Source organism: Ruegeria sp. YKSD179, from assembly GCF_059612885.1.
Genome location: NZ_JBXWRL010000029.1, coordinates 1 through 57,671, shown reverse-complemented (window position 1 = coordinate 57,671; position 57,671 = coordinate 1). Strand labels below are relative to the sequence as shown.

Sequence of the window (57,671 nt, the reverse complement as noted above, 5' to 3'; positions counted from 1 at the left end):
GGATGGCATTGACATCCTGAAGGCGGTGAAACGCGATAACCCAGATGTTCCGGTTGTTATCATTTCCGGCCATGGCAACATCGAGATCGCGGTCGCTGCCATCAAGCAAGGTGCTTACGATTTTATCGAAAAACCTTTCAACATCGACCAGTTAATGGTTGTTATTCGGCGCGCGATGGAAACGTCGCGGCTGCGCAGAGAGAACGCTTCGCTCAAGCGTAAGGAAGTCAGTAGTTCGGACATGATCGGAAAATCTGCCGCCTTCCGAGCAATGCAGGGCCAATTGGACAAAGTGACAAAATCGAACGGTCGCGTGATGCTGAGCGGGCCGGCGGGGTCAGGCAAAGAAATCGCTGCGCGCTATATTCACGCGCATTCCAATCGCGCGAATTCACCCTTTGTTACTGTCAACTGTGCTGGGGTCGAGCCGGAGCGGATGGAAGAGGTTCTTTTTGGACGTGAAACCGCAGAACGCGGTGTGGAGTCCGGCTTGTTGGAAGAAGCTCATGGAGGCGTAATCTATTTCGACGAAGTGGCCGATATGCCTTTGGGTACTCAGTCCAAGATTCTACGTGTTCTTGTCGACCAGCAGTTTCAACGGGTCGGCGGCACCGACAAAGTGCGGGTCGATCTTCGCGTCATATCGTCAACGAACCGCAATCTCGAAGAGGAAATAGCGGCTGAACGTTTCCGAGAAGAACTGTATCACCGCCTTAACGTCGTTCCAGTCGCCGTGCCTTCGTTGGAGGAGCGCCGCGAGGATATTCCTGTGCTAGCGCAGCACTTTATTGGGATCTGTAATGAAACACAGGGCTTGCCGATGCGAGAATTGTCGGATGAGGCTGTGGCCTTGCTGCAGACGATGACTTGGCCCGGCAATGTTCGACAGCTGAAGAATCTGATCGAGCGCGTTTTGATACTGGGCGATGGTACAGGTCCGGTAGAAGCACGGGAATTGCCAAGCGAAGAGGAAAAGTCCGATGAAACAGGGCGCGTTGTTTTATCCGGAGCGTTGGCGACATTGCCGCTGCGAGAGGCGCGCGAAGCCTTTGAACGCGAATATTTGCTGACTCAAATCAATCGGTTTGGCGGCAATATAAGCCGCACAGCCAGCTTTGTCGGTATGGAGCGGAGCGCATTGCATCGCAAACTGAAGTCTCTAGGTGTTGTTACATCGAATAAATCCGGTGCAAGAGTGGCGCAAATTGACGAACCGGAACCAGCAGAATGATCTATCGAAATTAACAATAGAGATTTTTGACGGAGTTTTGCGTCGTGACTAAATCAACCAGTTGGATGTCTGGTCGGTACGGTGAAAGTGAAGATTTGGTCAGCGACCATCAATTATCAAAAGGCCTCGTGCTAGAAACACGCGGCTATCCCGCATTCGGCTTGCGTTTGAAGCGATTGCGCAGATCTATCGGGTTGAAGCAATCCGCCCTGGCCGACCGGTTGCAGGTGAACCAAACCACTGTGTCGCGATGGGAAAGTGGATCACAAACACCGTCCCCGAAGACTCAACAATCAGTGTTTTCTCAGTTCGAATCGAGAAAGACAGAAGACGAAGTTTTGAGGCGACTTGTGATGAATTCGAAAGAGTGCGTGCATCTGGTGGACGAAGCCAGCCACAAATGCCTCGCTTATTCCGCCAGCCGTGCGCAGGACTGGCGGACGAGCCAGCACGCTTTGTTGGGAGTGTCGCTCTGGCAATTCGCAACGGATGAAATCCGCTTGGCTGAGACTGAGTTGGCCAACGAAGGATGGTGGGAACTTCACGCGCCGCTACCTAAGGCTTTCATAACATCTGAGGCGGTGCACGACAGAATACGCATCTGGGCCGGCGAAATCGTGTGGGAGCGACTTTACCTTTCTGATGGCACTCCGGTGCGGTTGGTAACTAGTTCCCGTGCTGCGTCCGCATAATTTATGCGTTCCCGAGGCTGCGCCGTATCGATAGAACCGCCTTATGGCACGTTCATTTAAAGTTCTATTTCAGGTCGTTCTGCTTTGGATGGCAGGGTTGGGAGCGGCCACGCAATTTGCCAAAATCGCGGTTCCGTTTACCGAAGTTTCGTCGCTGTATCCCGAATTTGGCGACGCGATTGGTTGGCTGTTATCGATCGTGAGCTTGATAGGCGCCCTTCTCGGTGCCCTCTCAGGCTCAATAACCACCTGGATTGGCCCCTCGCGGCTTTTGATTTTTGGCCTTGTCCTAGGAGGGCTAGTTTCTCTTTTTCAAGCGACGGAACCCAGTTTTTACGTCATGTTGGCCAGTCGTGTCGTCGAGGGGATGTCTCACCTGGCAATTGTAGTTGCCGCGCCAACAATCATGGCACAAATCACGGTAGGACGTGCACGCAACGCGGCGATGGTATTGTGGAGTACTTTTTTTGGCGTCGCTTTCGCACTAAACGCATGGATCGGTCTACAAATTGTCGATCAATTTGGGCTGTCAGTATTTTTCGCGTTGCATGGCGGTTTGATGATTTTAACCGCAGCAATCCTGGCGTTGTGCCGCATTAGAATCGATTTGGGAGAACCGGGCGAATTCAATTGGGGCTGGCGCGCTTTGTTAAGAGCGCATGCGCGGATCTATAGCTCTCCTCGGGTGGCTGCTCCTCCGATCGGATGGTTTTTTTATACCCTGACTTTTGTCTCGCTTCTCGCAATCTTGCCCGGTCAGTTCCAAGGAAATACTGGTTCAATAGTGGCAGGTTTGATGCCGCTGGCCGGGATTGTTTTGTCTTGGCTGGCTGTGCCGTTGATGTTGACCTATCTGACCAGCGTAGCCGTGATCAATTTGGGCTTTGCCCTTGGGATCGCCATAATGGGTACCGCTTTTTTGGGGTGTCCGTTAACTTATGTCGCCATCGGTTTGTTTGCGGTTCTGGGTTTGGTGCAAGGTGGCAGCTTCGCTGCTGTACCTGAATTGAATGACTCTGCAGAGACGCAGGCTTTGAGTTATGGGGCGATGGCCCAGATGGGTAATTCCGGTAACCTGCTGGGTACGCCTGTCCTGTTGGCTGTTTTAGGACTAACCGGAGTGGATGGAATGCTTGTTGCAGTTGTCGGGTTTTACCTGGCCGCGATTGGTGCCCATCTTTGGCTGGCGCGTCGACGGATGGCTGCTTAGAAAGAACGGCCGCTACCCAGTTTGCCCTGGCGTGATGATCTGAAATGACCCGTCATCAAATTTGACAAAACACGATGCCGAGTTGAGCGGAGGCAATGTCGTTGTTCGTACCGCTGCCACCCTAGATTTAACCGCTTGTTTGCAGGGTGGGAGGCTTACCGGACGAAAGCCTTTCTTTGCCATACATTGGGCCTCGACCGTGTCGCGAAGTCCTTTATTTACGTCCACCGTGTAAATTCTACCCGGCTCCCACCAACCGGGAGTTCGATAGCAGCGTCCTCTGCCGTCGCAATAAGACCGACCCGGCCAATAGACTGGTGGGCTTTGTCGTACTTGGTTTGCTACGGGCGCGTCTTTTAAGGCCTGAACCCGGCATTCCGTCGTCTCAGATTGCATGCGTGAAACGCTTTCCCCTTCGCGGTAATACAACGACAACGGTCCGCAGGCCGACAATGTCAGCAGGCAAACAAGTGTGGGCAGCATTGATTTCATACACTTACATTGCCTCATCAAAGTAGCCATGACAATTCAATTGACCGCTATGTGGGCATCTGTCATTCAAAGAATTCAGGCAGAAGGGCCAGGAACATGAAGGTCATCATTTGCGGCGCTGGTCAGGTGGGCTGGCAAATCGCGCGGCACCTTTCGGGTGAACTGAATGATGTGACGGTGGTGGATAACAATCCCGATTTGGTGCGCCGCGCGACCGAAACACTGGACGTTCAGGGGATAGCGGGTTTTGCCAGCTATCCCGATGTGCTGGAACGGGCAGGGGCTCGCGATGCAGACATGATTATCGCCGCCACCCATTCTGACGAGGTGAACATGGTCACCTGCCAGATGGCGCATTCCGTATTTTCGATTCAGCGTAAGATCGCCCGTTTGCGGTCGAAATCCTATCTTCAGGCCATCCATTCTGATCTTTACCGCCGCGATCACCTCCCGATAGATGTGGTGATCAGCCCTGAACGCGAAGTAGCCGCCGCTGCGATGCGCCGCTTGTCCGCGCCGTCCGCATTCGATACCGAAATTTTCATGGACGGTAAGGCCCAGTTGCTGGGTATTCGCGTTGATGAAGACTGTCCAATCGTGAACACACCCTTGAGGCAGTTGACGGACTTATTCTCTACGCTCAGCTCGATAGTTGTTGGGATCCGGCGCGAAGGCTCGCTCTTTGCGCCAGAATCCGAGGATCAGTTGTTCGTAGGTGACGAGTGCTATGTCTTCACAAGCGTTCAGGATGTGGAGCGCACGATGGAGGTGTTCGGAAAACTTCAGGGTAAACAAGACCGCGTCGTAATCGTTGGCGGCGGGAATGTTGGGCTTGAGGTCGCGCGAACTCTGGAAGAACGCGAAAGTCGTGTAAGGGCCAAGATTATCGAACGTGATCGTGCCTGCGCCGAAATCGCCGCCGAAGCATTGGAACGAACAATCGTTCTGCACGGCGATGGTCTTGACTCTGCGCTTCTGCGCGAGGCTGGTATCGGGCGGGCCGATGCGATGCTGGCGGTTACCGACGATGACCGGACCAATATGCTGGCGGCTGTGCGGGCAAAAGGCGAGGGCTGCGCACTTGCCATAGCGTTGATTAATGACCCGAGCATGGTTGCCCTGATGGGGCCACTGGGGATCGACGCCTATATTAACCCCAGGGCGACAACCGTAAGCTCAATCCTTCGTCACATTCGTCATGGTCGCGTGCGGCAGGTTTATTCTATAGGCGATGCCGAAGCCGAAGTTATTGAGGCCGAAGTTCTGTCAACTTCCCCTATGGCTGGTCAAAGGCTACGTGACATAGATTTTCCCGAGGGTGTTTTGGTCGGTGCTGTACACAAAGGAGACGAGGTTTTACGCCCTACTGGCGGTCTTCGCATTGAAGAAAAAGACGTGGTTGCCATCTTTGCTCTGGCCAAAGATGTGCCAGAGGTCGAGCGCCTGATGCAGGTTTCGATCGACTTTTTCTGATGATCCGGGTTCGACAGCAACGGCACGGTGTTTTGCGGCGGTTGCCTCTTTTGCTGATGATTTGGGGTATCGTATCCTTTGCAATGTGGATTCCGGCCATTTATGCGCTTGCTCTTGATGACCACGATACATCGCGTTCGTTTTTTTACTCCGGACTGCTGGGTTTATTCATCGTTAACCTGATCGCCCTGGCACAGATGAATCGCAGACCTCGCCGCGGCACGCTTGGGCAATTGGCTGTTCTGCTGGCCTCGTTTACGATCCTGCCCCTTTTCCTCGCCATCCCATTCCATGATGCGTTGGGCACCACCAGTTTTCTGAACGCATATTTCGATATGGTCAGTGCATTGACTACGACTGGGGCTGATTTGTTTGGCGACCCGACCCGATTAAATGCGCCGCTTCATTTATGGCGGGCACTTGTCGGCTGGTTAGGTGGGCTTTTGATGTGGGTCGCAGCGGCGGCGATTTTGGCTCCTCTTTCATTGGGCGGGTTTGAGGTGACGGCAAGGGGCCAACCGGGGCGTCCTGTATCGGGCGTCGCGCAAAGCGAGAAAACGGATCCGCGCGGTCACCTCATCCGTGTGACGCGTACATTGACTCCGGTATATGCTGGATTGACCGGAGTGATTTGGATTCTTTTGCTGATAGCAGGCGAACAAGGACTGACCGCGGTTTGTCATGCTATGTCAATCATGGCAACGTCAGGCATCTCTCCGGTCGGGGGCTTGGAAGGGTCTACTGCGGGCATAACCGGCGAGTTAATCTTGTTCCTGTTTTTGTTTTTTGCCTTGTCGCGCCTGACCTTTTCGGCAGATACGGCCACGACTGGTTATGCGCGCCTTGATAAAGACCCTGAACTTCGCATTGGTATCCTCATCGTACTTGTCGTCGCGATGCTGCTTTTCTTTCGCGTTTTGGCTGGTGTCACGGAGATTGGATTGCAGATTACGGCTGGTCAGGCCTTGCATGTGATCTGGGGAATGCTGTTCACAGTGATGTCATTTTTGACCACGGCAGGGTTTGAAAGCGCCAACTGGAACGATGCTCAACAGCTTTCCGGTCTGGGAACACCCGGCTTGGTCCTGATGGGTCTGGCATTGATCGGTGGTGGAGTAGCCACGACAGCGGGCGGGGTGAAGCTATTGCGGGTATTCGCGCTATATCTAAATGGCAAACGCGAAATAGACCGACTTATTTATCCTTCGTCGGTTAGTGGAGAGGGTGGCGGTAATCGCCGAATTCAAAGCGATGGCGCATTCATCGCCTGGATATTTCTTATGCTATTCGCGCTGAGCCTAGCTCTGTTTGACCTTTTATTGGCAATCACCGGAGTCGGCTTTGAACATGCTATGGTACTCAGCGTCGCCGCGCTGAGTACAACCGGACCGCTGATTGAGCTTGCTACTGACGTTCCCATCCGCCTCATCGATCTTTCAGCCGGGGCCAAACTGACGCTTTGCGCGGCTATGATTATTGGACGTCTGGAGACATTGGCGATCATTGCATTGATAACGCCGGCACTGTGGCGCGATTGACAAGGATTAGTGCCGCAATCTTCTTGCACAATTTTTCGTCTGGAATATCTGTGCTTGCCACTCCATACTCAGCCAGAGGGAGCGCGTTGGTCCGCAGCGCGTAGCAAGAAAAATGGCGAGATTATAAAAATATGGCTTCGGACAGACAGAATCTGCAGGACGCGTTCCTGAATAACGTACGGAAAGCAAAAGTCCCGGTCACGATTTTCCTGATCAACGGCGTGAAATTGCAGGGCGTGATCACTTGGTTTGATAATTTCTGCGTATTATTGCGCCGCGACGGACAGTCGCAGCTTGTGTATAAACATGCGATTTCCACCATTATGCCATCGCAGCCGATCAGCTTGTATGAGGGCGAAGACGCCTCTTGATGGAACATGACCGGACGCGCACCCGAGCTTGGGTGTTGCATCCCGAAATCAAAACAGATGAACAACGCCGCATTCCTGAGCCCGCGTTGGAAGAAGCGGTTTCGCTTGCTGCCGCTTTGCCCGATTTAGTTGTAATCGGGTCTGAAATCGTGCGCCTGCAACGTGCCCAACCCGGTTTGCTGTTCGGTAGCGGCAAGATTGAAGAATTGGGCGAAACGTTTCGTGAAAGTGAGATCGAGCTTGTATTGATCGACGGCCCGGTAACGCCTGTGCAGCAACGCAATTTGGAAAGAGCTTGGAAGGTCAAGATTCTTGATCGAACCGGCTTGATCCTGGAAATATTCTCTGATCGCGCAAGAACACGCGAAGGTGTGCTGCAGGTCGAAATGGCCGCGCTTAGCTATCAGCGTACGCGTTTGGTTCGCGCATGGACCCACTTGGAGCGGCAACGGGGCGGGTTGGGCTTTGTCGGTGGTCCGGGGGAAACCCAGATTGAGGCTGATCGCCGTGCAATTGATGAGCAGCTTGTGCGACTGCGCCGTCAGCTACAGAAGGTTGTTAAGACCCGAACATTGCACCGGGCTGCGAGGGCCAAGGTGCCTTACCCAATTGTTGCGCTTGTCGGTTACACCAACGCAGGCAAGTCTACACTGTTTAACCGCCTGACTGGTGCGGAAGTAATGGCAAAGGATATGTTGTTTGCCACGTTGGATCCGACCATGCGTCGGGTTGAGTTGCCGGATGGGCCCGAAGTTATCCTTTCGGATACTGTTGGATTTATTTCTAACCTACCGACCGAGTTGGTCGCTGCGTTCCGCGCTACTTTGGAAGAAGTGTTGGGTGCTGACCTGATCGTACACGTTCGGGACATTAGTCACGAAGAGAGTGACGCTCAGGCGCAGGACGTGGAGACTATTTTAGACTCATTGGGTGTGGATGAAGGGCGCCCGAGGCTTGAGGTTTGGAACAAAATAGATCTGCTGAGCGAGAACGAACGCGAAGCCGCTTTGGCGCGGGCGGAACGCGATCGAAAAATTTTTGCCATTTCGGCGATCACTGGAGAAGGTCTCGAAACTTTACTGGCGGAAATCGCTACGCAATTGCAGGGTACCAGACACGAGAAAACATTAAAGCTTAGCTTCGCAGAGGGAGACAAACGCGCCTGGCTTTTTCGGCAAGATGTTGTTCGCTCAGAAGAACAAACCGATGATGGGTTTGTTATTAACGTGCTTTGGACCGATAAACAGGCGGCGAAATTCGACGGTCTTTGATCCAAGGTGCCATTTTGAATTTATTGAATGCGAATGAGGATGGAATCGCAAAAGTATACCTTCAAGGGTTCTTGGACGTACCTGAAGATAAATTACAGCAGGTGCGGTCTGCTTTGCCGCGGCATATCGAGCTGACACGCGCTGAGCCTGGGTGCATTTCCTTTGAAGTTGTCGAAGATACCGTTCAAACAGGCCGTTTTAACGTTTCGGAAGTTTTTGAAAATCAGGAAGCTTTTGACGCTCATCAGAGCCGAACCAAAGCTTCGGATTGGTTTACAGTCACCCAGGGTGTCCCGCGCGACTACACAGTGAAAGTGGAAGAGGGCGAATAGGATGCAGTCCAGCGTCCACTAGCCATCAATCTGTCGCTGGTGATCATCCGAGTCGAACCATCCTAGCGATGATTGGACCTTGTGTTCGGCATCGAGTTCCCATTCTTCCCATCCACGGGTAACAACGCGGTTGCCGGTCTTGGCGTGGTGTCCCTCCAACGTCCATACGAAAATAGCGTGTGTGCCCGCCCAGCGCATCATGTCGCATCGGACTTCTAGATCAGGAAACTCGCTGTAAAACCCGCTCGCCATGTCTGCTATAGCCGCACGGCCTTTAATGGGGTCACCGCGATTAATCGTAATTTGACCATCTTTAGCAAAGAACGAAGCTACGGCCTCGGGATCGCCAGAACTCCAAGCAATGGCATAGTCCCTTGCCAAATTGTTCAGCAGATCCCGCATGCTGGCCATGCTCATTCCCCCTATCCCTCGTTGCGGTTAGACTAGGCGATTGGATGCGCTTTCGTCCACGACATAAGCTAAAAGGGGCGGGGAATTGCCGATTTCTTCAGCGTGGAGTCAGCAACGTGATTCCAACGGCCGCAGCACGTGCCAGTCCGATGTCCAGTGACATTGGAATATACTCTCCTCGCCGCCACAATTGAGCCTGATCATCGTAATAGCGAGAAAGGAAATGGCCGGATTGGCCCGTAGCCGTAATGAAAACCGAACTGTCAGGATCAGCAAAGTCGTACACGCCCCGATAGCCTGCACCGTGCACATTTTGAAATGGATCCGGCCCTTCGCCAGAAGTACGCCCTCGCAGCAAGGTGTTGTCTCCGCCGCTTGTGGACTGACGAATGTTGACGAAATAGCGAAGCAGCGGAACCTTTCCCAAGACGGTGTGATCGTGGGTTGCCTGATGCGCGTCGCCCCAACGAAGAGATTCCAGGGCGCTGCCATAGCGTTCGGATATCCAGATAAGTGCATCGTCCAATGCCAACCGAGCCATGTCGGTGCAATTCTCGATCGGGGCGCTTTGCTCTACATCGCACCAGACAGAGGCACCTTCGATGTCGCGATAGACGCGCTCGATGAACAGCGGCTCGACATGCTTGAATTCGGTGGCCAAAGGACCGAGCTCATCCGAGATCAACCGGATTTGAAGCGCTCGAAGCCACGCTGCATAGATCAAAGGTTCGGGAAGGTGCTCATTCATCTCACCATTCCAATTTGCCAGCAAATCTAAGGCAATCTGGCGCTGACGTTCCAGGGTACCTTCTGGTGCGGACTCACCAGTGAACCATAAATCGGCGCCAACCAACGGCAACAGAGAGCGGGCCGTGAAGCTTACAGTATCCAGCTGCGCCTCGATAAAGCTGTCGCGTGTGTGTACTTCGCGGGATTGCATTAGCCTTTCCCAACGGTGAACCCGTTGTGAATCGCCCCATTCATAAGAGACGTGCAATGGAAACGGTCGGTCGATTACTTTGTTGTTTGTATTTCCCAGAACGCCACCGACGGGCGCAACAAACTCGGGATTGTCCGCGTAGGGCAGGCGGCCTTGCCATCGATTTCTGGCTAGCCATCCAGGGGTCGGAATGCGCCCCCGACTTTGGTTGTTAAGATCGCGCCGGGGCATAGCGCCAATCACCTTCATTCCGATTGTCTCCTTGTCCACCAGCGACAAGTTCTGCGAAGGCGCAATGAAATCTTCGGCAATTACAATAGCCTGACGCACTGAAACTGCGTTCATTAATGCCATGGACGCTGTCATTGACGTGTCCCTGGCGCTAAGCGCGGTCCAGGATAGCGAAGCGACGTGACCCGGCGGGGTGATAGTCTCAAGATCGTAATGGGTTCCTGGCAGTACCGGACCGTTTTCGGTCCAGCGTAGCGTTAGAGTAATCGGGGATTCGTCTTTGATTTCTATGATTGATGGACGGGCTCGAAACCGTTGATGGCCATTGGGGGTCAGGTATTCTTCTGGATTTTCGGGGTTTAGTTTTTCAATATGTACATCCTGGTCGTCCAGGTAGGACGATGTGAGACCCCATCCCAGCCGGTCACTGCGTCCAGCCATGACGGCCGGAACGCCGGGAATTGTGGCTCCGATAACGCCTCCTTTGGCCAGTTCCAGCCGGGCCAGATACCAAACGCCCGGTGCCGTGAAACCTAGATGCGGGTCATTGGCAAGAAGCGTGCCGCCGCTGGCCGATCGAGAGGGCGCGGCTGTCCAAGCGTTGGAAGCACCAGATAGACCCCGGCCGGAAATAGGAGAGAGAGGCGTTTCCGGCAGAACCGTACCTGAGGCGAAACGGGGCAAGTTAGGAAACAGATGGGCATATTCCGGCAATGCGGCGATCCCGGGGCCGGGGACATCCGGCAGAACATCTGTTAAACGCTGAGGATCATCCAACATAAGCGACGTGCGCGCGCGCAGTACTTCATCCTGCAAGTGACCCGACAATTGCAGCGCCATTAGCTTAATTACTGCAATACTGTCGCCTGGTTGCCATGGCGATACGGGAGCGTTGAACAGGAACATCTCAGGTGCTCCGCGCCCCAGTGCCATTTCGTTGATTTCATCCAACCTCGCGTTTACTCCGGCGGCATAGGCCTGTAACGCAGCCTTGGTATAGTCATCTTGGACATCGAAGGACCTGTGCGCCAGTCCATAAAGATCAAGCCTTCGCAATAACTTGTCGATGTGAACTGTGCGTGCGCCGAAAACCTCAGATAAACGCCCCTGAACTGTTCGGCGCAACATGGTCATCTGCCACAGCCGGTCCTGCGCATGTGCGTAACCCAAACCAAAGAACACGTCCGGATCGGTTTGCGCCAAAATATGGGGAACATTGGCGGTGTCACGCACAATTTCAACGGGTGCGTTTATTCCCGCTACTTCAACAGTCTTGTTGTAGGTGGGTAGGGACTGGCTGGCCAAAAAATAAACAAGACCTACGGCCGCCAAAATCAGCAAAATTAGACCTGTCGCAATCCGTACTAGCCAACGAAAAACAAGCCCCATTCCTGCCCCACATTCCCAATCCGTTTTCGGTGGGTCGAAGATTAGTAGAACCCCGACTGAACCGAAAGAGTTTTACCGTTCGCATCGAACTCTGGACCCAAAAATTTGATGAACCCCGCCAAATAGTCCGGCGAGGCTCATCAACGAGGGGTCTTGCTGCTTGGGGTTATGGAATAATACGCGTATATTTGGTGCCTTCGACTGTGGCCCCGAACAACAGTCCGGCCTGACCGAATATCGCCGCAATAACGGGTGTTCTTAATGTTGTTGTGGTCGCTGACAATGTGCTGCCTGTTGCATCAACGACATAACCAATGTCTGCGCCAGCGGTCCAACCGCTCGAGCGACGAAAATCATTCAGTGCATCTTCGGTCATGAAGAAAAGTACATGCGCATATTGCTGCGCGCCAATCTGTAGACCGGCAGTGCCTTTGACTGCGGAATAGTAATCGACAGTTGCCCCCTGAATACGCAACGCGCCCTGGCCAAAGCCGCCGCCAAAGAAGAATCCAGCTTCGGTTATCAGAGGCATAACCAGCATGCCGTTCGATTTGTCGGCAATTTCGATTGTGTTCGGGTACTTGGTATACATTTCGTTCAACGTCGCATCGACGCGAGCGTCAATTTTGGCCGCATTGGAATTTCCAACGCCATTGCCACATGCGGCCGTAAATGTCAGACCTGCAATGCCTAAGGCAAAGCCACGACGGTTCAGTCGAGGGAAATTGGAACTGCTCATATTTTTTCTCTGTGTAACTGCCTGATTTGCCGGGTGATCCCGATCTTATGTGTAAGAGTACGCCGAATACTGCGCCATGTCACGGAAAAGCTGCATCCAGCGCCCAGTGAATCGGCGAAAAGTTGCGTGGCAATGGTGATTTAGCCTTGCAAGGTTCTGGCCGCTTCAGGTGCGAAATAGGTCAAAATGCCGTCGCAACCGGCGCGTTTGAAAGCAAGAAGGCTTTCAAACATTATTTTTTCACCGTCGATCCACCCGTTTTGGGCGGCGGCCTGAATCATGGCAAATTCCCCTGACACTTGGTACGCGTATGTTGGCGCTCCGAAGGTTTCTTTGACCCTTTGGCAAATATCCAAATAGGGCATGCCGGGTTTTATCATGACCATGTCAGCGCCTTCTGTCAGGTCACGTTCGATCAGGCGCAGAGCTTCGTTGGAATTGGCCGGGTCCATCTGGTAGGTTTTTTTGTCACCCTTCAAAGCGCCAGACGCGCCGACGGCATCACGAAACGGTCCGTAGAAAGAACTGGCGTATTTTGCTGCATAGCTGAGAATCATAACGTTATGATGCCCTGCAGCCTCAAGCGCGCGACGCATCTCGCCTATTCGCCCATCCATCATGTCAGAGGGACCGATGATATCAGCACCGGCCTCGGCCTGCGCCAACGTCATTTTGACCAAGGCTTCGATAGTTAGGTCATTCACGATTTCACCGTCAACGACATACCCATCATGACCATTAATATTGTAGGGGTCCAGAGCAACATCCGTCATTACGGCAAGATCAGGCGCAGCTTTTTTAACGGCGCGAATGGCTCTGTTTGAAAGGTTGTCAGGGCTCCATGCCTCTGCGCAATCCTCGGTTTTCAGAGACGCATCGGTATAAGGAAAAATGCAGATTGCAGGTATACCTAAAGCCTGTGCTTCCACAGCTGCCTTTGCGACCAAATCAACAGACCGACGCTTGACACCAGGCATAGAATGCACCGGCTCCTCTACGCCCTCTCCGTCACGAACGAAAACCGGCCAAATAAGGTCATCAGTAGTCAACGTGTTTTCTCGGACCAGCCCTCGGATCGCTTGGGATTTGCGCGCGCGACGGAAACGGGCCAGAGGATACGGTGCGATGGTTGGTTTCATTGCGCAGTCTCCTTGAACATTTTTGCATTGGGTGGCATGAATTCCATGCAGTCTCAAGGGTGCCAATGATCGCGTCGGCAAGACAAACCCTACTGAAGGCCGTGAATAAAGGGCTGACGCTTGGACATATACTCTTCGATCTTTGAACTCATTGATATGCGCAGCTTTTCGAATCTGTGGTTTTGGATCGCATTGGCTGTGCTATGGTCTTCCGTTAGTCATTGGATCATGGGCGTGCCCTACGATCTGGTCGTGCGCGCGCGACGTGTCAAAGGTCAATCCGAACAAGACTTGTTGGATATCGTGCGCATAAATTGCAATCGGTTACTTTATGTAATGGAAGTTTCGGGCCTTGTGATACTTGCGCTCGGTTGTTTTGTTTTCACTGGTCTGGCGATATTGGGTTTTTACTACGGCGTTGAATTTGCGCAGGCGCTCTTTTTACTTTTGTTTCCATTATGTTTCGTGGGCGCAATCAACCTTTCGGCTGCTCGTAAGTTGAAGACGTTGGAACCAACACTCGAAAATGTGTCCAAAACCCTGACACGCTGCAGGGTCTTCACACAGATGATTGGTGTGGTTTCGATACTGGTCACATCGCTTTGGGGTATGTATCAGAACTTTTCCATCGGCGTTCTGGGTTGGTAGAATCGGAAAGGCATGGCAATGAAGGCTCCGATCCATGTGACGGTCGGCGGCGCCCCCGAAGGGTTTGACGCGCAACTTGTTCTAAAGGAAATCCATCGGTCAGGCGGCCCGGTCCTCCACATTGCCCGCGATGATAAGCGTATGGAGGCAATGCGGGCCGCGCTTGCGTTTTTTGCGCCGGAGATGCCGGTTTTTCTGTTTCCCGGATGGGATTGCTTACCGTACGACAGGGTTTCTCCCAATGCGGACATTTCAGCCGCCCGCGTTGCCACACTTGCCGCGCTCGTTCACAAAATGCCCCGGCAATTTGTTCTGCTGACTACGCTAAATGCAGCGACACAGCGAGTTCCCGCCCGGGGCGTTTTGCGCGAAGCAGCCTTTACTGCCCGAGTTGATCACCGCATTGACGAAGATGGCCTTCGGAGTTTTTTGGTGCGTATGGGGTTCACTCAGAGCCCAACAGTCATGGAACCTGGAGATTACGCTATCCGCGGTGGAATCTTCGATATTTTCCCTCCGGGAGAGTCTGGTCCGGTGCGGCTGGACTTGTTTGGCGATGTACTGGACGGTGCGCGTCGGTTTGACCCCGTGTCCCAACGCACGACTGAAAAGCTAGACGTTGTTGAATTGGCTCCTGTTTCAGAGATTATTTTGGACGAGACGGCGATAACGCGGTTCCGGCAGAATTATCGCATCGAATTCGGCGCGGCAGGTACCGACGATCCGCTTTACGAGGCTGTCAGCGCCGGTCGCAAGCACCAAGGGATGGAGCACTGGCTGCCTTTTTTTCACGACGGGCTGGAAACTCTGTTTGACTATCTTCCAGGAGCGACTCTGACCCTGGATGACCAGGTCACACCAGCACGGTTAGCAAGATGGGATAGTATAAAGGATCAGTACGAGACGCGACGTATGGCGTTGGAGAACCGGTCGCGAATGGACACTGTCTACAAGCCGGCACCTCCAAATCTGCTGTATTTGGATGACGCAGCGTGGGAGGAGGCGGTCGGGGACCGACGTGTCATGCAGTTCAGTCCTTTACCACAGGCCAGTGGGCCGGGTGTGATTGACGCAGGTGGACGAATTGGTCGCAACTTTGCACCCGAACGCCAACAAGAGAACATCAGTTTGTTCGCTGCGCTGGCAAGTCATATCAAAGACAGGATGGTCCATGGACCGGTATTGATTGCGTCATACTCAGACGGTGCACGCGAACGTTTAAGTGGATTGATCGAGGATGAGGGGCTGGCCGGAACAATTCTGGTTTCAGACGGTTCAGGTGTGGGGAAACGCGGCCTTCATTTGGCCGTTTGGGCTTTGGAACACGGGTTCGAATCTGATGATCTGACCGTAATTGCGGAACAGGATGTGCTGGGGGACCGCCTGATCCGAGCACCTAAAAAACGCCGCAAGGCTGAGAACTTCCTAACAGAAACGCAATCACTCAGTCCCGGCGATCTGGTCGTTCACGTAGACCACGGTATCGGTCGCTATAAGGGAATGGAGGTCGTTACTGCGGCAGGTGCGGCTCACGAATGCTTGTTATTGGAGTATGCCGAACAATCAAAGCTGTACTTACCTGTCGAAAATATCGAGCTGTTATCAAAGTATGGCCACGAAGAAGGATTGCTTGATCGCCTGGGCGGCGGGGCTTGGCAGGCCAAAAAAGCCAAACTAAAAGAACGCATTCGCGAGATGGCGGACAAGTTGATCCGCATTGCGGCTGAACGCGCGCTGCGCAAGGCGCCGGTTATGGACCCACCGCCACACGCATGGGAAGAATTCAGCGCGCGCTTCCCGTATCAGGAAACTGACGACCAACTTCGTGCTATTGCCGAAGTTATGGAGGATATGCATTCCGGCGCGCCGATGGATCGTCTGATCTGCGGCGATGTTGGCTTTGGAAAGACCGAGGTTGCCATGCGTGCCGCCTTTGTCGCAGCAATGTCAGGTGTGCAGGTGGCAGTTATTGCTCCAACAACGCTGTTGGCTCGGCAACATGCAGCCAGTTTCTCAGATCGTTTCCGGGGTTTTCCGTTGGAAGTTCGGCAATTGTCGCGCTTTGTTTCGGGCAAAGCGGCCCAACAGACCAGGGATGGTTTGGCTCGCGGCACAGTCGATATTGTCATCGGTACGCACGCTCTGTTGGCCAAGGGTATTAAGTTCAACAACCTGGGTCTTCTTATTATCGATGAAGAACAGCACTTTGGCGTCGCCCACAAGGAAAGACTTAAGCAGCTGCGTAGTGATGTTCATGTGCTTACGCTTACTGCCACACCCATCCCTAGGACCCTGCAACTGTCGTTGACCGGGGTTCGGGATTTGTCAATCATTGGCACCCCGCCCATCGACCGACTTGCGATCCGGACATACGTCAGTGAATTCGACGCGGTAACAATTCGCGAAGCGTTGCTGCGCGAGCACTACCGCGGCGGGCAGAGCTTTTATGTCGTTCCGCGTATTTCAGACCTGCCTGAAATCGAAGATTTTCTTAAAGAACAACTCCCTGAACTCACTTTCGTAGTCGCGCATGGTCAGATGGCGGCGGGCGAGCTCGACGATCGAATGAACGCATTTTATGATGGAAAATTCGATGTGCTGTTGGCGACGACCATTGTCGAAAGCGGATTGGACATACCCACGGCAAACACAATGGTCGTGCATCGCGCGGATATGTTCGGGCTTGCCCAGCTGTATCAAATACGCGGCCGGGTAGGGCGATCAAAGACGCGAGCGTACGCATATTTGACCACCAAACCACGCACACGTTTAACACCAGCTGCCGAGAAACGCCTGCGGGTTTTAGGGTCGCTTGATACGTTAGGGGCCGGATTTACGTTGGCATCGCAGGATCTGGACATTCGCGGTGCTGGCAATTTGCTGGGAGAAGAGCAATCCGGCCAGATGCGCGATGTAGGGTATGAACTTTACCAGTCGATGTTGGAAGAAGCTATTGCCAAGATAAAAGCAGGCGAAATGGAAGGTTTAAGCGATGCTGATGACCAATGGGCTCCGCAGATCAATCTGGGTGTTCCGGTATTGATCCCAGAGGAATACGTGCCCGATCTGGATGTGCGCCTGGGCCTTTATCGCCGTCTGTCTTCTCTTTCCACAAAAGTTGAGCTTGAGGGGTTTGCAGCTGAACTGATCGACCGTTTTGGCGCACTGCCAAAAGAGGTTAACACGCTTATGTTAGTCGTACGCATCAAGGCGATGTGCAAACGCGCTGGAATCGCCAAGCTTGATGGCGGGCCAAAGGGTGCAACCATTCAGTTCCACAACGACAAGTTTGCATCCCCCCAAGGATTGGTCGAGTTTATCCGGAACCAACGTGGTTTGGCTAAAGTCAAGGATAACAAGATTGTTGTTCGTCGCGATTGGAAAAAGGATAGCGATAAGATCAAAGGCGCTTTCGCCATTGCACGAGATCTGGCGGAAAAAGCGAGAGCTGAGAAGAAAAAGACAAAGACCTAGTCGCCAGTGACAAAACTACAAAGCTGCCAGTCGCCATCTTCCGATTTAACAATTGCAGCACGATAGCCGATCATGGACCAAAGATAATCTTTGTGCATGAAACCTGTGGTCCCATCGGTCAAAAGAACTTGCTGATAATCAGAGTCAGACTGAAATTGCGGTACGATTACAACTTCATGACTTATGAGAGCGCTGATCGATGCGCCTTGAAATGCACCTGTGCGAAGTGAAACATTTTCACCAGTCACAAAATAGGTGATCGCAGGATCTAAGCGGGCCGGGAGCGTGATTTGCCATTGATGCGGCATCCAGAATTCTCCCTGATCGTCAAAGTATCCCGGTTGCGACAATGTGTTTTGCAATGCAGTCCAATACGCATCGATTTGTTCGCTGGCTTCAACGCCAACCTGTTGATCTGCCCCCTCAGAGTTCATAATCAAATTGGCTCGTAACTCGTTGGGTCCACCTTCGCCACCGTGACTGAGGTAAATGTCGGGACATGCCGATGCAACGACTGCATCGATGTCTCGTGCTTGTATCTTTGCCAATAATTCGGCACGGAATGAGACCAAAGTTGCATCGCGGTCTGCCTGGTCCACTGGCGTGAATGTCTGACGATCCGCTATGGCTGAAGTGCAAATCAAAGCAATCGCCAAGGCAAATTTCAGTTTCATTCTGCAGCCTTCATAGCGGCCTGGGCGCAGAAACAAGAGGCTGCTACAGCGCGATCCGCGCGGGCAAGAGCAAGGTCAAGACGCTGCTTGATTTGCTTAATTTCAAGCTCCTCTCCTCGCGCACTAAGGCAATCATGCAGACCCTTTAAGCTCCAAACGTTGTCCGGGTGGATCGATGCACGGCTTAGTTCGCCGCCCAGCCCCAAATCCTCGCGATAGACGATTTCAGCTTCTGCAACGTGCCCTTGTTCGAATAGGAGTGCGCCCAGAGCGTGACGCGTTGGCTGCATCCAGCCCCACGGCTCGTCATAGGGCAAAGTATCGTCCAGTTCGACAGAACGCCGTAAATGCGAAAATGCGGATTCGTAATTTCCCTTTCGATACTCGATTTCACCGCGAAGCATTTCCGTAGCGATTTCAAGAAGATCAATGACTCTGTTATTGTGAAGTCGTCGCGTTTCGGGCACCCGACCCTTGGCGGCAAGGAACCGTTCTTCTTCCTCTTCTGCATCAGCGACATGACCCGTCGCGGCAAAGGCTACCGCTCGGGCATAATGTGTTGTTGCAGTCAGTGTGCGGTACAAATCTGGATCCGACGGTAGTTTCAACGCCTTTGCTTCGTCCCATCGACCAAATCGAACTAAGATATGGGGACCCATTGACATGTAGCTTTCAAAGTAATCTGCCATGGGTGGGCTTTCGATCTGCAACATCTTTTCCGGTGTCGTTTCCCAAAGGCCTTCATTGGCCTGCAAAGCCGGTTCGATCTGACCCAGAAACAGCGCACCGTAAATTGCAAAATGGTAATTGTGTTGGCGATACCCGGTGTAGATGTTGAATGCACCTTCGCGCTCGTAATACTTCAAATCTGCCACCGAAGCTTTTTCGTTCCAGTAGACAACGTCGTGGTAATGGCCGCATAAAACATCAATGTGTGTGGGCATATGAACCAGATGGCCCGCATCAGGCACCAATGTGCGTAGGACATCGCCGGCTTTAAGAGCTTTTTCTGGGGTCGGGGACATCTCCATCAGGTGTACGTACAAATGCAAAAGCCCGGGATGGGTCATGGCGTCGGGGTCGTCCGACATGGCCTTTTCCAAAGCATCTTGGGCCTCCAACGTAGCTGCGCCATCAGCTGGTTGGCCGGTTTTCAGGTCCCACATTTTCCAAGGGGTCAGATTCAGCAAAGCCTCGACATAAATCGTTCGTAGGTCCAGATGATCAGGCTGGGCGGAAAACGCAGAGCGCATGGCATCTGCATATTCATAATCCCATTGATGCATTTTCTCGATTGGTTCGCGCTGAGGGTAGCGGGACGGCAACGCCTGAATAAGCGCCTGTTCGACCGGTGAACACTGGTCGATCAGCCTCAAGGCCTGTTGAGTCGCATCAAAAGCGATGGCCAGAGCCTTGGCGCGGCCCTGATCATCACGCAAATCCCATGGTAAGTTGTAATTTGGGCCAGCGGCGTACGCTACACCCCAATGAGCCATCGCGCAGTCCGGATCGGCGTCAACTGCGCGTTGAAAGCATGCGACTGCCTCATCGTGGTTATAGCCATAGGTCCAAACCAGGCCTCGGTCGAACCAAACCTGCGCCTCGGACGAAGAGGTCGTTACGGGACAAGTGTAAGTCCCCAGATCATAATCGTAACTCATTACAACTCCCTCCCCGGAAAACAGGGTCAGGATAACGCGATTCCGCTTTCATGCACAGATCAGGCCAACAATCTGTCTTCTATCCGACCCATATGCAGCATCAGCACAAAACCGAAAACACACATGGTAAGAATCGCAATTGCCAACGGAGCGATCGATCCGTCGAACAGCAAACCGACTGGCGCGGCAATAGCGGCGGCTAATACTGTTGAAACTGCTCCGATTACCGAGGCTGCCATGCCTGCGATATGTCCCATGGGTTCCATTGCGATGGCGTTCAAGTTGCCCAAGGTTACGCCCGCTAAAAAGAAGACAGTCGTCTGCCAAAACACGAACAACGCAAATGAGCCTTCTGGAGTTAGTGCAGATGAGTTCAGCAGGATCACAGCCAGTGTGATGACCGCTTGCGACCCCAAAGCCCACGTCACGATACGACGCATCCCAACCCTGATTACAATTGCTGCATTCAGCAGGCTGGCTGAACCAGAAATCAAAGCGACAAAACCAAACCAAAAAGGAAAGCTGTCGGCACGGTCGTGTATCACGTCATAGATTGGCTGGACCATCGTTAGCATGGTAAACAAAGTACCCAAGCACAACGTTTGAACAAAAATCGACAACCGAACCGTCGGGTGCAGAAACATTTCTTTTACTGCCGCTATGATCAAAGGCAGGCGGAAAGGGCGGCGGTTCTCGGCGGCAAGTGATTCTGGCAACCGCACGGTCATCCAGATCAGTATGATTGTGGCAAATAAGATAAATGAGACGAATATAGAGCGCCATCCGAACAGCGCAATCACACCCGCGCCCAGCATTGGTGCAATTGCAGGGACCAACGTAAAGATCATCATTGCTATCGAAACGATGCGCGCCATTTCGCGTCCCGAATACAGATCGCGAATGATCGCCATCGCGACGATACGGGGGCCGGCGGCCCCTAGCCCTTGCAAAACTCGGGCTGCCAGTAACACTTCCAGTGAAGAACTGGCCCATGCAATGACCGACGCAACAATATAAAGCGACGCACCTGCGTAAATCACTGGCTTGCGACCAAGAGCATCCGAGATTGGACCGGTAAAGAAAGTGCCAATACCCATTCCCAAAACGAATGATGTTAAGATCAGTTGTGCCTTATTCAAATCAGTGGGGCTGAGTTGCGCTCCGATTTCCGGCAGCGCAGGCAGCATCGAATCTATCGAAAAGGCAATCGTGGCGAACATCATTGCGATAAGCGCAATGAACTCACCCCGTGACATGCGGCTGGTCATCAAACACTCCTTCCGGTCCGCGCTATCATGGTGAGGCGGGTGGAACTAGGTCGGAAAATGCACAGTGATATGTGTTATTCTGCAGATGAAGCCTCAATTTGAGACATTATCTCATCAATCACTTTCCCCCATAACTCAGGAGGTTGCGCACCTGGTACGGCATGCTGGTTCGCGACAATGTAGGTGGGAACCGAGTTTACGCCCATCTGCCGCGAGTGCTTGTCGCGATCACTAATGTCTTCGCGGTCGGCGTCTGATTTCAGCAGTTTTTGCACAACCGCTGCATCCATACCAACGCTGTCTGCCACATCGGCCAGTACCTCGTGATCGCCAATATCTCGGGCCTCGACAAAGTAGGCCTTGAAAAGTGCATCGACAACAGCATCCTGTTTGCCCTCGATCCCGGCCCAGTGGATGAGCCGATGCGCGTCCAGCGTGTTCGGCGTACGTTTCATGCCCTCGAAATCGATAGACAGGCCGGCTTTTTCGGCATGTTCTACAACGGGTGCATATGCCTTCACAGCGCCATCCTTGCCGCCGAACTTTCGTTCAAGGTATTCCCGGCGATCCATACCTACGGTGGGCATGTCGGGATTAAGCTGAAATGGGTGCCATTCAATTACAAAGGGGTGGTTAGGCACGGCGGCCAAAGCCTTGTCCAAGTGCGTTTTGCCGATATAGCACCAAGGGCAGATCGGGTCGGACATGATGTCAAGTTTGACGGTCTGGCTCATTCAACAGATGCCTTAAAATAGGCCGGCAGGGCGCGGCGCAGGAGTTTGCCATTGCCCCCGGTGGGCATGGCTGAGAGGTGAACAAAGGCGCGCGGCTGTTTATAGCGCGCCAGCTTTTCGGAGACATAAGTGCGCAACGCGTTTTCGTCCAGCTTTTCTGGTCCAGTATAGAAGGCAGCGATAATGGCCGAGTCCTGCTTGACTTCAACCGCGGCGGCTCCAACTTGGGTAATGCCGGGATAACGCGCCAGAACAGCTTCCACTTCGACCGGCGATACGCGGTACCCACCAGCGTTCATCATATCGTCATCTCGACCCAAATAAGTGATCTGTCCGTCCACGGCCATCGCACCCTGATCACCGGTTAAAAACCACTCGCCTTGCATCTTTGCTTCGGCTTCGTTGGGGGCATTCAGGTATGTCAGCATCAAACCAGGGTCTTCACGGTGAATGGCAATGGTGCCCTCTTGTCCTTGTGGAACGGGACCGTTCGGACCAACGATTGCAATGCGACGACCCAGTTGCGGCCGTCCAAGCGCTTCATCCCGGGCGGGGTGTGATGGGCTGGATGAGATAAAAGTCGAACACTCGGACATCCCATAAGCTTCGTAGAGCTCCGTCCCTGTAGATTTGCTCCAATGTTCATGAAGGTGACGGGACAGCTTTTCGCCCGCGCATAACCCATGACGCAAGTCGGGCATTTCAGGCAGATTAGGATTCTGCAGGAGTTTCCTGAAAACCCCGGGTGCAGCAGCAAATATTGTGGCGCGATGCGCCTGCAACAGCCTAGGCAGATTCCTTAGATCAGTACCTGGTTTGGGGATCAGGGCAGTCGCGCCGGTAGTCCACGGGTCCATTAGCCCAGTACCTAAAGTGTATGTCCAGTTGAACGCTCCTGCATGGCACAAGCGGTCCGTTTCGCTAAGACCGTACCAACCATCAACCATCATCTGCCGTGCCCAGATCGCCCGATGCGCATGGGCAACCGCTCGGGGCTTGCCCGAAGTGCCAGAGGTGTAGATAACATAGCAAAGTCGGTTCGGATCACCCATTTCGAATTCTGCTGGCGACAGGTCACGCATATTTGCGAGCTCGTCTAGTGTAATCTGGTAGGTATGAGGTGCGCAGGCAATTTCCGGGTCGCGTAGAACAGCGGTAGGAGAAAGATCTTCGATAATCTGTCCGGTCTCTGTCTCCGTTAACTGAGACGATGTCGGGATTGGCACGATCCCCACCGCGATGGCCGCAAGGTAAGCGATTGGAAATTCGACGCTGTTGCCTAGGCGCAAGAGCACCAAGTCGCCCGGGCGCAGCCCAGCTTTTAGTAACCCTGTGCCTGTTCCCAAAATCGCCGACTTTAGTTCCCGATAACTCCAGTCTTCAGAGCCGTCATTTCGCAAAATAGAAAGTGCCGTTTTCTCGGCATGTTCTTCGGCTTTTCGCAATACATGCGCTGCCATGTTGAACGGAGCGGGGCAGGGCTTGGCAGGACCCTGATCAAAAACAGAAAGCATGAGGTCTGGCTAACTCGGTAGCTGGCGCGTTGCAAGCACGTCGCGCTGGCCCTATAGAGTTGGCTATGACGACAAGTGATCCGAAATCCCTAATTCGAATTGCGCGCGACAGTGGCGAGCCGGCGCACATTGAGCCGCTGGATCTTGGAGCGCGAGTCCGCGAGCTTCGCAAAGCCCGCAACTGGACGCTGGAACAGGCGGCCAGCCAGGCGGGCCTTGCGCGTTCGACGCTTAGCAAGATCGAAAACGGGCAGATGTCGCCGACATATGACGCCCTGAAAAAGCTTGCTACGGGTCTAGAGATTTCAGTGCCGCAGCTTTTTACTCCGCCGCAGCGCGATCAGGTATTGGGGCGAATGGCCGTCACCAAGATGGGCGACGGAACTGCCCATGCCACCACCACTTACGAGCATGAACTTTTGGCCGAAACTCTTACCAACAAGCAAATGCTGCCATACCGCGCTCGTGTTCGGGCGAGGTCAATGGAAGAATTCGAGGGTTGGGTGCGCCACGACGGTGAAGAATTCCTTTACGTTCTGACAGGGGTCGTCAGGCTGTATACCGAGTTTTATGAATCGGTTGAGATGCGACGAGGGGACAGCGCATATTATGATGCCAGCATGGGCCATAATGTCGTTTCCGTCAGCGACGAAGATGCCACCATCCTTTGGGTAACGTCGCTGGCTTAGCGAGCCGTAATCTCTCGCTTCAATCCCTCGGTATATAGAAAGTCTTCAAGCTCTTCTCGGGCTTCGGTGACTGTTAGGTGGTGACGCTCAGCCAAGTATGCTTCGAATTGTTTGCGATCCTTGCGCATTGTCGCCATGTCTTTGTCACGCAGGTTCGGAAACCTGAGTTTCGCGCGTGAATACAAAGCGCTCCAGTCTTGCGTAAGATCAGCCCAATTCAGCATTTGCGAGCCTTCCTTATGGCGGTTTTCAGGACTGCTCTCCCCTCAACTAGCGTACGAATGCGCGGACACTCCTGCTGACATGACAAAATGTCGCAGCTCTTTTCGTCTGCTAGGTCGACGAAATACCCCCTCAACATGGATCAAAAAAGCCGTATAAGTCTGTTTTTAGGTGAGCGGGTGTAGACCCCTCAATCCGCGGGATTGAATAGCCAGTTCAGGACTATGTGTCCGATAAACATCGCAAAAATTTGCATTAAAATGAACATTGGAATGTGACCGGGATATATGCCAGCAAAGGTGTCTGTAAGGCCTCTTGCGATTGTTGCGGCCGGATTAGCAAAACTTGTGGATGATGTGTACCAGTAGGCGCCCGTAATATAGAGACCCACAAGCGCTGGTACCGTATCCGGTTTGTGCCGAATTCCGCCGAAAATTACAAAAAGAAGGCCCAGAGTCGCGATAATTTCTGAAAACCATTGATGCGAACCAGTGCGATGCAGTGTCTCCGAGGTTTGTAGGATTGGTAGGTCAAACATGTAGTGACTGGCCCAGACGCCGATGATTCCACCTGCCAACTGAACTAGAATGTAGGGGGCAACCGCTTTCCACGGGTGTTCACCTCGCATGGCAAAGGCCAATGTCACGGCTGGGTTGAAATGGGCGCCAGACACGGGGCCAAGGGTGGCGATTATCACAAACAGGATACAACCCGTCGCAATCGCATTGGCTAAAAGGGCCAAGGCAACGTTCCCTTCCGACAAAGTCTGGGCCATGATTCCAGAGCCGACCACGCCGATCAGCAGAAAGGCAGTGCCAAGGAATTCAGCAAAATACTGTCGGGCTTGCATTACAGATTTCCTAGGATTGCGAGTGTATCAATCGGTCATCCGGCCGATATCGTCCACTTTGTGTTGTAAAGAAATACGATCAAGGGTCTCAAATGGCAGGCTGACAAACGCTGTGATCCGATTGCGCAATAATCCGTAAGTTTGCTGAAAGGCCAGTTTCTTTTGCGCATCTGTTCCTTGTGCTTTAACCGGATCGGCCAATCCCCAATGGGCGCTCATCGGTTGGCCGGGCCATGTGGGGCACGTTTCGTTCGCGGCGTGATCGCAGACCGTGAAAACAAAGTCCATCTTTGGCGCGTCAGGACCAGAGAATTCCTCCACCGATTTCGAGCGCAAACTGCTTGTATCGATATCCTTTTGCTGCAACAGGTCCAAAACCGTAGGGCTTGGGGCATTTGAAGGAGCAGTTCCTGCGGAATAAGCGCGGAATTTTCCGTCACCTTCCGAATTTAAAATAGCCTCAGCCATGATTGAGCGGGCAGAGTTTCCGGTGCAGATAAACAGCGCGTTTAGTATGCGATCCTTGCTGGTCATTACGGTGTCTTTAGTTGCTTGTAGGCAGAGATCTGGGCGGTTTTGGCAGCAATTGCCTAGTAGTTGATCGAACAGCCCGCGAATTGCTGGCAGGTTTGCGCTGTACTGAAGCGATGTGCCGTCGCGGGCCTGCTGGATAAGATCTGCAGACTTCAGTGCGTTGAGATAGGTTGATGTCGTGTTTGGCTTGAATGATAGCGCCGCTGCGATTTCACCTGCCGGCACCGAGTCTGGATAGCGGCGCATCAGCAACTGAAACAGCTCCAGCCGTTTTGGATGCGCTAGGGCGCCTAACTTGTCTTGCAATTTTACTTCCATATTTCACGAATTATGGAACTAAGAGGCCGCTGTCAATCCTCGTACCACCAGACCTGAGGCATATATTCCGGTCCATCGCCATAGATTGGAAGCGTATCTGGAAATTTAAGTTCTTTGGCGTGGGCGATCCGACCGACGTCGAAGCTCCAGATCGGTATCACATAACGGCCAGTTGTAAGAACACGGTCCAATGCTCGTGTCGCGGCCACGAAGTCTTCGCGATCTTCCGACGCCAACATTTCGTCGATCAGCCCGTCAACGGCCGATGAGGTCACGCCCATCAAATTCCGCGTGCCCGGCGTATTCGCGTTTTCACTCCCCCAATACAAGCGTTGTTCGTTACCCGGCGATAGGGAAAGCGCACGGCGGAATACTGTTATTTCAAAATCATGCTCAGACGTTCGTCCTGCAAATTGCGCGCTGTCGACCAATTCCGTCGTTACTTTGATGCCAAGCCGCTCCAAGGCGCGCGCATAGATTTCCACAGCTGTTTGATTGTCCGTATCACCTTGTTGTAGCAGAACTGAAATCGATAACGGGTCGCCGTTTTGATTGCGCAAAACTCCGTCTTGAATTGTCCAACCTGCTTCTGCCAACAGCTGTGACGCTTTTCTGATATTGGCCCGGTTTCTTGCCGATCCATCGCTTTCAGGCAATGAGTAACCCTCCAACGCGCCCGGCGGCAGGTCGTCGGCATACGGTTCAAGCAGCTCCCTTACGCGACCTGCGGCCGGACCTGGTAGCATGGCAAGATCAGATCCCGAGAAATACGAGGTGATACGGGGCTGTGCGCCTCCAGTGATCGTGTCGTTTATGAATTCAAAGTTGAACGCGAGCATCAATGCCTCACGCACTCGCCAATCGTCAAACGGAGCTTTTCGGGTATTCATCACAAAACCAGTCATGCCTGATGGTTTGCCATGGGGAATTTCGGTTTTTACGATGTCTCCGCGTTGGGCCGCAGGGAAACCATACTGCGTTTCCCATTTGTCAGCGTTGAACTCGCGCACAGCCGACAGCTCTCCGGCTTTGAACGCCTCAAACAACACGGTGCCATCTCCGTAAAACTCGATGCGAATGTCATCAAGGTTCATGGTACCGCGGCGAAAAGGAATGTCGGCGCCCCAATAATCGGGATTGCGACGCAAGTTGACGTAACGCCCGGCCTCGTAGTCATCAATAACATATGGGCCAGTCCCGATTGGGACGTCATGCAGCTGAGCGTCAGCGAATTCTTTACCGTCCCATTGTTCCTTTTTCAAAATCGGGCGCAGTCCAGCGATCAGGGCCAGTTCCCTGTCCGGTTCATTGAAAGAAATTCGAACACTGCGCGGTCCCGTTTGTTCGATGCTGTCGATCTTGCCCCATAACCCGCGATAGCGTAGATGGCCTTGTGTGCCTAGCGTTTCATATGACCAGATAACATCGTCAATTGTAACAGGGCTGCCGTCCGAAAAACGGGCTTCTTCCCGCAGTGTAAATTCCACCCAAGACCTATCGGGCGCAGTATCAACTGATTCGGCTAACAAACCGTAAAGAGTGAAGGGTTCGTCCCAAGATCGGCCCATCAGCCCCTCGTGCGTCCAAAATCGCAATTGCCAGGGAGAGGTGCCTTTCTGGACAAATGGATTCAAACTGTCATACCCGCCAGTATTGCCGAACACGACCCTACCGCCCTTAGGCGCATCGGGGTTCGCATAGGGTAGAGACACAAAATCCGGTGGTAGGGCAGGGTCTCCATACATAGCTATGCCATGGGCCGAATCTGCGTGCGCGAAAGTCGCGGAAAAAATCGGTGCGATTCCCACGATCATTGATCGGACGCGGCAGAGAATATTGGGGCTCATTTTGGAAACAATCCTGCTCTGGCCTTATTTTGTTTGAGATTCATCGTACCCATGATTTTTCATATTATCAAACTTTTAGCTTGGATGACGGCACGGAATTGCTTATAAAGGATGCACTGCTCGATAGGTTTCTTGCCTGTATGAAACCTGCCTCAATAACTTAACGCCCGCTTCGTGCGGGCGTTTTTTTTGGCAATAGGGTTGGTGCTGCATGTGGCAAACTGCGGCGACGTTTCCCCGTTTTCTTTGCAGGTGCAGCATGGCACTGTGTTAGTGAATCGACTCTGTGGGAGAGGTGGCATGAGCCTGTCAGGAAAAACTGCAATCATCACCGGTTCGAATTCGGGTATCGGTCTGGGTGTTGCGCGGGAACTGGCCAAAGCCGGAGCGGACGTGATCCTGAATTCTTTTACTGATCGTGATGAAGACCACGCACTGGCTGCCGGCATCGCCCAAGAAACGGGCACCAACGCGCGGTACATAAAGGCAGACATGTCAAAGGGCGAGGAATGCCGTGCACTGATCGAGCAAGCAGGTTCCTGCGACATCTTGATCAACAATGCGGGTATTCAACACGTCGCGCCGATTGACCAATTTCCAGTCGATAAATGGGACGCGATCATAGCGATCAATATGAACTCTGCCTTTCACACGGTGGCAGCTGCGCTACCAATGATGCGAGAAGCGGGTTGGGGGCGCGTCGTCAATATTGCCTCGGCGCATGGTTTAACGGCATCTCCCTACAAGGCGGCCTATGTGGCGGCAAAACATGGCGTAGTCGGCATGACCAAGACAATTGCCTTGGAAACGGCGCAAGAGCCGATTACCTGTAACGCGATCTGCCCCGGTTACGTCCTGACTCCATTGGTCGAGGCTCAGATCCCCGACACAATGAAAGAATACAGCATGAGCCGGGAGGACGTGATTAAGAACATCATGCTAGAGCGGCAACCATCCAAAGAATTTGCAACGGTCGAACAACTTGGCGGCACGGCGGTTTTTCTATGCTCGGACGCAGCTGCACAGATCACGGGTACGACGATCTCGGTTGATGGGGGCTGGACAGCTTTGTGACGATCTAAAGTTGATTCCTGTGATCACTGTTTTTGGTTCCGACGGCAGATCCACAATCGAGCTTCCAATGGAATTTGGAATTGTTACGGGGGCGCGAAGTTGAAACGAATAAATCTGGCATTGCAGGGCGGCGGAGCACATGGAGCCTTCACATGGGGTGTTTTGGACCGGCTGCTGGATGAAGAAGACATTGAGGTTGCGGCTATCACGGGAACCTCTGCCGGTGCCTTGAACGGTGCTGCCTTTAAATCCGGAATGGTTCATGCCGGGCGCCAAGGCGCACGGGACAATCTGGACGGTTTGTGGAAGCGTATGGGAGCCATTGGCGACATGCGAATTGCCCATTGGATGCGCGGCTTGGAACCTGCGCATATTGCGCAAGCATTGGAATATTCAGTTCCATTCTCAATGGCCGACACGTGGTCCCGTCTCGTGTCGCCGTACGCCTACGGTCCATTTTACCGCAATCCTTTAGAGCCGGTAGTAGACCGATTCAATTTCGATGAAATATGTGCAAAAGATGGGCCTGGCCTGTTTGTTTGTGCGACCTGTGTCCGGAGCGGCAAGATCAGGGTGTTTACTGGGCAGGAAATCTTGACGGATGCAATATTGGCGTCGGCTTGTCTGCCGAACTTGTTCAAGGCAGTTGAAATTTTTGATCCGAAATCCGGTAGAACTGAGGCATATTGGGATGGCGGGTATACTGGAAATCCGGCTCTTTACCCGCTGTTCAACGGGGACTTGCCAGACGATGTTGTTATCGTGAATATCAATCCACTAGAGCGGGACGAGGTGCCAAAGACGCCGCAGCAAATTCAAAACCGCATCAACGAAATCAGTTTTAACTCCTCTCTGTTCAGAGAATTGCGGGCAATTAGTTTCGTGCAGCGCCTACTACAAGACGGTAAGTTAAAAGCCGGGGAAATGAGCCGTGTTCTCATCCACATGATCGCTGATGATGCCTTGATGAACGACCTTTCGGCGGCAACCAAAATTGTGCCGAACCCAGTTGTGTTGCACCGCCTGAAACACGCGGGTCAGTCCGCTGCCGACGCCTTTTTGCGCAACCACAAATCCGACTTGGGCGAGCGCAGCACTGTCGACCTTCATGCCATGTTCGGCTGATTATTCAGGCGGTTGCGTGGGGTCCTTGTCGTTGGGATAGACAAGCCCAGCCGAGATTACGAGTTTTGCCGCGTCTTCAATCGACATATCTAGCAGGATAACGTCTTCAGCTGGGAAAAACAGCAAGAAGCCGGACGTTGGATTTGGGGTGGTCGGGACGAAGACGCTTAACAACTCTCCACTGGTTTCTGCGCGTGTACTGACTTCGCCGCGGGCTGTAGTCGAAACAAAGCCGATGGCCCAAATTCCCCGGCGTGGATATTGGATCAGGCAAGCTTTTTCGAATGATCTTTCGGTCTGCGCAAATACGGTTTCCGAGATTTGTTTGATCCCGGAATAAACAGACCGGACGACAGGCATGCGATCCACCACACTTTCGGCAAAGTGTATTAGCGACCGGCCCAAAATGCCCTTGGCGATCCATCCAACAATTATCGTGAAGAAAAGGAAAATAATGACGCCGACGCCGCGCAGATTAATGCCGACATATTCCTCGGGTTGGAAACGCTGCGGGACCAGTGGCAGAACAGCGCTGTCAATCCATCCCACAACAGACCAGATTAGCCAAATCGTCAGCCAAACCGGGGCGATCACGACGATACCCGTCAAAAAAGACGCGCGAAGACCGGCTAACAAACCGGGGCGGCGATGAGGCTCTTCGTCGAATGGTGTGTTCATTATGTTTCTGGCTATGTAGTCCTGAGTGATTTGAGAATTTAGTTAAGCAGTTCCGGGCATCGGTACAATAGGGCAGACTTGTGCGTCGTGCGCTGACAAAGCTGTCGCTATTCTGGCGGCAAGCCGCGCGTTGTTGCGGACCAGAGCAATATTTGCGGTCAGTGAACGTCCCTCGGTCTGCTCGAAGATTCGCTGCAACAGATAGGGTGTAACTCCTTTTCCCGTGATCCTGTGAGCGTCGGCATCAGCTTGTGCCGCCGCGATGATTGGGGCCAATTCCTTGGCAGGAATCTGATCAGCATCGGGAATCGGGTTTGCCACCAGTTGCCCACCCGGAATGCCCAAGGCGCGGCGCATGGCATGTGCCTTGGCGATTTCCTCGGTGCTGTCCATACGCAGTGGAGCTGCGAGGGGAGATTTGGCGGACCAGAACGCGGGAAACTCGTCCTGACCGAACGCGATGACCGGCACGCCTAAAGTTTCGAGAACTTCCAGAGTTTTGGCCAAATCAAGGATCGCCTTTGCCCCAGCAGCGACAACCGTAACCGACGTTTGTGCCAGTTCATGCAGATCGGCGGAAATATCAAAGGTCGTTTCCGCCCCTTGATGAACACCACCTATACCTCCGGTGGCAAAAACTTCGATTCCAGCGAAACGGGCAGCAATCATCGTGGCGGCAACAGTCGTCGCACCAGTCCCCCCACCGGACATGCAGGCCGCCATATCCGCACGCGAAATTTTGGCAACTCCCTGAGCGCGACCCAATTCTTGCAACTGTTCGGACTCCAAGCCCACGTTCAACTTGCCATTGAGAACGGCCATCGTGGCAGGCACAGCACCTGCATCGCGGATGTCCTGTTCGACTTGTGCGGCCACCTCGATGTTCTGCGGGTGGGGCATGCCATGAGTAATAATGGTGCTTTCCAGCGCGACAATCGGTTGGCCAGCTTCTTTGGCGGCTCGAACTTCGGAGGAATATTGAATGTCGATCACAGTGGTGTTTCTCCGGAAACGTAAGTTGCGGCGGCTTTCAAGGCTCGGCTTAGCGCCATGGCCTCATCTGCTCCGCCGGATTCGGCGGCAATATGAGCAGCCATGAAAGTGTCGCCCGCGCCGGTAACGCGGGTCACCAAAACAGACGGAGGTGTTTGGGTTAAAACTCCCGATGCTGATGCGACCGTTGCCGAGTTGCCGCCATCGGTAACCAAAACGCGTAGAGCGCCACGATCCAACAGACCTTTGGCCGCGCTTTCTGAATCGGTGAAGTCCCGCTGACACAGTAATCCCGCTTCCTCGAGATTTACATATAGCGTCGCTCGGGCGTGCTTCAGAAAAGGAAGCAAGCGCTCAGCCTTTCCCGGAGAGGCCGGAGCCACGCGTAGATCGGCCCGGGCAAAAGCAGCGCCTTGAGCGATTTCTTCAAGCAAGTCCTGTGTCAGATTACCGTCCAGTGCGATTTGGCCTTCGAATGGAGCGTTCTCATGTCCCAATGGTCCACGGATTACAGGATGCAAAATCTTCCGCCCTGCAGCCTCAAGCGAGTGCGCATCAGCAATCGCAGCAATTAGGCCGTTGGCGCCTTCGACAGCCATGTAACGATCGGTTGGCAGGTCTTGTGAGCGGTAAATGTAATCCGTCACCATGCCGAGACGGGAACAGGCACGGACCAATTCATCGCCCTCGGGATCGCGGCCCACATTCGTCAGAAGCGTAGGGGTCATTCCAAACCGAACAAGCGTCATTGCGATATTCAACGCCACGCCACCGGGTAGGCGGGTGATCCGACCCGGCACGTCCGATCCATGGCGCATGGCGCTGGCTGAACGGCCAATTACGTCCCAGAGAACGGAGCCGATACACAGAATGTTTCTGTTCTGTCTCATGAAGTTGTCATGCCGCAGGCCTGGTTAAGGCGCAAGTCAGAATGGATAATTTCAGGCTTGGTTCAGCCGATTGCTGCGATAAGCGTGTTCAATTCGATCAGCGGATCATCTTTAGACCAAATTTCATCCCCTATACCAAAGAAATCTGTGCAGGGTGCCAGATCGCGCATCAGACTCGGTGTAAGGCCGCCTTCAGCCACAACAGGAACTTCGATCATTTCCGACCACCACTGAAACAAATCGCGTTCTGCGCGCGTTCCGTCGCCCAAATTTTCGCCGCCAACCGGACCAAATGCAACATAGTCTGCCCCGGCCTCACCTGCCGTCATGCCATCATGGTTGGATACGCCGCAGAAACTACCGACGATTGCGTCCGGGCCCAGCTCTTTGCGTGCCGCGCGTACGGATCTTGCACCGTCATCCAGATGCACGCCATCCAAGCCTAATCTTTGCGCCAGCAGTAAATGGTTTGAAATCACCAGCGCGACATCGTGGGCGTGCGCAACCTCGCGACAAGCATCCGCCGCCCTTGCGATCGCCTCTTCGTCATTGCCCGCCAGCGCCAAACGTATACAGGCGATTTCAGCCCCGTCCAAAACGCGCGCCAACTGGTCCGGGAAAGTGCTTAGCGTTATCGCCGGAGGCGTAATCAGGTAAATCTGCGGCTGCTCGGGGGGTTCCATCGGGGTCCTTTGCTTTTTAGTCTCTGGCGGGGTTTAGCGGATTGCAGCGGCGAAGCAAACTTTTATGGCGATGTGTTTGTGAATTGCACTCTAAACGCCTTGCTCTGTTGCAATGCGCCGACTACAGCAGGCGTGGTTTTAATTAGGTGAGCTATGCCCAGCGACAAATCCCAGCCTTCATTCGTCCTTGTACGCCCGCAGATGGGCGAGAATATCGGTGCCGCTGCGCGCGCGATGTGGAATTTCGGGCTGGACAGGATGCGGGTTGTTGCGCCTCGCGACGGCTGGCCCAACCCAAGGGCAGTGGCAATGTCGAGCGGGGCGGGTCGACTGCTGGACGAAGCTCAGTTGTTCGATGATCTTTCCGGAGCTCTTGGCGACCGCACTTATGTTTTTGCAACGACTGCACGACAACGTGGTCTGACCAAGCCCGTTTTCAGCCCAGAAAAAGCGATGCGGATCGCGGCAGAGAAAGTGGCAGACGGTGAGAAGGTTGCGGTATTGTTTGGTCCTGAACGGGCCGGTCTTGAAAACGAAGATATTGCCAAGGCCAACGCGATCATCTCAGTACCCGTTAATCCGGAATACGCTTCGCTGAACTTGGGGCAATGCGTATTGTTGACTGCTTATGAATGGATGCGTCAGACGGGCGATGTGGTGCATGAGTCGACTGATTTGGGCAAAGGCGACTGGGCAACAGGCATCGAGGTCGAAAAACTGGTTGAACACTACGAGGATCGGCTGGAGGAAGCAGGGTTTTTTTACCCGCCTGAAAAGGCCGAAGGCATGAAGGTCAATCTTCGCAACCTGTGGTCGCGCATGCGGATGACCCGCGCAGACGTTCAGATGCTACACGGGATCATGCGTCAGATGGTCCGGTGGAAGGACAAGGGCTGAGGCTGGACCTCAGGCACCCTTGGCCCTAGCTTGCACAAAAAATTGTGACAGATGAGGACGGCATGAGCGGCAAGCGCAGCATCTTCGAAGAAGTCTCGGAAACCGAAAAACAACAGACCGTTCAACCTGGCATGATCGACAGGGGGCGCGGCGGAGCTAGGCAGGCCATCCGGGTCTGGTTGATGGTCCTGTTCGCATTGGTCGTAGTGATGATTGCCGTGGGCGGCCTTACCCGCCTGACTGACAGTGGCTTGTCGATAACCGAGTGGCGCCCCATAACCGGAGCGATCCCGCCATTGAACGAAGCCGATTGGCAGGCGGAATTCGAAAAATACAAACAAATCGACCAATGGCGTATTCAAAACCAGTGGATGGAACTGGATGATTTCAAATTCATCTACTGGTGGGAATGGGGCCACCGACAGCTAGGTCGCGTTATCGGCTTGGTTTGGGCAATTGGTTTTTTCGGGTTCCTTTTAGCGCGGAAAGTCCCAATAGGTTGGACTGGTAAACTTTTGATTCCAGGAGCTTTGGGTGGTTTTCAGGGTGCGGTCGGATGGTGGATGGTAGCATCTGGTGTGACGCAAGGCGAAGGAATGATCGCCGTCGCAAGCTATCGCCTTGCTGTGCATCTGGGTTTGGCGTTCGTCATTCTCGGCTTCCTGGCATGGTACATCTTTGAACTTGGGAGGGATGAACGTGACTTGATGCAAGCACGTCGATCGAAGGAAACAAAGTTGTCTTCATTGTCCACAGGGTTGATGCACTTCGCTTTCCTTCAGATTCTTGTCGGCGCTTTGGTCGCCGGTATAGATGCCGGGCGAAGCTATACAGACTGGCCCTTGATCGGCGGCCAATTATTGCCACCGGATGCAACCATTTTGGACCCGATGTGGCGAAATTTCTTCGAAAGCCCTGGGTTGGTTCAGTTTGTCCATCGATGCTTGGGATACCTGCTTATTATTTTCGCGTTTGTGGTTTGGCGCAAGGGCAGCGCAAGCGCACATCTCCAGACCCGATTTGCATTTAACGCAGCCTTTGCAGTTCTGTCCCTACAAGTCGTCGTTGGTATTATGACCGTTATCTATGCAGCGCCGTGGCAGATCGCTATCTTTCATCAATTTCTTGCGGTCGTTGTTTGGACGCTAATATTGCGAGCCCGTTTCCTAACAGCTTATCCAATAGCAACTTCGCTTCGTGGAGCATAACCCAATGACAGCTTTTGAAGACCTGATGGCCTATCAGCGTGAAACTTCTGCCTTGAACCAAATTGCAGGTCGATTGGGGTGGGATCAGGAAACGGTTATGCCTCGCGGCGCCGCTCCGCAACGGGCTGAAGAGATGGCGGCGATCGAAGCGGTCTTGCACGCGCGTCGATCTGATCCGCGCGTGGCAGAATGGTTGCACGAGGCCAGAGCGGAAAGCGAAGCAGGTAAGGCTCAACTGCGGGAAATCCAACGGGCATATGACCGTGCCGTAAAGGTGCCCGCAGATTTGGCAACGACGATCGCACGCGTTACATCCTCGGCTCAGGGCACATGGGCGCAAGCTCGGGCGGATGAGAACGTCGGAGCATTTCTGCCAGTTTTGGAGGAAGTAGTATCGTTAAAGCGTGAAGAGGGCGCGGCATTAGCGCAGGGCGGAGATATCTACGACGCGCTTGTCGAAGACTATGAGCCGTATACAACTGGAAGTCAGATTGCGACCATCTTTGATCAGATGAGGCCGCGCCTTGTCGCTTTGCGTTCGGCAGTTCTGGATCGTCCTGAACCGCAATCACTCAGCGGCGGTTTCGATGAACTGGATCAGATGCGTTTGTCACAGAAACTGGCAATTGCGTTCGGTTACGATCTGAACAGGGGGCGAATAGACAAGGCAGTGCATCCATTCAGCTCTGGCAGCGGTTCGGACGTTCGTATCACAACCCGCACCAGTAAAAGTGACCCTTTCAACTGTTTTTACTCGACCATTCATGAGGTTGGCCACGCAGCTTACGAACAGGGTATCGATCCGGCTTTTGCGTTGTCCCCGCTGGGCCGAGGTGTCTCGATGGGCGTTCACGAAAGCCAAAGCCGTATATATGAGAACCAACTAGGGCGGTCGCGGGCCTTCACAGGATGGCTTTACGGGCAAATGGTCGAAGTATTCGGAGATTTCGGAATTGAAGACGCTGACGCGTTTTATGCAACGGTAAACCGCGTACACAACGGATATATCCGAACGGAGGCGGACGAGGTTCAATACAACCTTCACATAATGCTTCGCTTTGACCTTGAGCGGGCCCTGATGGAGGGCGACTTGCAGGTTAGTGACCTTGAAGCCGCTTGGAACGAACGCTTTCTGGCAGATTTTGGTTACGCAGTGGACAAACCTTCAAACGGGTGCCTGCAGGATGTGCATTGGTCGGTTGGCCTGTTCGGCTACTTCCCGACTTATTCATTGGGGAACGTTTACGCTGGGTGCCTATATGAGGCGTTACGCAACGCGGTTCCCGATCTGGATCTGCAACTTGCCCAAGGTGACACATCGGGTGCTACTGACTGGCTGCGCCTGCATGTTCAACGACACGGTGGGCTTTATGCTCCACGTGAAGTCATAACCCGGGCGAGCGGCTTTGAGCCGGGTCCAGAGCCATTGATGAACTATCTCGAACTAAAATTCGGAGAAATTTACGGGCTTTGAATTCGCCAAAAATTTTCGGTTGCATGACATGGTCAGCGCGTGTTGTGCTTAACGAATTCATGCGGGTTTAAGAATTGAATACGCGCAAGATGACTTCTTCGCACAGCGACAAATACGCCTTGCTTGCATTACAGTTGCGCGCTGTCACTGTAACAGGCGCTCGGTAAATTCCCATTCGTTCTACCTCCGACGCAAAGGGGATTTGCGTTTTGAGGAATCGCTTTCCGTAGGTTCTTTTCATATCTTCAATCGTGTGTCGGTGCAGTGTTTTCGTCTTTTGCACCATAGAAAAAAAGCAAAGAAGTTTTTTTATTGAAAGATCGTTTTTTTTAAAGAACTTCACCAATTGGTGGAAGGTGCGCTGTGACAGGGTCGATGGAATAACCGGTACAAGGATCGCGTCGGCCGTGCGCAATATGTGTTCGGCAAAAAGCGACAAGTTCGGCGGGCAATCCAGCACGACGACTTCATAGTCGAATTGGACGCCCGACAAAGCTCTATCCAAAGGGGATTTTCGCTCGCACATCTGTGACAAAAGGATGTCAAAGCCACGATAGCTCTGGTTCGCCGGTAACACATCAAGATTTTCAAAATCGCTTTCTCGAATGGCTTGATTCAGCCGCTTTGTGTCATCAAAGAACCGTGCATTTGTAAGTGACTTCGACGGCTTGAGGCGAAAATAAAACCCCGAAGCCCCTTGAGGGTCGAGATCGCACAGTAACGTCCGGACGCCAGCCAAGGACAACGAATAAGCCAAGTTGACCGCTGTCGCAGTTTTACCTACACCGCCTTTGTTGGAATAACAGGCAATGACCTTCATGTCGGATCGCCTCTCAAACACCCCAAAACGAAACATAAATTAACTTAATGCCAGAGTTTCGGTGCGTATCGCGCGATATGTCAACGTGGTGGTTGTAAAAATCCGGTGTTTCTTAGGTATTCGACAAAGCTTTGCGCCAATTAGGATAAACCAACGCACCAAAATCGAATTTGTTCTGCTTCTGTTGCTTTATTCTTCCGCGTCCTCATCGCCTTGATCAGCAATCCACGCAACGCTGACGACTTCTTCGCCTTTGCCAGTGTTGAATACCTTGACACCGCCAGCCGAGCGCGAACGGAAGGAAATTCCTTCGACGGGCACTCGGATCGACTGTCCTTTTGACGTCGCCAACATGATTTGATCGTCGATTTCAACAGGGAACGACGCAACAAGCTCGCCGCCGCGCATTGCTTTGTCCATGGCTGCGACACCCACTCCGCCGCGCCCACGGACCGGATAGTCGTGGCTGGAGCTTAACTTGCCCGCGCCGCCAGCTGTGATCGTCAGTATCAAGTTTTCGGCTGCGGACATTTCGGCATAGCGGTCTTGCGGCAATACGCTGTCAGCATTGCCTTCATCCTCATCAGTTTCGGCCTCGTCTGTCACTCCGGCCATCAAACGTCGCATTTTCAAATAGGCGGCTCGCTCGTCCGAGGAGGCTTTGAAATGGCGGATCACCGACATCGACACAACACGGTCGCCGTTAGACAGTTTTATTCCTCGCACACCTGTGGATTTACGCCCTTTGAAGACACGCACCGCAGTAGTCTGGAACCGAATCGCGCGACCCGAATTGGTGACCAGCATCACGTCGTCATCTTCGGAACAGATACGCGCGTTAACCAGTTCGACGCCGTCAGGCAAATCCATAGCAATTTTGCCGTTACGTTTTACATTAGTGAAATCACTTAGCGCGTTCCTTCGAACGTCTCCGGCGCTGGTGGCAAAGACGATTTGCAGGTTATCCCATTCATTATCCGGTACATCCACAGGCATGATGGCGGCGATAGAAACACCCGTGGGGATTGGCAGAATATTTACGATAGCTTTGCCTTTGCCGGTGCGCCCAGATTGCGGCAGGCGCCAGGTCTTGAGCTTGTAGACCATCCCATCGGTGGTGAAGAACAACAGCTGTGTATGGGTATTAGCAACGAAGAGGGTGGTGACCACGTCTTCTTCCTTGGTCTGCATTCCCGATAGACCTTTGCCACCTCGCTTCTGAGCGCGGAAATCTGCGAGAGGGGTACGTTTGATGTATCCGCCCGATGTGACTGTCACGACCATGTCTTCGCGCTCGATCAGATCCTCGTCTTCCATGTCGCCAGACCAATCGACGATTTCGGTGCGTCGGTCGACGGCGAACTGGTCGCGGACGTCGCGCAGTTCGTCTGCGATTATTGACATAATTCTTTCGCGAGATGACAAAATATCCAAGTATTCTTTGATCTTGGCAGCCAGTTCTTCCAGTTCGTCAGTAACCTCTTTGACACCCAGTTGCGTAAGGCGCTGAAGACGCAAGTCAAGGATGGCGCGAGCCTGAATTTCAGTCAGGTTATAAGTGCCGTCGTCGTTCATTTTGGACAAAGGATCGTCGATCAGACGTAGATAACCTTCGATGTCCGCAGCAGGCCAACGGCGTGTCATGAGCTTTTCGCGCGCTTCGGCAGCATCAGCAGAGGAGCGGATCGTAGCAACCACTTCGTCCACATTCGAAACGGCAACGGCAAGGCCACACAATATATGGCTTCGTTCGCGTGCCTTGCGCAGATCATACGCGGTACGACGGGCGACTACATCCTCGCGGAAATCAATAAACGAAGTCAGGAACCGTCGTAGAGTTAGCTGCTCGGGACGCCCACCGTTCAGCGCCAACATGTTGCAACCAAAAGATGTTTGCATAGGCGAAAAGCGATACAGCTGGTTAAGCACGACCTCGGGGGTCGCGTCGCGTTTCAATTCGACAACTACGCGTACACCGTTGCGGTCGGATTCGTCCTGTACATGGCTTACGCCCTCGATTCGCTTTTCACGAACAGCTTCAGCGATCTTCTCTATCATTGCGGCTTTGTTCACCTGATAGGGAATTTCATCCACGACGATGGCGTAGCGATCTTTACGCAGTTCTTCGACCCGTGTTTTTGAGCGGATGATAACACTACCGCGCCCCTCCAGATACGCCTTACGAACGCCGGACCGGCCTAGCATCACACCCCCGGTCGGAAAATCAGGCCCGGGGACATATTCGATCAATTGTTCAGACGTAAGATCCGGATTGTCGATAAGAGCCAACGTGGCATCTATCACTTCACCAAGATTGTGCGGTGGTATGTTCGTCGCCATACCCACGGCGATACCACCTGCGCCATTGACCAACATGTTCGGGAAACGCGCAGGAAGGACAGTCGGCTCTTTGTCCTTGCCGTCATAATTGTCCTGAAAATCGACTGTTTCTTTCTCGATATCCGCAAGTAGAGAGGCCGCCGGTTTGTCCATGCGCACTTCGGTATAGCGCATGGCTGCGGGGTTATCGCCATCCATCGAGCCAAAGTTGCCCTGACCATCCAACAGCGGCAGCGACATCGAGAAATCCTGCGCCATTCGCACTAGCGCGTCATAAATCGCGCTGTCGCCATGCGGGTGATATTTACCCATAACGTCGCCGACTGGGCGCGCGGACTTACGATAGGCCTTATCGTGCGTGTTCCCGGTCTCGTGCATCGCATAAAGAATACGCCTGTGCACGGGCTTCAGTCCGTCACGCAGATCGGGGATCGCGCGGGACACGATAACGGACATCGCGTAATCCAGGTACGATGTACGCATCTCGGATTCGATTGATACCGTGGGACCGTCGTAAACAGGGCGTTCCGGCGGTGTTTCATCCATGTTTTCAGGAATTTCTGGCGTATCGCTCACGTAAACTGCCCGTTCTTTGTGCAGGGTCTATATCTTGTGGATGCACCTTATCAGACCTGGCACATAAGGTGCAAGCAAGCAACAGTTCTGTGTGCAAAAAACCCCGTAACATCAGAGTAACATATTGTTAAGTAAGAATTAGGTGGTCGACGTGTTACGCTAAAGGGACCTGGCAAAAAAATCGGAGGTCTGCATGCAGCAAAGCGAAACCGAATTGATGCTCAAAGGCTATGGACTGACAACAGCTGAATTTTTCTACCATATGCCTGACTACATTCATGTCTTGAACACGTTTGTTTGGCAGGAATACGATCTGGCACCTGATCACCCAAAACTATTCGATTTCATCGATTTTTGGCAGAGAGAGATCGAAGGGCCGCTGCATTCAGTGCGGTTTACACATCGCAAAATGATTGCGCCAGGCGAATGGCGAAATGTAGTGGGCGAATTCAGGGTCAACTGAACGGTCAACAAATGATATTCAGCCTGTGCTTTGCAAGGCCTGTTACCTTTTCACGGATGTGGGTTATTGTGTCGATCAAACCGATTATCCAGTCAGGAATCGTATCATGTACAGAGTACTGTTTCTTATCTTCGCAGCCTGCATCAGTAGCCCTGCATCCGGACAAGGCCTGCTAGACAAAATCAAAAAAGGCGCCGAAAATTCAGCCGATGCTGTAGGCCGCGGGGCGGAAACAGTCGGAAACACAATCCAAAAAGGTGCCACCGCTGTCGACCAGACAATCGACTCCACCACTGAACTTTTGTCAAACGAGGCGACACCGGAAGAAACGCGCGTCAAGTTGGACGCTATGGCCGACCAAATACTGAACCAGCTTCTTGCTGAAAACCCAGAAGCGAGCTCGTTGTATGAAATTGCTGCGGGGTATGCCGTATTCGACTCTCGCAAGGTTACGGTGTTTCCGGTCTCGGCTGGCTATGGGCGCGGCGTAGCTGTTTCAAAGGTTACTGGACAGCACACGTATATGAACATGGGTTCTGGCGGTGTAGGTGCGGCCGTAGGCATCGGCGGATTCGAATCAAAATTCGTGATCATGTTCGAAACGCCTGCGGACCTCGAGAATTTTATTACTTATGGATATGACGCGACTGCTGAAACGGGTGCGATGTATGGCGATGAGCGCACGGCCGAAACCGTAAGGTTCACTGATGGACGCTCTTTCTTTGTTTTGAATAAGAAAGGGTGGAGGGTTTCAGCGGGTGCCTCCGGAACGAAATTCTGGAAATCTCCAGAATTGAACTGATCAGCCTGAGCAGCTGGCGCCGCCCAATACGCAGAATTTGGCGCAATGCGGGTGGTTCAGGTGCACATCTTCTTCGGCTTCGGCCAGGGTTGTTCCCATCTCGAACTCTGGGGAATAAGGAAGCAGAGTACAGGCCGAAACTGTTGGCTTTTTTGCGCCTTTGCGTTTTATTACCATTCGTGAACTGGCACACATCACCGCTTCAGGCGATTTCCCTAAAATACTCCAGCACTTGGTGGTGATTTCAGGGACTTCTACAGTTTCGTCCATCTCGGGAAAAAGAACTGTCTTCGACGGATCATTGGCATCGATAGAAAATCCGTATTCAGAGAAAAAGTTAGCGTATCCGATTCGACTGTCTTTTTCGGAATCGCCCCAGACTGACCGTCCTGCAACCGCCATATTAAAACCGTTGTCGCGCAGCCATTTCATTCCGCTAACCGTTTTCGCAAAACTGCCGCAGCCGCGTTCTTCGTCGTGAAGATCCGGCCTGTAGTGATCGACCGAAATTCGAAGTGTAAGCTTGGGGCCGTATTCACGACGCAGCTCCAGAAGACCGGTGCGCATCTTTTTTCGCATCATGGGTGCCATAGCGTTTGTGAGGATCAGCACCTCGTACCCGCGTTCTAACGCGGCTCGAGCTATTTCTATCATCTCAGGGTTCATAAATGGCTCGCCACCAGTGAATCCGATCTCACGTACAGGCCAGTTTCTGGCTTCGATCTGGTTGAGGTAGTCATTCACTTCGGCAGCGGAGATATAAACCAACGCGTCATTGGTTGGGCTACTGGCAATGTAACAACTAACGCATTCGATGTTGCAAAGCGTTCCGGTGTTGAACCAAAGCGTTTTGGGATTGGTCAACGCAACTGACGCCCTAGTCTGACCATCTGCAGTTACCAATTTGTTGCGAAATTTGCCAATATTGGCAGTCTGAGTGGCAGTGTCTTTCATTATAGATTCCGGTTCGTTGCAACGGTTCGACAGGTCTAATCGTTTGCTGCCTAAGGTGAAAGACAACTGCGCCGGTTCTGACAGAGTTTTGATGAGTGGGAACATTAAATATGATTGCGCTAACATTGGACATGGCCAAGGGGGTAAGGTAAGGAAAAGTCATGGTTTCTCGCGTCATACCTGTCGACCCGTTCGATCTGATCATATTCGGTGGCACCGGCGACCTGGCGCAGCGCAAGATATTGCCGGCAATGTTTCGTCGTTTTTGTGCGGGGCAATGGCCAACTGACGCCCGTATCATCGCGATTGCGCGACGAAATCTCGATACTGAAACGTTCCGCGATATGGTGGCGGAACAGTTGCGGGGTTTGGTGCCTGCAGACGATGCGTCAGCGCTTAGCAGGTTCTTCGAGTGCCTTGACTACCTTCGACTAGATGCCCACCGCGAAGACGGCTGGGATCAGCTCGCTAAGATGGTTCAGAGTGATCGTATTAGGGCATTCTATTTTTCTGTGGGACCAGAACTTTTCGGCCCACTGGCAGAAAGACTTCACAAGAACGGTCTTACCAACGAAACGACAAGGATCGTTGTGGAAAAGCCATTTGGTCACGACTTAGCCAGCGCCAGAAGCCTGAATGCGACGCTGGCGACGCATTTCAAAGAAAGTCAAATTTACCGAATTGACCATTACCTGGGAAAAGAGACTGTTCAGAATCTGATGGCCGTTCGGTTTGGCAATATGCTTTTTGAACCACTATGGAACAGCCAGTATGTCGACCACATTCAGATTACTGTAGCAGAAACCGTCGGAATCGATGGGCGGGAGGAGTACTATGAACACGCAGGGGCAATGCGTGACATGGTCCAGAACCACTTGATGCAATTGTTGTGCCTGATCGCAATGGAGCCACCTGCCAAGTTTGATCCTGACGCAGTTCGGGATGAGAAACTGAAGGTGATCCGCGCGTTGGATTTGGTAGAACCGCATCACATTGTGCGCGGGCAGTTTTTGGCAGGACCACAGGGGCCGGGATACCGAGATGTGGTTGGAAATCCACGCTCAACCACTGAAAGCTATGTTGCTCTGCGCACTCATGTAAGCAACTGGCGGTGGGCCGGGACTCCGTTCTATTTGCGAACAGGCAAAAGGCTGGTTGCACGGTCCTCAGTAATCAATGTGATGTTCAAGGATGCACCGCATTCGATTTTTGGCGAAGACGCTGGGCGCCACGCCAACGTATTATCGATCCGGCTGCAGCCAAACGAAGGCATCACGCTCAAAGTGACGATCAAGGAACCGGGTCCGGGCGGGATGCGTTTGGTGGATGTCCCTTTGGACATGAGTTTCGCCGAAGCGTTGGGGCCGGAAAATCAAGATCCTCCGGGCGCGTATGAACGGTTGATCATGGACGTTATTAGGGGAAATCAAACACTTTTCATGCGCGGGGACGAGGTTGAGGCGGCGTGGGCTTGGACCGATCCGATAATCGCCGGATGGCAAGCACGTGGTGATGTCCCTAAACCTTATGACAGCGGCAGCACTGGGCCCGGCGACGCCGAGTTGCTGATGAAACGTGATGGTCGCCATTGGCAAGGAATAAAGCCATGAATTTTCAGGAATATCCCGACCGCGACATGCTGGCAATAGATGTTGCCAACGCGCTGGCCGGTGACATCGAGTCTGCGCTTTTGCACAATGAAAAAGTTGCCTTGGCGGTTCCCGGTGGAACCACGCCAGGGCCGATATTTGACGTTTTGTGTGCCGCTGATCTGGAATGGGAACGTGTACGGGTAATGCCCACAGACGAAAGATGTGTGCCAAACGACGATGCACGTTCAAACGAAAGGTTGATCCGTGAAAGGTTGCTGACCAACAGAGCATCGGTCGCGGAGTATGTCCCACTCTATGTATCCGGACGGAACCCCGAAGATGCACTGGCCGAGATTGAAACTCTGATTGCACCGGTTCTTCCGCTTTCGGTTTTGGTGCTTGGAATGGGAGAGGATATGCACACCGCTTCGCTTTTTCCGGGGATGCTGGGCTTGGAAGCTGCACTGGACAGCCACGCGCCCATCCTTTCGATCGCTCGAACCGAGGTGCAGCCGGAGCCGCGCATAACCCTTACGGCACCGGTGTTGGATGGGGCTTTGTCCAAACACCTGGTCATCTTCGGCGCATCCAAGCGCGAAGCGCTGGACCGAGCAATGGGCCTTCCGCCCGAGGAAGCACCAATCGCAGCTGTACTCAGCGGCATGACCGTACATTGGGCGGAGTAGTAAACATGCAATTGGAACCCTTGAAAACTTTGGCAGCAAAACATTCAAACCGACGCATTCTGGATCTGTTTGAAACCAACGGGGATCGCGCTCAGAAATTCTCGGCTTCGACTGGGGAACTGCTGTTTGACTACTCCAAAACCGGAGTTGACGACGAAATCCGGTCTTCGTTGATCCGTCTTTGCGATGAGGCTGAGCTTGCTGAACGCCGTGATGCCATGTTCGCGGGCGAAAAAATCAATGAAACTGAGGGTCGGGCGGTGCTTCACACCGCACTGCGTAACCTTGACGGAGGTCCCGTCAGAGTTGATGGGCAGGATGTGATGCCCGGTGTTCTTGAAACGTTGCAACGCATGCGCGTCTTTGCGGAAGAGGTCCGGGGTGGCACTGCAAAAGGTGCAGGGGGCAGCTTTACCGACGTCGTTAATATTGGGATCGGGGGTTCTGATTTAGGTCCTGTGATGGCTACTCACGCGTTATCACCATATCATGACGGACCACAGTTGCATTACGTCTCGAATGTGGATGGCGCCCATATTGCGGATACTTTGCGAGCACTTGATCCAACACGAACACTGGTTATCGTCGCTTCAAAAACTTTTACAACAATTGAAACCATGACCAATGCGCGCACGGCGCGCGCCTGGATGGTTGATGGGGGTGGCGATCCGGCACGTCAATTCGCGGCAGTTTCCAGTGCCTTGGACAAAACAGAGGTTTTTGGGATCCCTTCAAAGCGTGTCTTCGGGTTTGCCGATTGGGTTGGTGGCCGATACTCGGTTTGGGGACCAGTAGGCTTGCCGGTAATGATCGCTGTGGGCTCAAACGCTTTCGACTCATTTTTGCGCGGCGGACAGGCCATGGACCTGCATTTTCAATCGGCGGAGTGGATTGAAAATTTGCCGGTCATGTTGGCTTTGCTTGGCGTCTGGCATCGACAGGTATTGGGCTACACAAGCCGGTCAGTCTTACCGTATGACCAGCGCTTGCTGCGCTTACCCGCCTATTTCCAGCAATTGGAGATGGAGTCGAACGGTAAATCTGTCGCTATGGATGGAAGTACGCTGACTATTCCTTCGGGGCCTGTCGTTTGGGGTGAGCCGGGCACCAATGGGCAACATGCGTTTTATCAACTGATTCATCAGGGTACCGACACAATTCCGTGTGAATTCATGGTTGCGGCTGAAGGGCACGAGCCGGAACTGGCGCATCATCATCGCCTTTTGCTGGCCAATTGCCTTGCGCAATCCGAAGCCTTGATGCGCGGTCGAACATTGGATGAAGCGCGAGCCCAAATGATGGAAAAAGGTTTGCAGGGCGACGAACTGGAAAGGCAGGCGCGTCATCGCGTGTTTTCGGGTAACCGACCATCCACTACCCTGATCTATCCAAAGCTCACACCATTTGTTCTTGGTCAGATCATTGCACTTTATGAACACCGCGTGTTTGTCGAAGGCGTCTTGCTTGGCATCAACTCTTTTGATCAATGGGGCGTCGAATTGGGCAAGGATCTGGCGACTTCGCTTGGTCCGATTGTGGATGGACAGGTTAGTGCTGATGGCAAAGACAGCTCAACTGCAGAATTGGTTGCTTATGCCTTGCGGCACCGCGATTGAGCAAAAACTGCAAAAGCTGCCAGCGATCAAGTAATTGCGCATTCTCTTATTGTCAGACAATTAATTCCTTGGCAGGTTCAATGCCAAGGAAACGCCTGTTGGAAGCTCGGAAATATTCGTGAACTTCACAGGCACAAGGTGTGGCGCGTTCGAAAGGACAATTGCGCCAACAATGGGAGGACGTCCATGCTGGGACAGATGATGACGCAGCCATTGCTGATTTCGTCACTGATTGATCACGCCGAACGCTATCACGGTGGCACCGATATCTATTCGGTTGAAGGGGGCGGAAATGTCACTCAGACCAGTTGGGCGCGAGTTGCGGAAAACGCCCGACGGTTAGGGTCGGCCTTGACTGCGCTTGGCCTGCAACCACAGGATCGTGTCGGGACGTTAGCGTGGAACAACCGGCGGCATCTTGAGATTTACTTTGGTGTGTCGGGCGCTGGTTTCGTTTGCCACACGGTCAACCCAAGACTGTTTCCCGAACAACTGACATATATTATCAACCACGCACAGGATAAGGTGCTTTTTTTTGACGCAACATTTCTACCTCTTGTAGCTGCGTTACATGAACAACTGAGCGAAGTTCAACATTTCGTTTTGATGGGGCCACGAGATGAAGCGGTCCTTTCTCAGGTGCCTGACGTGAAATTCTACGACGAGTTGATCAGTTCTGGGGACCCGGGCTTTGAGTGGCCCACTTTCGATGAGAACACTGCGTCGAGCCTTTGCTATACCTCAGGTACAACTGGCAACCCCAAAGGTGTGCTATATTCACACCGCTCGACCTTGTTACACAGCTTTGCCTCAAACACACGGGATGTTATCGGGTATTCGGCTATGGACACGGTTATGCCGGTCGTCCCAATGTTCCATGTCAATGCATGGGGATCGCCGTATGCATGCGCCATGTCGGGTTCGAGGATGGTTCTGCCGGGTCCCGATTTGCATGGTGAGGCGCTGGTAAACCTAATCGACACCTATGGTGTCACCTTAGCTATGGGTGTACCGACCATCTGGCAGGGGCTTTTGGCGTTTGCGGCCAAATCCGGCTCAAAGCTGACGACTCTTGAACGGACGGTTATCGGTGGTGCAGCTTGTCCGCCATCAATGATCGAAACATTCCGCGAGAGATACGGCGTCGATACGGTTCACGCTTGGGGTATGAGCGAAATGAGCCCGCTCGGTACCACAAACTATCCGATGGCAAAGCACGTTGATTTACCTATCGAAGAGCAGCATAAGCTGCGCGAAAATCAGGGACGTCCACCGTACGGCGTCGAGTTAAAAATCGTTGACGATGACGGCAACGATCTGCCGCACGACGGAGCAACACAAGGTGACTTGATGGTCCGAGGTCATTGGGTGTTGAATAGTTACTTCCAAATGCAGGATCAGCAATTGCTGAGCGACGGTTGGTTCGCAACCGGTGACGTCGCCACATTGGATTCTGACGGATACATGACTATCCGGGACCGGTCTAAAGATATCATAAAATCAGGGGGGGAATGGATCAGTTCGGTGGAGTTGGAAAACATCGCCGTCGCACATCCTAAGTTGGCAACTGCGGCGGTCGTCGGCGTACCACACCCGAAATGGGATGAAAGACCACTTCTAGTTGCCGTAAAGGCAGAAGGTGAAGAGCCCAGCGAGGGCGAGTTATTGGAGTTCTTCGACGGCAAGATTGCCAAATGGCAAATACCGGACAAAGTTGTTTTCGTGGATGCGTTGCCCCTGAATGCAACCGGCAAAGTCCTAAAACGCAACTTGCGCGCCGACTTTGAGGATGCCCTGAACGGGTAAAGTAGAAAGATGGCTCCGGCGGTAGGGATCGAACCTACGACCAATTGATTAACAGAGCCCGACCGCAAGCCGTATTTGATCGGTTTTGATCAGGTAACTGACTGCAAAACAACACGCTTTTGCTTCGTCACCTCGATCTCCGGTTGGGGCGCCGCCCGGTTAGATCGTATTACGTCAGGACCAAATGTTGCAGAGATTGTTGCAGAGGTCCGATATGCCGAACCTGGCCAACCTACGTTCCCGCCCGAAGATCCAGGCGATTAAGCCGTCAAAGAGCGACACTGTTTTCTATCGACACGACGGCGATGCCTTCCGCGGACTGCGCCTTGCTGTCGGTGCTCAAACCAAGACGTGGATCATGTCTAAGCGCATCAATGGCAAGGTTCGTTCAATCAAGATTGGGCGCTGGCCAGAGATCGCGACCGGTGATGCAGCAATGGACATCGCGCGAGATAAGATTGCCGATCTCGAAGCTGGTACGGACGCAGCTGCAACACAGGTCGTAACATTGATGGATGCGTTCGAGTCTCACATTGCTCGATCTTCCGCGAAAGCGGAAACCAAGGACAACTACCGCCTTCAGATCAAGAACCATCTGGCCGACCTGTTCGCCAAACCAATCGAACGGATCACGCTTCCAATGCTCGAGGACGCGATTAAGGGAAAGTCGCCATCAACCGCGCTGCACTTGGCACAAATCATCAGAATGGCATTCCGGCGGGCTTCGACCCTGAGGCGGTGTTTCGATGTATCTGCTGATCTAAAGATCATGGAGCGGCACAAACCGGCCAGCCATGTTTTGTTCGATCCGCAAGAGAAATGGCCCGCGCTTGACCTCATTCTGTCGAGAAGAAGTCTGATACATCGAACGGCTTGGCTGACAATGCTGTTCACAGGGTTTCGCTCGCTCAACACAAGAACGCTGACATGGGATCAGGTCGACTTGGAGCGTAAGACGATCACGATCAACGAAATGAAGAACGGCCTTTCCAGGACTTTTCCGGTCGCAGACGTTCTGATCGAGGCGCTGAGGCGCCTTCCGCATCGTAGCGGGTATGTATTCCCAGCAGAGTCGCGCACCGGGCACATTCATCAGCTCATGGCCTTAAAAGAAACGGTCGGGCAGGGTGCACAAACAAAAGAGATCAAAGTGCTCCGTCAGCACGATTGTCGTCGCTTGTTCACGACAGCGGCAAGACGAGCGCGGCTGCCAGAGTACATCATCAATGAATTGCGGGGGGACACTCCGAAGTCGGTGCAAGACGTCTACGACCAGGGATCGGCCAACCATCAAGACGTCAACAAGATCGCCGATCGCATTATCGCGGAATGCGGGTTGGCACCTTTAATAGCAGTTGAGCGGATTAACAGTGGTTTGTAAGTTACTGCAACGGAATAGTTAAATCCGTGATTTTGAAATCAGCCCCTGTCGCGGCGATAACCCCAACGCGATGGAGGCCTTGCGTCGACTGGCATAGGCCACGGAGGGTGACGCACGGTCGTTTGGCTCCATAGGGAGCAGTTGCATGACTGTAGCAGAACCATTCGAGGATTTATCCGCCGAAATCCTAAGACTACGCGAGGCGCTGGTTTCTCATCAAGAGACACCGTGTTTGATGAACACCGCGGAATGTGCGGAGTTTCTAGGCGTCGGCAAAGACATTTTGTTTGAGTGGCGCAAACGCGGCGAGGGGCCTCCCTTTCTTCACATGACCACCCGCACAATTCGGTACGACCGCTCGGACGTGCTCGAGTGGGCACGATCGCATCGAGTGAAATAACCGGAGCGAGGATTGAGGCCGCGCTCCGGTTGGCGTTGACGTATTCATGAGGATGTAGCCGATTTGTATGCGGTTTTCGTGAACATGCCCACTGAAGTTCAAGGTCTTGATCGCGCTCCTTAGTAAGGAGAACGACAATGAATGATCTCATCCGTAACTGCCTCATAGACGAGGTGATCGTGACGAATGACGGCGGACGATACACAGTCACCTTCGATTGCATGACAAATAAAGGTGCGACGTTCATCTCTTCGCTCAAACCGGATTGCACGTTCGGTCGGCGTAAGAACGACTGGAGTCTGCTGCAGCGTATGCTCGAAGTTTACGAACTCGAGACAACGCCTCCGCGCGACAACTATGACTTCGCGCCCATCTATAGACAACTGCGGCATCGCTTCTTCCGGTTCAAACTGCGCCCTTGGAAACGCGATCCATCTCAGCCAACGCCGGGTGCAACAATCCTGAAGATAAAACCCATCGAGGCGTTTCCCTATCCCGAGGAGACGTTTGACGAGGACGCATATCAAGCGGCTCTCAAGTTGATGGAGTCGCGTCATGAGATATGAAGATATCGCTCCGAAACTTTTCGACAACGGTTGGCGCAACATGATCCCGCTGACCCATGCGAAAGGCACGACGGTCAAGTGGGGTGCTTTGCAGCATCAGCCAATGACCGAGAAGACGCTCGACTGGTTCATCAATCACCGCTTCTTCTCGCCTGATGTGCGGCGCATGATCAGAGGTGGCGACTGTGAACGTATCGGCATGGTGCACGGCGCATGCCACGGCATTGTGTCCATCGACATCGACGAGGAAGACGAACAGGCTGCGCTTGCAATTCGGGCGCACATCGAGACGCACTTGCCGCCAACTGACTTCGTGCGCGTCGGCAAATCACCAAAGATGCTACTCATGTATCGCGGCAACGTTCGTTCGCAGAAACCACATCCGATTGAGATTTTTGGCCACAGTGGGCAGATCGCGGCGTTTGGGATGCACCCGAAAACGCGGCGGCCATATCAATGGATCCATGATATGTCGCCGCTGGATGCTTCGCCCGAGGATTTGCCCGAGATCACGGAGCAACAGGTCCGCGCGTTTCTGTCTGAGATTAAAACCGAGAAGGTGGTGATACGTCGCTCAAGCGGACATCGCGTGACGTTGTTCGATTGGGGCGTGCTTGCGGCTGAGCGAAAGGTCGACGGCGTGAATGCCGCAGCGCGTCAGTTGCAGAACATTTCGGACGGCAATCGCAACAACGTGCTGTTGTCCGTCACAGGATACGTCGTCGGAGAGCTCGGGTGTTCGCCTGAGGAGGCCGTCGAGTTCGCAGACAAGTGGTTCCCAGCAGCGTGTCGAACGGAGGAGTACGCAAACCTTGACGACGTTGTGCGACGCATGGCCGAGGAGGGAGTGCGGAAATGGGAAACGACAGATTGGGATTTGGAAGATGAGTAAGCTAGATAAAGCAGACCCGAAGAAGCATTCGCGCAAATTCCGTGTTTCCGCCGCTGAATGGTTCGCCGTCACTGACGAGGGTATTTCGCATGTCATGAAAAAGGACGACGAGAAGTTGGTGTTGCCGCTGACGTTCTCGAAGTTCGAAGTGACGGGGTTTCTGGAACCCATTGACGAGGATGCGGCGCGAGGTTTGCACATCGACCTCGGTGATCGGAAAGTCGTCGTCAAGCGCGGTGACATCGCGAAGCGGGATCAAATGGCCGCGTGGTTGGCCGATCACGGCGTGCGATACAACCCGGACGGTGTGTCGAAACTCCTGAAGTACGTCGCAATGTGGTACGGCGACCCGATCACCGCCTACACGTCAAACGGGTGGCAGAAAAACCGCGCCTTTATCGTTGGAGACCGCGTGATCAATGGGGAAGGCATCACGCTAATGCCTGACGCAAACCTAAAATATGGCACCTCAACGACACTCGACGAATGGCGGACGGAGGTATTGTCGCGTGCGCATCAAAAGCCAGGTTGGTTGCTTGGCATTCTCTTCGGCTTGTCGTCCCCTGTCCTGGAACGTGTCAACGCGCCGAACGGCGCTTTCTTCAACTTTGCTGGTCAGTCGCGCACGGGCAAAACCTACGCCCTGATGGCAGGTGCCGGATGCTGGGGCAAGCCGACTAAAGACGGATGCCTGCGGTCGTTCAACACGACGGTCGCGGGTGCTGAGGGCCTCGCGCGTGAGGCGGCCGACGTCGGATTGTTCCTCGACGAGTTGTCGAAAGCTGCGACCGCTCAGAAGGGCCTCGTGCAGGACATCATCTACATGCTCGCGAACGGTCAGGGGAAAAACCGGATGTCGTCCGCGATTAAGTTGCGCGAAACGTCGTCGTGGATCGTCAACATCATGGTGTCGTCAGAAAAGACGATTGAGGGGTTGTTCGAGTTGTCGGGGCAGCAGCAGGCGGCGGGGCAGGTCGTGCGTTCGTTCGACCTCACAGCAGAGTTTCTGTTCCCGCAATTGTCGCTTGAGGACGTGCGGGCGTTCGACGGCGCACTCAAACGCTACTACGGCGTCGCTGGGCCTGAACTCGTTCGGCGCATACTTGAGTGCGACGACCTCGACGCCCGGTATATGCGGGCGATCTCGAGGCTCTACGATGGTGAGGATGGCATGTTACAGTCGGCAGCAGCTGCGTGGGCTCCGGCCATTGTCGCGGGCGACCTGATGGACATCGAGACACAGGTGGTCGCTGATGCGTTCGAGTGTTGGATGTCCGAGGATGTGGACGAGGCGCTCGACGATTGCTTCCAATGTGCGGAGGCAATGCTCAACTTCATCGAAGCGAAGAAGGGCGTGACATTGCGCTATCTCATGACCGACGATGATCGGTTCGACGGAGACGACGATGAGGGAGAGGTTGGATACTCGTCGCGTGATCGAGACGGGTGGTTTGACAGGCAAGAGCAGGCCGCGTATCTGCGCACTGAAGTCATTCGGTCGTTTGCCGATGGCATATCGAGCATTCGTTTCTACAACTGGCTGATAGCGCGTAGGATCATGGATACGCCGAAGGTGTGGTGCGATGGCAAGCGAGAAAAGAAGCGTTACACGACCCGTTTGGATGGTCTCGGATCGGGTGTGCGGGTCGACGTCCATCGGTTAGAGCAAGTGATCGGGCGGTAATGTGTGCGCCTATAGGTGCAGCGCATACAATAAATGTGTGCGGTAGTGATAGGCGGTTCGAGGGATCAGGTCGCCCGCACATTTTTGTGTGGAAGCGCACACACGGATTTGGAAATGTGTGCGTGGTCGAGCGCCCAATTTTATTGGGGCTTCGAGGCGGTAGCGCACACAAACACACAATATATTTTAAAATAGTTTAGATAGAGGAGTCGGCATTCTGAGTGCAACAATTTGGTGATGTGTTCCCCTCAGAAAATGTGTGTTTGTGTGATGCTTGAGGGGGGCGGTCGAAATGGATGAGTGATGCGTCTACGGTATTGCTACTGAAAGTTACCGTCGCTCAATCTATGTAAGCCATCTCCTCAACAGTTGAGGCTTCATTTGAAGTAACGACCGACAGGAATCTGCCGTGAGATGCGATAGCCTGTAAAACCTTGGTGCCCGGGTGCCGCCACTTGCCGACCGCATCCGCGGCCACTACACAGAAACATGGCTCCACACGCTCCAACAGTTCTGCGTTGAAGTTGTTGTCTGAACCGTGATGTGGGATGGTCAGCGTTACAACTTCCCCCAACAGCTTACTGTAATGGTGCAGGAATCTGGCTCTTCGTCTGTTGACCTTCAGATCAGCATCGCCGGTAGCTAGCCAACCAAGTCCGCCTTCACCTCGCGCTTCCCATTTCCCAAACCGTCCGAAGTGGAGTTCTGTTTTTTCTGAGCCGTCGGGCAGGGGGCCGGAGTACAAACACATCGAAGAGACATTTATGTTCTTATCAACTGCCTCATATGCGGTACTCAAATCGCCAACACGGTTCAACAACAGGTCTTTTCGATTATCCGTGTCATTTAGCCAATTATCGAACTCTTTCTTTTTGATCCGGTCGCTCTCCGGTTTTCCGTGGTTCAGCGCTTTCAGCAGCGCCGTCTTAAATATACTGTGCTGCCTCGCGATTGCTGGGTCTATGAAAGGTGAAAGAAGCCAGAACCCTGATTTTGAGCTAGGACTGGGGATCGCAACTCCAATGCTGTCCGGCACGCTCGCGACTACTGGCCCCAAGGAGCCAGCCATTTCCACCCCTTGAATTGTGCCACGCCCTATGAGCTTCCAAGTTGGGCCGGTCTCTTCACTTACTGGACCAAAAATCTCCGGGCCGGAACTGTCTGGAGATCCGTCTAGATCGGGAGAGCCTGGACTATCGTCTCCTGCAGACCGCACTAAAAGGATTTGCCTAGGCTCAAACTGCGACAGCGCGCTTATCGGATCGATAACGAATTCGCGGAAAAAGGCACTTCGAGCTGTTGATGGGTCCACCGTAACATCGCGAGCATAGCCAATGAGGCGCTCAATAACCCCAAAGTACGGTAGCACAATCGTATCCACGTCCAATCCGTGCATACCGTCAAGCAATTGAGGTAGACCATTAAGATGATCATCATGAACGTGCGAAATGAACAGGATGTCGAGTTTCGAGCGCGCGCCTATTTTGCGCAGATATGATTCAACTCGATCGGATCGAGCTCCAGCGTACTTCGACATAGCGCCGCAATCATAAATGTACCGAAGGCGGTGTCGTTCTTCTTCGAATAGGTCCGCTGAGTGGAAGAAGCCTTGGCCGACTGCATGCTGTTTTCGAACGTTTGTTAGCCCCATATCGCCTCAAATAGGTTTTGTGTGTTTTTGCTTGATGATGCAGATTTACGCGGAAAGGTGAGCCTCGAAATTCAAACTTATCTACGAGGATATCGACCCAACCAATTGATAACAAATCAACGCGCGAAATCAACGTAAAGCATTGATAATATTAAGTAAAAATCGATCCTGGAGTCTGCTCTGCATGATTTCTTGCAACAACAATGTGGGGTCGGACGGGTTAACCTCTTAATTTCTCTTTTCGAGTCCAGGACCTGACGGATCGCTCAATTCTGCGTCAAGCATTTTCGAGCAGTTGTGCTCAGGCTTGGTATCCGTACCCAAGTACAGGATCGCAACGTCCTGACATGCCTTTGACATGGCATTGGCCACGCGTCGCAGGTTCTTCTGCGTCACGGTTGCGCGCCACCGGGCACCAGTCGCCGGGGCGGGCACAGTGCTGTGCTCGAACAAGTGGTATATTCGGGTCTCATCTTCCAACTTGACTGGTTTCAGCAACAGCTTCAGTTGGGAGAAAAATATGACTGTTTCGCTTGGTTTGTCTGGGTCGTCGGAAAAGATTTTCCAAAGGTCTTGTTCCTGGACTTCTCCGTTGTATTCGATCTCGTTCATGGTGCTCTTGGTCTCCCGACGGTGACATTAGCGAGACGAACGGGTTTGACACGTTCTCTGAATGACTGGGCGTGGGCGTCAAAGGCCTGCCTGACCTTCTCAATCAGAGTATCTTTCGTTGGACGTGCAGCCGTAGGCGGTGTTGCGCGACGGCGTTTAATGGTCACGTAGACGAACTCGTCGTCAGCCCGACTATTATCTACATCCCAACCAGTCCCCAGCGCATCGCCAACCATGGTCTCCGCATCGGAGATTTCTTTTGCTTTGGCTGCAGCATCGTTGGACGCGTATTCCTGACGCTCTGAAGCGAGAAGTTTTTCGCAAGATGGGTAAAGAACCTCGGCCACCTCACCGGTTTCTTCGAAGCGGTGGATCGCGCTCGTGATCTCAATCTTTTCTTCTTTGAGTTCTTTGATCTTATCTTCCAGACGGGCAAGCCGCTCAACGGCTTTTGCATATTCTTTTTCGGCTTTGAGAATGGCGCCGTCGGCTTCGTCCAACGTTGTGCTAAACAAATCGTCTAGTGCCAGGTTGTGTTCACTGGCCAAGAGTCGCTTGATCTGACGGGTCGAGCTACCGCCATCAGGATGATAAAGGAAACCATCACGCAGATCAGTCATCCGAGAACTCCAAGTCCGGAATGTCTGATCCAAGCGTCTTCTCAACGAGTAAGCCGCGTCCATTTTCATGTCGAAAGCAAACAGGACTGCACGTGAAGTCGATTTCTGACGCAACCCTAATCATGCCGAGAAACGCCTGACGGTCGAAGCGCATCGTGCGGAAAGCATTATTCTCAAAGTCATCGATGTGTACGTACGTATCGTCGTTTGATCCTTTGAGGTTCTTCATCCGCGAAGCAACACACCCTGAAGTAACGTATACGTCGCGGTGCAATTTCGAAGCCGAAAGTGACCGGCGTAGCGTTTTTCGGGTTTCGTCTTGGACGACTATGCCGTCCGTGAAACCCCAATACTTTTCTATCGCAGACGCGCGCGCATCGTTGATCGGCTTTTGATCGCCAAACGAGACGGGCCCTGCGTGTGAGCAAGATAGTTGAAGCTGCTGACTGTTCTGCCATTCCCAGTAGAATACGTCATCGTCGATCGACATGTGTGTTGGTGCTTCTTCGAATGCCGAAAGCACACCTATGGCTTTGGCGCTGAACTTTAGATCGGGTAGGGAGTTCGCATTAATCTTGAAGGTTTGGATCAAGCTGTTCGTAACGACGAATAAGTTGCCGTTTATCAGGTGCACCCATTGCTCTACGGGATTTCCCTTCCGCTTTACGAACGGCGACAGAAACGAAAGGCCATCGACAAGTTGTTTAGGCAATACGTACCGTTCACCCTCCTGAGCAAGTAGCTGGACGGGTTGCGCATACGGTTTGGTATTCGTCCACCTTTGCAGCAATGAAGCCTCCAATCGTGATGCCTAGTAAAATACTCATGTGGCTTGATTTGGGCGTGACTCGGGCAGGAATGGTTGATTGCTTTGGGTGTTCGAAATTGCCGTATGTCGCGTCGACGGCAAAGTGCCGGTCAGGAAAGAGCCTGTAGATTTTAGGCAGTGTCGTGGGGGCAGAGGCCGGTTTCTCCGACGACCGCTGCAGATGATTTTCACGGACCGATGGTGATATACGACGTGCATGCAGATTTCCAAGTCAGACTACATGCTGTTTTTGAAGCACCCGGCCTGGCTCTGGATCAAGAAACATGCCAAGCATCTGCTTCCTCCGGTGGACGCTGCTCTTCAAGCCCGCTTTGACGAGGGACATGCATTCGAGCCTTATGCGGAGGCGCTCTTTCCAGGCGTTATTCGGCTCGGATTTTCTGATTTTGCGAGCTATCAGGCGCTGCCATCACGGACATTCGATGCTTGGAAAGGCGGCGCGAACGTTGTTGCACAGGGCCGGTATG

The 57,671-nt window shown here is 53.2% G+C and carries 52 protein-coding genes and 1 pseudogene (1 of these 53 running past the window's edge); 29 read left to right on the top strand and 24 right to left on the bottom strand.

Annotated elements, in window-relative coordinates; translation table 11 throughout:
* From ntrX to AC2FNE_RS14295, 9 genes and pseudogenes are all read left to right on the top strand, one after another.
* Positions 1-1,231 carry the 3' portion of a nitrogen assimilation response regulator NtrX gene (gene ntrX / locus AC2FNE_RS14335; protein WP_170607741.1) on the top strand. 179 nt of this gene lie to the left of the window's left edge, so only the last 1,231 of its 1,410 coding nucleotides appear in the window; the start codon falls outside the window, past its left edge; the stop codon is at positions 1,229-1,231.
* A gap of 65 nt (positions 1,232-1,296) precedes the next feature.
* Positions 1,297-1,506 (top strand): annotated as a pseudogene (locus AC2FNE_RS14330) (helix-turn-helix domain-containing protein); the annotation flags it as partial.
* 78 nt (positions 1,507-1,584) lie between these two features.
* Positions 1,585-1,923: a hypothetical protein gene (locus AC2FNE_RS14325; RefSeq protein WP_254448001.1), complete on the top strand. Its 339-nt coding sequence runs from the start codon at positions 1,585-1,587 to the stop codon at positions 1,921-1,923.
* Positions 1,924-1,966: 43 nt separating this feature from the next.
* Positions 1,967-3,133 carry an MFS transporter gene (locus AC2FNE_RS14320; RefSeq protein WP_496805643.1) on the top strand — a complete coding sequence of 389 codons (1,167 nt, stop codon included), beginning with the start codon at positions 1,967-1,969 and terminating at the stop codon, positions 3,131-3,133.
* Positions 3,134-3,721: 588 nt separating this feature from the next.
* Positions 3,722-5,098, top strand: a complete 1,377-nt coding sequence (trkA, locus tag AC2FNE_RS14315; RefSeq protein ID WP_170477762.1) for a Trk system potassium transporter TrkA — start codon at positions 3,722-3,724, stop codon at positions 5,096-5,098.
* Positions 5,098-6,636 (top strand): TrkH family potassium uptake protein, encoded by a 1,539-nt coding sequence (locus tag AC2FNE_RS14310; RefSeq protein WP_496805642.1) that lies wholly within the window; start codon positions 5,098-5,100, stop codon positions 6,634-6,636. The genes trkA and AC2FNE_RS14310 overlap by 1 nt, the downstream gene beginning before the upstream one ends.
* Positions 6,637-6,767: 131 nt before the next feature.
* The gene (hfq, locus tag AC2FNE_RS14305; RefSeq protein WP_010440340.1) at positions 6,768-7,007 is read left to right on the top strand and encodes an RNA chaperone Hfq; all 240 of its coding nucleotides are present in this window, start codon (positions 6,768-6,770) and stop codon (positions 7,005-7,007) included.
* The gene (gene hflX, locus AC2FNE_RS14300) at positions 7,007-8,278 is read left to right on the top strand and encodes a GTPase HflX (RefSeq protein ID WP_170607745.1); all 1,272 of its coding nucleotides are present in this window, start codon (positions 7,007-7,009) and stop codon (positions 8,276-8,278) included. Before hfq ends, hflX begins: the two co-directional genes overlap by 1 nt.
* Before the next feature lie 14 nt (positions 8,279-8,292).
* Complete coding sequence (locus AC2FNE_RS14295) at positions 8,293-8,610, top strand: putative quinol monooxygenase (protein WP_496805641.1); 318 nt, start codon at positions 8,293-8,295, stop codon at positions 8,608-8,610.
* 18 nt (positions 8,611-8,628) lie between these two features.
* On the opposite strand, the gene AC2FNE_RS14290 is transcribed toward AC2FNE_RS14295, so the two are convergent.
* The 4 genes from AC2FNE_RS14290 to hemB form a co-directional block, all read right to left on the bottom strand.
* Entirely contained in the window at positions 8,629-9,027 is a 399-nt protein-coding gene (locus tag AC2FNE_RS14290; RefSeq protein ID WP_254442613.1) for a nuclear transport factor 2 family protein, read from the bottom strand.
* Between the two features lie 91 nt (positions 9,028-9,118).
* Positions 9,119-11,581: a penicillin acylase family protein gene (locus AC2FNE_RS14285; protein WP_170607748.1), complete on the bottom strand. Its 2,463-nt coding sequence runs from the start codon at positions 11,579-11,581 to the stop codon at positions 9,119-9,121.
* Positions 11,582-11,747: 166 nt separating this feature from the next.
* Complete coding sequence (locus AC2FNE_RS14280) at positions 11,748-12,320, bottom strand: lipid-binding SYLF domain-containing protein (protein WP_170477751.1); 573 nt, start codon at positions 12,318-12,320, stop codon at positions 11,748-11,750.
* A 140-nt stretch (positions 12,321-12,460) separates the two neighbouring features.
* Positions 12,461-13,459, bottom strand: a complete 999-nt coding sequence (hemB, locus tag AC2FNE_RS14275) for a porphobilinogen synthase (protein WP_170607750.1) — start codon at positions 13,457-13,459, stop codon at positions 12,461-12,463.
* A gap of 120 nt (positions 13,460-13,579) precedes the next feature.
* Here hemB and AC2FNE_RS14270 point away from each other — a divergent pair, with 120 nt between their 5' ends.
* Both AC2FNE_RS14270 and mfd read left to right on the top strand, forming a co-directional pair.
* Positions 13,580-14,107: a component of SufBCD complex gene (locus tag AC2FNE_RS14270; RefSeq protein WP_170477746.1), complete on the top strand. Its 528-nt coding sequence runs from the start codon at positions 13,580-13,582 to the stop codon at positions 14,105-14,107.
* An 18-nt stretch (positions 14,108-14,125) separates the two neighbouring features.
* Positions 14,126-17,581 (top strand): transcription-repair coupling factor, encoded by a 3,456-nt coding sequence (gene mfd / locus AC2FNE_RS14265; RefSeq protein ID WP_437436824.1) that lies wholly within the window; start codon positions 14,126-14,128, stop codon positions 17,579-17,581.
* Here the strand turns inward: mfd and AC2FNE_RS14260 are convergent.
* From AC2FNE_RS14260 to AC2FNE_RS14240, 5 genes are all read right to left on the bottom strand, one after another.
* Positions 17,578-18,255 (bottom strand): SH3 domain-containing protein, encoded by a 678-nt coding sequence (locus AC2FNE_RS14260; RefSeq protein ID WP_170607754.1) that lies wholly within the window; start codon positions 18,253-18,255, stop codon positions 17,578-17,580. The two genes, mfd and AC2FNE_RS14260, sit on opposite strands and share 4 nt — an antisense overlap.
* Positions 18,252-19,916 (bottom strand): tetratricopeptide repeat protein, encoded by a 1,665-nt coding sequence (locus AC2FNE_RS14255; protein ID WP_170607756.1) that lies wholly within the window; start codon positions 19,914-19,916, stop codon positions 18,252-18,254. The genes AC2FNE_RS14260 and AC2FNE_RS14255 overlap by 4 nt, the downstream gene beginning before the upstream one ends.
* Positions 19,917-19,975: 59 nt before the next feature.
* Complete coding sequence (locus AC2FNE_RS14250) at positions 19,976-21,184, bottom strand: multidrug effflux MFS transporter (protein ID WP_170607758.1); 1,209 nt, start codon at positions 21,182-21,184, stop codon at positions 19,976-19,978.
* A 74-nt stretch (positions 21,185-21,258) separates the two neighbouring features.
* Complete coding sequence (locus AC2FNE_RS14245; protein ID WP_170477733.1) at positions 21,259-21,918, bottom strand: DsbA family oxidoreductase; 660 nt, start codon at positions 21,916-21,918, stop codon at positions 21,259-21,261.
* Positions 21,915-23,432, bottom strand: a complete 1,518-nt coding sequence (locus AC2FNE_RS14240) for a class I adenylate-forming enzyme family protein (RefSeq protein ID WP_170607759.1) — start codon at positions 23,430-23,432, stop codon at positions 21,915-21,917. The genes AC2FNE_RS14245 and AC2FNE_RS14240 overlap by 4 nt, the downstream gene beginning before the upstream one ends.
* Before the next feature lie 65 nt (positions 23,433-23,497).
* Between AC2FNE_RS14240 and AC2FNE_RS14235 the strand changes: the two genes are divergently transcribed.
* Positions 23,498-24,121: a helix-turn-helix domain-containing protein gene (locus AC2FNE_RS14235; protein WP_170607761.1), complete on the top strand. Its 624-nt coding sequence runs from the start codon at positions 23,498-23,500 to the stop codon at positions 24,119-24,121.
* Here AC2FNE_RS14235 and AC2FNE_RS14230 read toward each other — a convergent pair.
* From AC2FNE_RS14230 to AC2FNE_RS14215, 4 genes are all read right to left on the bottom strand, one after another.
* A complete protein-coding gene (locus AC2FNE_RS14230; RefSeq protein ID WP_170477728.1) occupies positions 24,118-24,345 on the bottom strand; it encodes a hypothetical protein in 228 nt (75 codons plus the stop codon). The two genes, AC2FNE_RS14235 and AC2FNE_RS14230, sit on opposite strands and share 4 nt — an antisense overlap.
* Before the next feature lie 188 nt (positions 24,346-24,533).
* Positions 24,534-25,193 carry an aquaporin gene (locus tag AC2FNE_RS14225; RefSeq protein WP_496805640.1) on the bottom strand — a complete coding sequence of 220 codons (660 nt, stop codon included), beginning with the start codon at positions 25,191-25,193 and terminating at the stop codon, positions 24,534-24,536.
* A 27-nt stretch (positions 25,194-25,220) separates the two neighbouring features.
* A complete protein-coding gene (locus AC2FNE_RS14220; protein WP_496805639.1) occupies positions 25,221-26,045 on the bottom strand; it encodes an arsenate reductase/protein-tyrosine-phosphatase family protein in 825 nt (274 codons plus the stop codon).
* A gap of 32 nt (positions 26,046-26,077) precedes the next feature.
* Positions 26,078-27,892, bottom strand: coding sequence for an extracellular solute-binding protein (locus tag AC2FNE_RS14215; RefSeq protein ID WP_496805638.1), 1,815 nt, complete (start codon positions 27,890-27,892; stop codon positions 26,078-26,080).
* Positions 27,893-28,192: 300 nt separating this feature from the next.
* Between AC2FNE_RS14215 and AC2FNE_RS14210 the strand changes: the two genes are divergently transcribed.
* Together AC2FNE_RS14210 and AC2FNE_RS14205 are read left to right on the top strand one after the other, a co-directional pair.
* Complete coding sequence (locus AC2FNE_RS14210) at positions 28,193-28,966, top strand: 3-hydroxybutyrate dehydrogenase (RefSeq protein WP_170477718.1); 774 nt, start codon at positions 28,193-28,195, stop codon at positions 28,964-28,966.
* A gap of 99 nt (positions 28,967-29,065) precedes the next feature.
* Positions 29,066-30,091, top strand: coding sequence for a patatin-like phospholipase family protein (locus AC2FNE_RS14205; RefSeq protein ID WP_496805637.1), 1,026 nt, complete (start codon positions 29,066-29,068; stop codon positions 30,089-30,091).
* On the opposite strand, the gene AC2FNE_RS14200 is transcribed toward AC2FNE_RS14205, so the two are convergent.
* The 4 genes from AC2FNE_RS14200 to AC2FNE_RS14185 form a co-directional block, all read right to left on the bottom strand.
* Positions 30,092-30,769 (bottom strand): DUF502 domain-containing protein, encoded by a 678-nt coding sequence (locus AC2FNE_RS14200; protein ID WP_170477710.1) that lies wholly within the window; start codon positions 30,767-30,769, stop codon positions 30,092-30,094.
* A gap of 42 nt (positions 30,770-30,811) precedes the next feature.
* Positions 30,812-31,762, bottom strand: a complete 951-nt coding sequence (locus AC2FNE_RS14195) for a pseudouridine-5'-phosphate glycosidase (protein ID WP_496805636.1) — start codon at positions 31,760-31,762, stop codon at positions 30,812-30,814.
* Positions 31,759-32,652: a PfkB family carbohydrate kinase gene (locus AC2FNE_RS14190; protein WP_170477704.1), complete on the bottom strand. Its 894-nt coding sequence runs from the start codon at positions 32,650-32,652 to the stop codon at positions 31,759-31,761. The genes AC2FNE_RS14195 and AC2FNE_RS14190 overlap by 4 nt, the downstream gene beginning before the upstream one ends.
* A 62-nt stretch (positions 32,653-32,714) precedes the next feature.
* Positions 32,715-33,335 carry a thiamine phosphate synthase gene (locus AC2FNE_RS14185; RefSeq protein WP_496805635.1) on the bottom strand — a complete coding sequence of 207 codons (621 nt, stop codon included), beginning with the start codon at positions 33,333-33,335 and terminating at the stop codon, positions 32,715-32,717.
* Between the two features lie 153 nt (positions 33,336-33,488).
* Here AC2FNE_RS14185 and AC2FNE_RS14180 point away from each other — a divergent pair, with 153 nt between their 5' ends.
* The 3 genes from AC2FNE_RS14180 (at position 33,489) to AC2FNE_RS14170 (ending at position 36,914) form a co-directional block, all read left to right on the top strand.
* Positions 33,489-34,232, top strand: coding sequence for an RNA methyltransferase (locus AC2FNE_RS14180; RefSeq protein WP_170607775.1), 744 nt, complete (start codon positions 33,489-33,491; stop codon positions 34,230-34,232).
* A gap of 62 nt (positions 34,233-34,294) precedes the next feature.
* Positions 34,295-35,440, top strand: coding sequence for a heme A synthase (ctaA, locus tag AC2FNE_RS14175; RefSeq protein WP_170607894.1), 1,146 nt, complete (start codon positions 34,295-34,297; stop codon positions 35,438-35,440).
* Between the two features lie 4 nt (positions 35,441-35,444).
* Complete coding sequence (locus AC2FNE_RS14170) at positions 35,445-36,914, top strand: carboxypeptidase M32 (RefSeq protein ID WP_170607777.1); 1,470 nt, start codon at positions 35,445-35,447, stop codon at positions 36,912-36,914.
* A gap of 67 nt (positions 36,915-36,981) precedes the next feature.
* Here AC2FNE_RS14170 and AC2FNE_RS14165 read toward each other — a convergent pair whose 3' ends face one another.
* Together AC2FNE_RS14165 and gyrA are read right to left on the bottom strand one after the other, a co-directional pair.
* Positions 36,982-37,734, bottom strand: coding sequence for a ParA family protein (locus AC2FNE_RS14165; RefSeq protein ID WP_170607779.1), 753 nt, complete (start codon positions 37,732-37,734; stop codon positions 36,982-36,984).
* A 189-nt stretch (positions 37,735-37,923) separates the two neighbouring features.
* Positions 37,924-40,620 (bottom strand): DNA gyrase subunit A, encoded by a 2,697-nt coding sequence (gyrA, locus tag AC2FNE_RS14160; protein WP_496805647.1) that lies wholly within the window; start codon positions 40,618-40,620, stop codon positions 37,924-37,926.
* A gap of 223 nt (positions 40,621-40,843) precedes the next feature.
* Here gyrA and AC2FNE_RS14155 point away from each other — a divergent pair, with 223 nt between their 5' ends.
* Together AC2FNE_RS14155 and AC2FNE_RS14150 are read left to right on the top strand one after the other, a co-directional pair.
* Complete coding sequence (locus AC2FNE_RS14155) at positions 40,844-41,113, top strand: usg protein (RefSeq protein WP_170477691.1); 270 nt, start codon at positions 40,844-40,846, stop codon at positions 41,111-41,113.
* A 106-nt stretch (positions 41,114-41,219) separates the two neighbouring features.
* Positions 41,220-41,915, top strand: a complete 696-nt coding sequence (locus tag AC2FNE_RS14150) for a lipid-binding SYLF domain-containing protein (protein WP_170477688.1) — start codon at positions 41,220-41,222, stop codon at positions 41,913-41,915.
* On the opposite strand, the gene AC2FNE_RS14145 is transcribed toward AC2FNE_RS14150, so the two are convergent.
* Entirely contained in the window at positions 41,916-42,869 is a 954-nt protein-coding gene (locus AC2FNE_RS14145; protein ID WP_170607780.1) for a radical SAM protein, read from the bottom strand. It abuts the gene before it with no gap.
* Between the two features lie 161 nt (positions 42,870-43,030).
* Between AC2FNE_RS14145 and zwf the strand changes: the two genes are divergently transcribed.
* The 9 genes from zwf (at position 43,031) to AC2FNE_RS14100 (ending at position 53,492) form a co-directional block, all read left to right on the top strand.
* The gene (gene zwf, locus AC2FNE_RS14140) at positions 43,031-44,479 is read left to right on the top strand and encodes a glucose-6-phosphate dehydrogenase (RefSeq protein ID WP_170477683.1); all 1,449 of its coding nucleotides are present in this window, start codon (positions 43,031-43,033) and stop codon (positions 44,477-44,479) included.
* Positions 44,476-45,147 carry a 6-phosphogluconolactonase gene (pgl, locus tag AC2FNE_RS14135; protein WP_170477680.1) on the top strand — a complete coding sequence of 224 codons (672 nt, stop codon included), beginning with the start codon at positions 44,476-44,478 and terminating at the stop codon, positions 45,145-45,147. The genes zwf and pgl overlap by 4 nt, the downstream gene beginning before the upstream one ends.
* Positions 45,148-45,152: 5 nt before the next feature.
* Positions 45,153-46,763: a glucose-6-phosphate isomerase gene (gene pgi / locus AC2FNE_RS14130; protein ID WP_170607781.1), complete on the top strand. Its 1,611-nt coding sequence runs from the start codon at positions 45,153-45,155 to the stop codon at positions 46,761-46,763.
* Between the two features lie 186 nt (positions 46,764-46,949).
* Positions 46,950-48,569 carry a long-chain-fatty-acid--CoA ligase gene (locus AC2FNE_RS14125; protein WP_170607783.1) on the top strand — a complete coding sequence of 540 codons (1,620 nt, stop codon included), beginning with the start codon at positions 46,950-46,952 and terminating at the stop codon, positions 48,567-48,569.
* A 214-nt stretch (positions 48,570-48,783) separates the two neighbouring features.
* The gene (locus tag AC2FNE_RS14120) at positions 48,784-49,950 is read left to right on the top strand and encodes a tyrosine-type recombinase/integrase (protein ID WP_496805634.1); all 1,167 of its coding nucleotides are present in this window, start codon (positions 48,784-48,786) and stop codon (positions 49,948-49,950) included.
* Between the two features lie 145 nt (positions 49,951-50,095).
* Complete coding sequence (locus AC2FNE_RS14115) at positions 50,096-50,350, top strand: helix-turn-helix transcriptional regulator (RefSeq protein ID WP_496805633.1); 255 nt, start codon at positions 50,096-50,098, stop codon at positions 50,348-50,350.
* 137 nt (positions 50,351-50,487) lie between these two features.
* Positions 50,488-50,916, top strand: a complete 429-nt coding sequence (locus AC2FNE_RS14110) for a hypothetical protein (protein WP_496805632.1) — start codon at positions 50,488-50,490, stop codon at positions 50,914-50,916.
* Entirely contained in the window at positions 50,906-51,808 is a 903-nt protein-coding gene (locus AC2FNE_RS14105; RefSeq protein WP_496805631.1) for a bifunctional DNA primase/polymerase, read from the top strand. The genes AC2FNE_RS14110 and AC2FNE_RS14105 overlap by 11 nt, the downstream gene beginning before the upstream one ends.
* Entirely contained in the window at positions 51,801-53,492 is a 1,692-nt protein-coding gene (locus AC2FNE_RS14100) for a DUF927 domain-containing protein (protein WP_496805630.1), read from the top strand. The genes AC2FNE_RS14105 and AC2FNE_RS14100 overlap by 8 nt, the downstream gene beginning before the upstream one ends.
* A gap of 340 nt (positions 53,493-53,832) precedes the next feature.
* Here the strand turns inward: AC2FNE_RS14100 and AC2FNE_RS14095 are convergent, their stop codons facing one another.
* The 4 genes from AC2FNE_RS14095 to AC2FNE_RS14080 form a co-directional block, all read right to left on the bottom strand.
* The gene (locus AC2FNE_RS14095; protein WP_496805629.1) at positions 53,833-55,029 is read right to left on the bottom strand and encodes a hypothetical protein; all 1,197 of its coding nucleotides are present in this window, start codon (positions 55,027-55,029) and stop codon (positions 53,833-53,835) included.
* Between the two features lie 342 nt (positions 55,030-55,371).
* Complete coding sequence (locus AC2FNE_RS14090) at positions 55,372-55,755, bottom strand: hypothetical protein (RefSeq protein WP_496805628.1); 384 nt, start codon at positions 55,753-55,755, stop codon at positions 55,372-55,374.
* Positions 55,752-56,375: a hypothetical protein gene (locus AC2FNE_RS14085; protein WP_496805627.1), complete on the bottom strand. Its 624-nt coding sequence runs from the start codon at positions 56,373-56,375 to the stop codon at positions 55,752-55,754. The genes AC2FNE_RS14090 and AC2FNE_RS14085 overlap by 4 nt, the downstream gene beginning before the upstream one ends.
* Positions 56,368-57,087 carry a hypothetical protein gene (locus AC2FNE_RS14080; RefSeq protein WP_496805626.1) on the bottom strand — a complete coding sequence of 240 codons (720 nt, stop codon included), beginning with the start codon at positions 57,085-57,087 and terminating at the stop codon, positions 56,368-56,370. Before AC2FNE_RS14080 ends, AC2FNE_RS14085 begins: the two co-directional genes overlap by 8 nt.
* 337 nt (positions 57,088-57,424) lie before the next feature.
* Between AC2FNE_RS14080 and AC2FNE_RS14075 the strand changes: the two genes are divergently transcribed.
* The coding region (locus tag AC2FNE_RS14075) for a hypothetical protein (RefSeq protein ID WP_496805625.1) at positions 57,425-57,671 on the top strand (247 nt) is incomplete at its 3' end.

Excerpts from the sequence above, each read along its gene's own strand:
- AC2FNE_RS14220 (WP_496805639.1), bottom strand. The coding sequence starts at position 26,045 with ATGGAAGTAAAATTGCAAGACAAGTTAGGCGCCCTAGCGCATCCAAAA.
- AC2FNE_RS14200 (WP_170477710.1), bottom strand. The coding sequence starts at position 30,769 with ATGAACACACCATTCGACGAAGAGCCTCATCGCCGCCCCGGTTTGTTA.
- AC2FNE_RS14145 (WP_170607780.1), bottom strand. The coding sequence starts at position 42,869 with ATGAAAGACACTGCCACTCAGACTGCCAATATTGGCAAATTTCGCAAC.
- AC2FNE_RS14210 (WP_170477718.1), top strand. The coding sequence starts at position 28,193 with ATGAGCCTGTCAGGAAAAACTGCAATCATCACCGGTTCGAATTCGGGT.
- AC2FNE_RS14260 (WP_170607754.1), bottom strand. The coding sequence starts at position 18,255 with ATGAAACTGAAATTTGCCTTGGCGATTGCTTTGATTTGCACTTCAGCC.
- hflX (WP_170607745.1), top strand. The coding sequence starts at position 7,007 with ATGGAACATGACCGGACGCGCACCCGAGCTTGGGTGTTGCATCCCGAA.
- AC2FNE_RS14110 (WP_496805632.1), top strand. The coding sequence starts at position 50,488 with ATGAATGATCTCATCCGTAACTGCCTCATAGACGAGGTGATCGTGACG.
- trkA (WP_170477762.1), top strand. The coding sequence starts at position 3,722 with ATGAAGGTCATCATTTGCGGCGCTGGTCAGGTGGGCTGGCAAATCGCG.
- AC2FNE_RS14125 (WP_170607783.1), top strand. The coding sequence starts at position 46,950 with ATGCTGGGACAGATGATGACGCAGCCATTGCTGATTTCGTCACTGATT.
- AC2FNE_RS14285 (WP_170607748.1), bottom strand. The coding sequence starts at position 11,581 with ATGGGGCTTGTTTTTCGTTGGCTAGTACGGATTGCGACAGGTCTAATT.
- AC2FNE_RS14255 (WP_170607756.1), bottom strand. The coding sequence starts at position 19,916 with ATGAGTTACGATTATGATCTGGGGACTTACACTTGTCCCGTAACGACC.
- AC2FNE_RS14245 (WP_170477733.1), bottom strand. The coding sequence starts at position 21,918 with ATGAGCCAGACCGTCAAACTTGACATCATGTCCGACCCGATCTGCCCT.
- AC2FNE_RS14185 (WP_496805635.1), bottom strand. The coding sequence starts at position 33,335 with ATGGAACCCCCCGAGCAGCCGCAGATTTACCTGATTACGCCTCCGGCG.
- AC2FNE_RS14100 (WP_496805630.1), top strand. The coding sequence starts at position 51,801 with ATGAGTAAGCTAGATAAAGCAGACCCGAAGAAGCATTCGCGCAAATTC.
- pgi (WP_170607781.1), top strand. The coding sequence starts at position 45,153 with ATGCAATTGGAACCCTTGAAAACTTTGGCAGCAAAACATTCAAACCGA.
- AC2FNE_RS14225 (WP_496805640.1), bottom strand. The coding sequence starts at position 25,193 with ATGCAAGCCCGACAGTATTTTGCTGAATTCCTTGGCACTGCCTTTCTG.
- ctaA (WP_170607894.1), top strand. The coding sequence starts at position 34,295 with ATGAGCGGCAAGCGCAGCATCTTCGAAGAAGTCTCGGAAACCGAAAAA.
- AC2FNE_RS14280 (WP_170477751.1), bottom strand. The coding sequence starts at position 12,320 with ATGAGCAGTTCCAATTTCCCTCGACTGAACCGTCGTGGCTTTGCCTTA.
- AC2FNE_RS14310 (WP_496805642.1), top strand. The coding sequence starts at position 5,098 with ATGATCCGGGTTCGACAGCAACGGCACGGTGTTTTGCGGCGGTTGCCT.
- AC2FNE_RS14120 (WP_496805634.1), top strand. The coding sequence starts at position 48,784 with ATGCCGAACCTGGCCAACCTACGTTCCCGCCCGAAGATCCAGGCGATT.
- AC2FNE_RS14190 (WP_170477704.1), bottom strand. The coding sequence starts at position 32,652 with ATGAGACAGAACAGAAACATTCTGTGTATCGGCTCCGTTCTCTGGGAC.
- AC2FNE_RS14240 (WP_170607759.1), bottom strand. The coding sequence starts at position 23,432 with ATGCTTTCTGTTTTTGATCAGGGTCCTGCCAAGCCCTGCCCCGCTCCG.
- AC2FNE_RS14180 (WP_170607775.1), top strand. The coding sequence starts at position 33,489 with ATGCCCAGCGACAAATCCCAGCCTTCATTCGTCCTTGTACGCCCGCAG.
- AC2FNE_RS14170 (WP_170607777.1), top strand. The coding sequence starts at position 35,445 with ATGACAGCTTTTGAAGACCTGATGGCCTATCAGCGTGAAACTTCTGCC.
- AC2FNE_RS14085 (WP_496805627.1), bottom strand. The coding sequence starts at position 56,375 with ATGACTGATCTGCGTGATGGTTTCCTTTATCATCCTGATGGCGGTAGC.
- AC2FNE_RS14320 (WP_496805643.1), top strand. The coding sequence starts at position 1,967 with ATGGCACGTTCATTTAAAGTTCTATTTCAGGTCGTTCTGCTTTGGATG.
- AC2FNE_RS14115 (WP_496805633.1), top strand. The coding sequence starts at position 50,096 with ATGACTGTAGCAGAACCATTCGAGGATTTATCCGCCGAAATCCTAAGA.
- AC2FNE_RS14250 (WP_170607758.1), bottom strand. The coding sequence starts at position 21,184 with ATGACCAGCCGCATGTCACGGGGTGAGTTCATTGCGCTTATCGCAATG.
- gyrA (WP_496805647.1), bottom strand. The coding sequence starts at position 40,620 with ATGGATGAAACACCGCCGGAACGCCCTGTTTACGACGGTCCCACGGTA.
- mfd (WP_437436824.1), top strand. The coding sequence starts at position 14,126 with ATGAAGGCTCCGATCCATGTGACGGTCGGCGGCGCCCCCGAAGGGTTT.
- AC2FNE_RS14325 (WP_254448001.1), top strand. The coding sequence starts at position 1,585 with ATGAATTCGAAAGAGTGCGTGCATCTGGTGGACGAAGCCAGCCACAAA.
- zwf (WP_170477683.1), top strand. The coding sequence starts at position 43,031 with ATGGTTTCTCGCGTCATACCTGTCGACCCGTTCGATCTGATCATATTC.
- hemB (WP_170607750.1), bottom strand. The coding sequence starts at position 13,459 with ATGAAACCAACCATCGCACCGTATCCTCTGGCCCGTTTCCGTCGCGCG.
- AC2FNE_RS14235 (WP_170607761.1), top strand. The coding sequence starts at position 23,498 with ATGACGACAAGTGATCCGAAATCCCTAATTCGAATTGCGCGCGACAGT.
- AC2FNE_RS14290 (WP_254442613.1), bottom strand. The coding sequence starts at position 9,027 with ATGAGCATGGCCAGCATGCGGGATCTGCTGAACAATTTGGCAAGGGAC.
- AC2FNE_RS14090 (WP_496805628.1), bottom strand. The coding sequence starts at position 55,755 with ATGAACGAGATCGAATACAACGGAGAAGTCCAGGAACAAGACCTTTGG.
- AC2FNE_RS14105 (WP_496805631.1), top strand. The coding sequence starts at position 50,906 with ATGAGATATGAAGATATCGCTCCGAAACTTTTCGACAACGGTTGGCGC.
- AC2FNE_RS14165 (WP_170607779.1), bottom strand. The coding sequence starts at position 37,734 with ATGAAGGTCATTGCCTGTTATTCCAACAAAGGCGGTGTAGGTAAAACT.
- AC2FNE_RS14230 (WP_170477728.1), bottom strand. The coding sequence starts at position 24,345 with ATGCTGAATTGGGCTGATCTTACGCAAGACTGGAGCGCTTTGTATTCA.
- AC2FNE_RS14095 (WP_496805629.1), bottom strand. The coding sequence starts at position 55,029 with ATGTCGAAGTACGCTGGAGCTCGATCCGATCGAGTTGAATCATATCTG.
- AC2FNE_RS14215 (WP_496805638.1), bottom strand. The coding sequence starts at position 27,892 with ATGAGCCCCAATATTCTCTGCCGCGTCCGATCAATGATCGTGGGAATC.
- AC2FNE_RS14155 (WP_170477691.1), top strand. The coding sequence starts at position 40,844 with ATGCAGCAAAGCGAAACCGAATTGATGCTCAAAGGCTATGGACTGACA.
- pgl (WP_170477680.1), top strand. The coding sequence starts at position 44,476 with ATGAATTTTCAGGAATATCCCGACCGCGACATGCTGGCAATAGATGTT.
- AC2FNE_RS14150 (WP_170477688.1), top strand. The coding sequence starts at position 41,220 with ATGTACAGAGTACTGTTTCTTATCTTCGCAGCCTGCATCAGTAGCCCT.
- hfq (WP_010440340.1), top strand. The coding sequence starts at position 6,768 with ATGGCTTCGGACAGACAGAATCTGCAGGACGCGTTCCTGAATAACGTA.